This is a genomic window from Sulfitobacter sp. SK025 (assembly GCF_003352105.1).
Taxonomy (GTDB): Bacteria; Pseudomonadota; Alphaproteobacteria; order Rhodobacterales; family Rhodobacteraceae; genus Sulfitobacter; species Sulfitobacter pontiacus.
This window is the reverse complement of the sequence record NZ_CP025811.1, coordinates 57,672-111,903: the sequence shown is the minus strand read 5'-3', so window position 1 is coordinate 111,903 and position 54,232 is coordinate 57,672. Positions and strand designations below refer to the sequence as shown.

Below are 54,232 nucleotides of genomic sequence, written 5' to 3'. Positions count from 1 at the left end.
GTGAAACTCTTGCCGTAGCGGTGTCCCACGACGCCTTCGGAGAGCTCGAAGTGATCGCCTTGAAACGTCACTCGCGTGTTGGCGACGTTGAAGGACAGGAAGCCATAGGTGTTCGCCGGATAGAGCGGCAGTTCCTGGCCAGTGTTGAGGGCCCCCAGAAAGCCGATCAACTCGCCGGACTTGGCCGAAAGCACACGTGGATTCAGCTCCGTCAGGCCAGACAGGAACACGTTCACGGCCTCGCCCAATCGGCGAAGGCGCTTCTCGGTCGCTTCCTTGAGGCGATCCGGCGCGCTGCGGTTCAGGAATGGCAGGACGCTTTTTGGAGGCGGGCGATGGATGATCGTAAGGGTGAGCGTCTTGTCGCGCAGCCCGCTGGTCTCTAGCTTCTTGCGCCAGAGCCGGTCGACTTCTCCCGCGAAACTGTCCTCGCGCAGCGGCTCGAGGTCCGGCGTGATCGCCTTCGAGACCTTATGGACGTAATGGCTGAACTCCGGCCCCAATTGCGCAATGATCCGGGCAAAGAGCGCGGTCACCTTGTCGAGATAGGCGTCATCGGTCGTGTAGCTATTGACCCCGTCGAGCCGGATGCACTGGAAAAGCTCGTTGACCCGGGTCCGCACGGTCTGGTCATCGACGAGGCTCACATAGGGCAGCATGTGCGCGAGGCGGGTCTCGTGCGCGTACCAGTCCGGCGTCATCGTGCGGAGATCAAGCGCGGCTTCACGGGGCATAGCTGTCCCCGCCGTGGATGGAGCGGTTCCGCGTGGGCGGCGTCTCTTGCAGCGCCGTCATCATCACGTCGATGAAGCGTGGGTCCCAATCCGCAGCCTTCCAGAGCACCGGGTAGAGCAGGGCCGCCACACCCAGCACCGCGATGTGCTGGACCCAGACGAACAAGAGCACCGAGCCGAAAAGCCAGACCATCGCGTACATGATGGGCAGGCCCAGAAGCTTGGGCGGGCGCACGAGGCCGAGAAAGAGAGGCGAGCGCTCAGCCACCGGCGAAAACTGCGGCAACGATAGTGGGAGCGGCGGCAACACCGGCAATGCCGACGAGAACCCAGAGGGCCTGTCGCAGATCGATGATATTGAAGAACCAGCTGAGGAACACGCCCAGAACGGCGAGTGTGGCGATCACGACGCCGAGCGGGCCGGTCAGCGCATCAACGATGCCCTGCAACAGGCTCTGAATCGGGGAAAGATCAATGCTTTGCGCAAGCGCAGGCTCAGCGAATACCAGAAAGAGCGCCAGCGAGGCGACAAAGAGGTGTGAAATCCAACTTGTTTGGAAAAAGCGGTATCGCCAATGCACTGCCGCGCTGCGCGCTCTCGTGACATTGCCGATAAGTGTTTTTAGGAATGATTTCCAAAAAGGCTGGGACATCATGAATTTGATCCTTCCAATCGGGCTACGACGGCCATGACACGGGCCACGTGGTTCTGGGTTTCTCGGTAGGGGGGAATGCCGCCATACTGGCGGACCGAATCCGGGCCGGCGTTGTAGGCAGCGAGGGCAAGACGCGGATCGCCGAACGTCTCCAGCATCATCGCGAGGTATCGGGCGGAGCCGTCGAGGTTTTGTTGAGGGTCACGCGGGTCAACGCCCAGATCACTGGCCGTGGCGGGCATTAACTGGCCAAGGCCAATGGCACCTGCACTTGAAATCGCATTCTGCCGATAGGCGCTCTCAACCTCGATATTGGCTCGATAGAGAGCCATCCAATCCGTCACGGAAAGCCCCGCGCGACGCAGGCCGGGATGGCCGGCATAGCGCAAGGCCGTGGTCTGAATCCCAGAGAGAACATCGGCGCGGGGCAGGGGAGTCAGGCGGGCAAAGGCCGCAACTTGGACGCCCTCTTGCTCGGCCTCTACCTCGCCGAGGATCGCGATCCCATCGGAGGCCGAACCCTGACCAATCCCGTCATTGTAGTTTCGAGCAAAGCTGCTTTGGGAGCGCGACGGGGTAAGAGAGCCGTCGCTATCCATGACCAGGACCATTTGCGCGGAGGCTGGCATGGCGACCAGCCAGAGGCAGACGAGGTTAGTTGTCAGCGCCCTTGTCTGATGGGGCTTTGTCTGGCGGGGCGAGTTTATGCGTGCGGCTTGTTCCCGCCTCAAGCGGCAGGTCGACATGCGCAAAACCAAGGCCAATGAAGAAAGACACCACGCCGGAGACCGTCTTGAACTCGCGGATCTTGATATCGTTGTAGGTCGTCCGCGTGCGGGCGGTGACGAGGAGCTTTTCCACCCCGTCATCAGAGACAACACGCATAATCCAGACCCCGTAATAGCTGGGGCCTTTCTTATGTGCCGTCTCCTGGCACAGGATTTCTGCACAATGGCCGCTTTCCACGAGTTCGCGGAACCTGGCTTCCGTAACCACATTTGGTGCTTCGATGTCCCAGTTCATGGCCCGGCTCACGCTTTCTTCAATGGCGCGACCCTAGGCATTTTCACTTGAAGCCCAGAGTTACGATAGTATACTTTCAACCGCAAGATGTAATATCATGCGTCAGCTGTAGTTTAGTCACGCGGACACTAGTCACGGCTAGTGTCCGCGATCAAGGAGATAACAGGTTTGACAAACCCAAGGTTGACTGGACTGCTGCCATTGCAATCTATGGTCCCTCTGATCTGCGTTCCCGGGCTGGTTTTGGCGGAATCCTGCTTCGCCCCAACCCGCCCTTTTCTACCAAGCGATTCGCTGGCGGCGCGGGAATATGCGGACATCATCCGTGGCGATTTCGAAGATTACATCCAGGATATCCAGAACTACTTCCGTTGCCTCGACGGTGAACGGGCCCGTGCCTTCGAGGAAGCGCGCGAAGTCAGCGAGGACTATGGCCGATTTCTGCAATTGGTAGGGGATTGATGGGCGACCTCGGGAGCATCAGACTTGCAGCCCATGGAAACCAGACGCCGATAACGCCCTCATATATCTACTTTTTAGATAACAGATTTCATCCGCTAGCGACGTCACAAAAGGTATGTGACGCGTGGCAAAGACAATCAGAAGCACGGGACAGGTGGCACTCTGCCAGGCGTTGGTCGACGCCCGAATCAAGGCAGGCCTTGGACAGGCTGAATTGGCGACTAAGCTCAGATGCCACCAATCCCTCATTGCCCGCCTTGAAAGCGGCCAGCGCCGGGTCGACGTCGTCGAGCTGGTTGTCCTCGCCCGCGCCATCGGCTTTGACCCCTATGAGGTTCTCGGGATCGTTGAAGCCGCCACGGAGCCCGACCATAGGATTTGAGAGCAATGCAAATTTGGGGCGTACCGCTTTGGATGTCCCTTCGTGAAATCCGCTACCTCAAGGAAGAGCAGTTAGCCAACATCCACCAATTGCGTCATGCTGTGCAGGCGAAGCCTGAGAACACGATGCCGCGATTGCAGCGCCAAAGTGCAGGAAGTCAGTAAACAGTGGACGATGATAATGGTGAAGGCGTCGCGATTGCCAATCTGATCGGGACCGACGGGCGCAGCGTTGTTGGTTGGGTTTATAGCTGGACTACAGGCGCGCACGCGGTGATGTGGGACGTCCATGGACCCCAGCCGGTATCGAAAATCCGGCCGGATATAAGTGACGAACAGAAGCAAGAAATCGACTTCGAGGCGCTCATGCGGATCGGAAGAGACGAGGGCGGGTGAGGAGGGCTACCCTGCGGCGTTTGCCGAAATGCCGAACCGCACTGCGACGACTAACGCGCGAGGTGGCATTGCACATGTCCGCGAAACCAATCTTACAGTCCGAGCCATTTCGCGCAAGTTCAGTAGTTCACCTGTTCAAAGCCGTAGTTGCCCTCGTAGTCACGCCAGTCGACGAAAACGGATTGATGATAGATACTGGGGCAATTCTGGCCCCATCGTTCGAGACCGGCATGGGCGGCTGGTAGGGCGGTTATGGAGGACCTCTGCCAGGCGAAGTCACCTTGCGTTCCATATGTGCCGAGGACCACGGTGGCACTACGGTTGCAATCGCCGTCGCGTCCGGATTCGTGCTGTCGCGCATACCGGACATCAAAGACGCGAATGGACTGCACGAAGTTGAACTCAGGTCCGCTGATATCGATGTCCGCGCGATCTTGAACGAGCCGGATGGCCTGCTCGGCGGGAACAAGGTAGTCCGGGGCTTCTGTGGTGCGCCAAGCGGCCGCAATTGGGTCAGCGGTATCGCGCGCTGGAAAGGATTGTCGCAGACCAGTGCTGTTGTACTGGAAGAACGCTTCAAAGATGCGGTCTGAACTGTTTGGTGCTGGAGCGGTCTCAAAGGAAGCGCCCATAGGGCAGCGCCAGATTTGAAGCGGAGGTTCCACCGGCCAAGGCGTAATTCGTCGGATGAATTCGGCGCGTGCTCGGGCGCAAGGAACGGAAGCAGGCCAGCCGCCAGACAAGCACAAGAGGATCGCGCAATCGATCGGGTATGTCTGCGCGCGAGCGGGCATCGGCAGCAAAGAACTTGTCACAGTCAAAGCGACTGCGACCGACGGGAGGAGCTTCTTAAATAGATGACGCATGCTGAGGGCCCTCTGTGACTAGGCTCAGCATATCTACGATAATATACTATCGCAACACTAAGATTTTGGACCGGTAATAGTTATTATGTAATTTAATGACAGTATCAATCAGCTTTCCTTCGCTAATCAGCAATCCAAGCTTGACCTTCCCGTTGCTGGAAGCCCCATCTTAGGAGTTGGCATCATTTTGGAGGGCTAGAGCATGATACAGGTAACAGAACCGCACCCGCGAGAGCGGTCATCCGATCAGGCCAAGGATCCAGTTTGCGGCATGTCCGTCACTATGTCTCCGCAGGCCCGTCAGGCGGATTATGACGGTGAAACCTTCTACTTCTGCTCCGATAAGTGCCAGACCAGGTTCGAGGCCGATCCGATCTACTATGCCTCAGGTACGGCATCGGATCACAGCATGACCCCGAAAGCCGGAACTCAGTACACCTGCCCAATGCACCCCGAGATAGTTCGTGACGAGCCCGGCGCCTGTCCGATCTGCGGCATGGCGCTTGAACCGATGGTGCCGTCGGATGAACCCAGCGAAGAACTGACCGACTTTACCCGCCGGATGTGGATCAGTGCCGCCGCAGCCGTTCCTTTGGTTATCTTGACTATGGGAGAGCTGGTCGGTTTGCCGGTCCGGGACTGGATCGGACATCGGCTGGCGACATACATCGAGTTCCTGCTGGCGACGCCTATCGTGTTGTGGGCAGCGAAGCCGTTTTTCGTGCGGGGATGGGCGTCGATCGTGAACCGCTCGCCCAACATGTGGACGCTGATCGCGATTGGTGTCGGCGCGGCCTACATCTATTCGCTGGTCGCGACGTTCCTTCCGGGCGTGTTTCCGGAGGCTTACCGGATGGGCGCGGGAGTCGGTACCTATTTTGAAGCCGCCGTCGTTATCATCACTCTGATTTTCGTCGGACAGGTTTTGGAATTGCGGGCGCGGGAACGGACCGGCGATGCCATCCGGGCGCTGCTCGATCTAGCGCCGAAAACCGCGCGACGCATTCTGCCCGACGGCACGGAATACGACGCACCGCTGGAAAACATCGTCGAGGGCGATCGCCTGAGAGTTCGCCCGGGCGACGCGGTCCCCGTCGACGCCAAGGTCATTGACGGCACGTCTTCCATCGACGAGAGCATGATCACTGGCGAACCGTTGCCGGTCGAAAAAGGCCCCGGCGATACGGTCACCGGCGGCACGATCAACAAGAACGGCTCCCTTGTCATAGAGGCCGCCCGTGTCGGTGCCGACACGATGCTGAGTCAGATCGTAGAGATGGTCTCCAACGCGCGGCGATCCCGTGCACCGATCCAGGGGCTTGCGGACAAGGTTTCTTCCTATTTCGTGCCTACCGTTGTCGTGGTCGCCATCGTTTCCTTCGCCGCTTGGCTCGGCTTCGGGCCCGAACCGGCGCTCGTCTTTGCCATCGCCTCGGCGGTGTCAGTGCTGATCATCGCCTGCCCCTGTGCTCTGGGTCTGGCGACCCCGATTTCGATCACGACGGCCGCAGGTCGCGGTGCGCAGGCGGGTGTCCTGATCAAGGACGCCGAAGCGCTGGAACGCATGGCCAAGGTCGATACGCTGATCGTGGACAAGACCGGCACCCTGACCGAGGGCAAGCCGAAGCTGACCGATGTGAACGCTCTGGGCGAAGAGACCGAGGAAACCATTCTGACTCTGGCCGCGGCACTGGAAAAAGGCTCGGAGCACCCGCTGGCAGAGGCCATAGTCGAAGGCGCGAAGCAAAAGGGCATCAAGGTCGGCAATGCCGAAAACTTCGAGGCGGTGACCGGCAAGGGTGTGAGCGGGACCGTCTCGGGCCGGGCCGTCGCGCTTGGCAACACCGCGATGATGCGCGACATGTCCCTCGACACCTCCGCAGCCGAGCAGGCGGCAGATGTTCTGCGCAGCGAAGGCAAGACGGCCATGTTCGTGGCCATAGAAGGAAAACTGTCCGGCATCGTCGCCGTCGCCGACCCGATCAAGGAAACGACGGCCGAGGCCATCAAGGAACTGCACGAGGCGGGCCTGCGGATTATCATGGCTACGGGGGATAACGAACGCACGGCAAGGGCCGTGGCGCAGCGGCTTGGCATCGACGAAGTACGTGCCGGCGTTCTGCCGGAAGACAAGAAGGCGCTGGTGGACGAACTGCACGCCGATGGCAAGAAGGTCGCAATGGCCGGAGATGGCGTCAACGACGCGCCGGCCCTCGCCGCAGCGGATGTCGGCCTTGCCATGGGCACGGGTGCGGACGTGGCAGTGGAAAGCGCGGGCATCACTCTCTTGCGCGGCGATTTAAACGGTATCGTCAAGGCACGGACGCTGGCGGTGGCGACGATCCGCAACATACGCCAGAACCTGTTCTGGGCCTTTGCCTACAACACGCTCGGTGTGCCCCTGGCTGCGGGTGTGCTTTACCCCGTCTTTGGCCTGCTGATGTCGCCCATGTTCGCCGCCGCCGCCATGAGCTTGTCTTCGGTCTCTGTCATCGCGAACGCGCTCAGACTGCGACGATTGGGGCTTTAGACGATCCGCGTTTTGAACGTGGAAACGGTCGATACTTCTACTTCAGCAAAACGTGTATTGCTGATCTATGAGAACTTCAGCATAGCATGTTGCATGTTATTCAAAACGCGCCTTTTTCTGGTTGCTCTGTTGGTTGGCGCTGTTCTGGCGCAAACCACCTTCGCGTCCATTTCAAGCGTGGACCCAGCGCCTGAAATGGCCATGCAGAGCGATTGCTGCCCGAGTGATTGTCCGGATATGCCGGAATGCGATGCTGCCTGCATTTCCACGACGCAATGTCGTGTGGTCCCGATCGTGGCCGGGCTCGAACGGGTGATCCTGGCGAACCTGCCTCGCTCCGGACGTGCCGGGTTCTTGCGGACCGAGGCGACGGCGATCCTGCAACACGCGGACGGCGGATTGCAAAGACCGCCCAAGGCATAGCGGTTCTGGTGCTTGTCGCACCAAAAGCCGCGCGCCGATGTAACGTTTAGACCAGTTCCAGGTCGATACGATGGTCGGCGTTCCCGTTGCCCGTCAATACAGGCGTATCATGCCCCGTTATATTCACAGCGCCCTTGCTGCCCTCGTGGTCGCAGCCCAGCTTTCCGTGCCGGTGGCACAGGCCGCTGCATCTGACTACATTCTCGTTCTTGTCGAGACGACTTATGCCTTCGGAGACGATGCGGTTCTAGAAGTTCGTCTGATTGATACCCGCACCAATGCGCCCGTGGAGGGCGCCGTCATCTTTGCCACAAGGTTGGATATGGCGCCGGACGGGATGGAGACGATGACTTCACCGGTCTTGGCGTTACCCGGCGAAGAGCAGGGTCTCTATCGCTTCTCTGCCGATCTGACGATGGACGGAAACTGGCGCTTTTCCGTTGCGGCCAAGGTGCAGGGCGAGATGGAAACCGTTCAGGCACAGATCGTGATCGAGGTACAGCCATGAGCGCCTTTGGCAAACTGGTGCTGATCGCCGTCGTTGGCAGCGCGGCTGGATGGGTTGGCCTTGCGGCGGGCGGCAAAGGCTGGACGCCTGCGATGCTGACGGATGTGGCGCAGACGCAGCTCACAGCACTTTTGGGACGTAGAGCTGATGCGATGCCGGCCGAAATCCGATCGGCGATGGGCCCGATTATCTACTATCGACACCCTGACGGTCTTGCCGAGTGGTCCGCGGTGCCGACCGACACCGTCGATGGCGAGGCGTTTCTGCCGGTGCTGGCAAGCGAAGATGTGTCGTTTGACCCAGAGGCGCCCAACCCCCTAGAGGCGAAAATTGGCGAACGAACCGTTCTCTACTACCGGCATCCGATGGGCCTGCCCGATACGTCGCCGGTGCCTAAGCAGGATTCCATGGGCATGGACTACCTTCCCGTTTTTGCCGATGAGGCAAAAGATGCCGGATCGGTGACGGTATCGCCCGGCAAACTACAGCGCACCGGCGTACGTACGTCAGTTGCGGTGCTCAAGCCCATGGCAATGACGGTGCGAGCGCCGGGGATCGTCGCGCTGGATGAGCGTCGGGTAAGCGTCATTTCATTGCGTGCAGATGCTTTCATCGAAGAAGTTGAGGATGTAACGACCGGATCAATCGTTGAAGCGGGCGAACCGCTGGCGATGCTCTATTCTCCGGATATCGTCTCGGCGGCCGCACAGTATGTTTCGGACCTGCGAAGTGGTGAAGGGCGCGTGGAAGGCAGCCGTCAAAGGCTGGCAAACCTGGGAGTTCCCGTGTCAGTGATCGACAAGATCGCGGCGGACAGGCGTGCGCCGGTGCAAATCAGCCTGATGGCACCGCGGTCGGGCGTGGTTCTGGAACGAATGGCCGTCGAAGGCATGATGTCCGAGGCTGGCGAAACGCTGTTTCGTATTGCCGATACCTCGGTTGTCTGGGTCTTTGCGGACGTGCCGGAATCCGCTCTGATGGGCCTTGCGGACGGAAACGCGGCCACGATCACCTTTCCCGGCCTGCCGGGCGAAACCTTCAGCGGCTTGATCGACAAGATATACCCTGAGGTCGATATGCAGACCCGAACTGCACGCGTCCGCATCGATCTGCCCAATACTGAGGGACGCCTGCTGGTCAACATGTTTGCTGATGTGGCTTTGGCGACGGGCGACGGCGCGCCCGTGGTGCAAGTGCCGGAAACGTCAGTGATCGACACCGGCGATCGCCAGGTGGTGATCCGGGACATGGGAGAGGGTAAATTCGCGCCGCAGGATGTGGTCGTGGGGCGACAGGCCTCCGGAATGGTGGAAATCCGCGAAGGTATTGCCGAGGGCGACCGGGTCGTCACCACCTCGACCTTTCTGATCGACGCGGAAAGCAACCTGAACGCCGCCCTGGCTGCGCTGGCCTCCCCGGAGGCAAGCGAATGATCGCGCGTGTCATCGAATGGTCCGCCCGGAACCTTGTTCTGGTGTTCTTTGCCACGGCCCTGATCATCGCCGCCGGGGTCTGGTCACTGCGCAACTTGCCGATCGACGCTATTCCCGATCTGTCGGACGTGCAGGTGATCGTGCTGACCGACTACCCGGGTCAGGCCCCTCAGGTGGTGGAGGACCAGGTCACTTATCCGCTGACCTCGGCCATGCTGACGGTGCCGCGATCCCGCGTCGTGCGCGGGTTTTCGTTCTTCGGCATTTCCTTTGTCTACATCATCTTCGAGGACGGCGTTGACCCGTACTGGGCGCGGTCGCGCGTGCTGGAATACCTCAACGCCGCAGCGGCTCGCCTGCCGGACGGGGTGACACCAGCCCTTGGTCCGGATGCGACGGGGGTGGGCTGGGTCTACCAATATGCGATCACCGGCGAGAACCTGAGCCTTGCTGAATTGCGGTCGTTGCAGGATTGGGTAGTGCGTTTCGGGGCCAGCCGTGCAGACGGCGTGTCCGAAGTGGCCAGTGTCGGTGGCTTCGTTAAGCAATACTCGGTCACAGTTGACCCGGTCCGGATGCGCGCGCAGGGGATCACGCTGTCTGATATCGGCAAGGCCATCTCCGAGAGCAACATGGACACCGGCGGGCGCACGGTGGAGCTGTCCGAGTTCGAATTCATGGTGCGCGGACGCGGCTATCTGGCGGGGACCGAGGATATCGGCAACATCACCCTGCGCAGCATTGGCGGGGTGCCGATCAACCTGAAGGACGTCGCACGGATCGAAATCGTCCCCAACGAACGCCGCGGCATCGCCGAGTTGAACGGTGAGGGCGAGGTCGCCAGTGGTATCGTGCTTCAGCGGGTGGGTGCCAATGCGCTGGATGTGATTGAAAACGCCAAGGCAGAACTGGACGTGGTGGCCCAAAGCCTGCCGGAAGGAGTCGACATCGTGCCGGTCTATGACAGGTCCGACCTGATCCTGTCGGCAATCGAGACGTTGAAAACAACGCTGCTCGAAGAAAGCCTTGTCGTGGCGGGGGTAACGATCATTTTTCTGTTGCACGTCCGCTCCGCCCTCGTGGCGATCATCATGCTGCCTGTCGGATTGCTCATGGCCTTCACGGCAATGAAATTTCTCGGGATCGGGGCCAATATCATGAGCCTCGGCGGCATTGCCATCGCGATCGGCGCGATGATCGACGCGGCCATCGTGATGATCGAAAATGCGCACAAACACCTCGAACGGGCCGCCCCTGACAAGCCACGCATCCAGGTGCTGATCGAAGCGGCAAGCGAGGTCGGCCCCGCGCTGTTCTTCAGCTTGCTGATCATCACTGTCTCGTTTCTGCCAATCTTTTCGCTTGAAGGACAGGAGGGACGCATGTTCGGCCCGCTCGCCTACACCAAAACCTTCTCGATGGCGGCAGCAGCGTTCCTGTCGGTGACGCTGGTGCCTGCGTTGATGGTGGTTTTCGTGCGGGGTCGGATCATCTCTGAACACAGGAATCCGGTAAACCGCGTGCTAATCGCGGTCTACCGCCCGATTATCAGCGCCGTGTTGAAGGCCAAGAGCCTTACGATCATCGTGGCCATTGCGGCACTGGTAATCACCATCTGGCCCGCGCGCCAGCTGGGGTCTGAATTCATGCCTGTCCTGAACGAGGGCACGCTTATGTACATGCCGACCACGCTGCCCGGGCTTTCGGTCACCAAGGCCGCCGAGCTGATGCAGACCCAGGACCGCATCATCAAGACCTTCCCCGAAGTGTTGTCGGTTTTCGGCAAGGCAGGCCGCGCGCTGACTGCGACCGATCCAGCACCGACGGAGATGTTCGAGACGATCATCCAGCTCCGCCCGGAAGACGAATGGCGTCCCGGTGTCACCATCGAAAGCCTGCGGCAGGAAATGGATGCCGCGCTGCAATTTCCCGGCGTGTCGAACGCCTGGACGATGCCGATCCGGGCGCGAATCGACATGTTGTCCACCGGCATCCGCACACCAGTGGGGATCAAGGTCTTCGGTACCAGCCTGACCGAGATGGAAAAGGTAGCCCGTGAGGTCGAAGCCGTCGTGCGCACGGTGCCAGGAACGACCAGCGCCTATGCCGAACGGGTGATTGGCGGCTATTATCTGGACATCACGCCCGACCGCGCTGCCCTTGGCCGCTACGGTCTGTCGGTGCAGGATGTGCAGGAGGTGATCGGCATGGCATTGGGGGCCAAGGCCATCACGCAGACCGTCGAGGGCCGCGAGCGCTACGACGTCGCAGTGCGCTATCCGGCGACACTGAGGTCCGATCCGGAGGCCATCGGACGCGAGGTTCAAGTGGCGCTGCCGGGCGGTGGCACAATTCCACTCGGGGACGTAGCCACCATCGAACGCACTCGCGGAGCCACGTCGATCCGCACCGAAAACGGACAGCTTGCCGTCTATATCTTCGTCGATATCGTCGGACGCGATCTCGGTGGCTACGTGGCCGAAGCGCAGGCGGCGGTCGCGGCTTCCGTCACCCTGCCACCCGGCTATTCATTGGGCTGGAGCGGGCAGTTCGAGTACCTTGACCGTGCGAAACAGCGGCTGGCCACAGTTGTGCCGTTAACGCTGGCGCTGATCTTTCTGCTGCTTTACCTGAACTTCCGCCGTCTGACGGAAACGCTGATCGTGATGCTGTCGCTGCCCTTCGCGCTGGTGGGCGGCATTTGGCTCATGTGGTTCATGGGCTTCAACATGTCGGTTGCGGTGGCCGTCGGGTTTATCGCGCTGGCCGGGGTGGCGGCTGAAACCGGTGTGATCATGTTGATCTATCTCGATCAGGCGTTGAATGAAGCGCGTGACCGCGCGGGCGGCCGCGACCTGACCCGCGACGAACTCTACGCCGCGATCATGGTGGGTGCAGTAGATCGCGTTCGCCCCAAGATGATGACAGTTGTCGCAATCATGGCCGGCCTAATGCCGATCCTCTGGGCGCATGGAACCGGGTCCGAGATCATGCAGCGCATCGCAGTGCCGATGATCGGAGGTATGGTGTCGTCAACCTTGCTAACCCTGATCGTCATTCCGGCGGTTTATGCCATCATCAAAGGCTGGAGCTTCAAGAAGGCCGGTACAGCGCCTGATTTGGCCCTCGGGCAGGCCGCAGAATAAGGGCAACAGCATTAAGGAGGCATTGGGAATCGAGATGAATGCTTGAAACCTATGGCGTCAGAGCGACTTCAACGACGCGAATGGTGGTACTGCCGTCCGCGCCGCTGATTGGTTGCGTCCAGGCCACAAACGCCCCGGTTCCGCCAAGCGCCATCCTCGGAAAACCGACCGATCCGCCGCCTCGATTTATGTGGAGCGCCTGAGGCGCGACACATCCGGCATCTGGCGTTACGTGGCACATGACGATCGCTTCACCGCCTCCCACATATTCGATCCAGAGCGCCAATGCGCTGCCATCTGCAAATTGCAGGACGTCCACCCGACCTGCGGCTGCGCCGAGGTCAATGCGGAGCGGTTCGTCGAACTGCGCACCGCCATCGTCCGAAAAGGCGATACGAACCTTCGGCTCGTTCTCGGCTGCCGTGAACCAGATAACGGAAATCCTGTCGCCCATGGTATCAATGGCCGGGCCATTGACGGGGCATCCGGCGATTTCCCATCCGTCGTTATGGATCGTGGCGGGCTCCGTCCACTCCCCGTCGGCCTGCCGGACAGCCGATATATCGCGAATTTCATCGGCGGTTCTGTCACGATAGACCGCCACGATGTCGCCTGATGCAGTCCGCGCTGCAGAAGTCTGGCAACAGGTACAGGTGCGCACATCCAACAGGCTTTCTGGCTGCATCGTTCCGTCAAAGTTGATCTGCCGCGCGCGCAACTGCATCGCATTTTCGAAGCTGTCGCCTTCTGTCTGACTGTCATACTCCCGGCCATCCAGCCACAGCGCCGTCAATCCACCAAATTGGTCGGGTACCAACGAAACAAAACCATGCTCACGTTGAGACCTGTCATCGTGAGGGACAATCGAGTCAGTCCAGCTTCTGCCTTCATCTTTGGAAAAAGCGATTTTGACGTCGTATTGGTAATCGCCCGGTCCATTCAGCTCTAACCATTGTGCCGCCAAACCGCCACCAGCAAGCGCCACTACCGAAGGGAAGTCGGCCCAGTTGATGTAAGTCTTTGACGATACATTAATTGTGCGGACGTCCGACCACTCACTGCCGTTGAGGATGGCCATGCGAACTTCCGCTTCGGTTCCGCTTTCTTCGGTCCAGCTCAGTAAAACCCTGCCATCCGACAAGGGTGCGAGTGATGGTTCGCGCGCATTGATGCCAACCGGTGATCCGCGGTCGGTCAATCTGAATAATCCGGTTTCCTCCGCGTATGATGCGGTGGACGAAGCGAGCAATGCACCAAGGATCAGAGTCGATGCAGCAGAACATTTACTCATGAACAGAATTTTCCCACCGTTATTGTTTTTCTGTGGCAAACCAAATGCTGATTGACCGTGCGCGAACTCCCCTTCTTTTGACCGACGAAAGTGCCTAGTCAATTCCGTTGGCCCGCTGCAAAGCTCGAATGTACGCCACGATAGCAAGGATGTCTGAGCGCGTCACGCCTTCAACCGCTGGCATGTTGTCAAATTCCCAGTGGTGCGCCCGAACTCCATTCTGCGCTGCGAGGACAAACGCCATGTCGCCGTGGTGGCTGGGTTCATAGATCTTGTGAACAAGCGGAGGAGCGACGCCATCTTGACCCTGCGCGTTTCGACCGTGACAAGCGGAACAGACCGCATCATAAGCGCTTGCGCCGATTTGCTCCTGCTCTGTGAAACTGTTTGGTAGCTTGACAGTAGCGAGAGCACCCGCGGAAAGCGCGATGCCCTCCTCCCTCTGGACGCCCGTCCGAGTGTGGCTCGGTTGCACAATGAACCATACTGCTGCAGCGACGGCGACCAGAGCGAAAAATATCGCTGCCCATTTCATACTATCAAACTCTTTCATGATGTTGCGATGGCCCTCTGCCTTTTAAGAGACGAAGCCGGGTATCTCAGTGGGGCTTGCTCGAATTGACTGACCTCTTGCGGCAAGGTGTTGTCTGCTTGAACAATTGCGGATTGCTGGATCGATTTGTTGAAAAAGGTCGTGATTTCCTGGTACCGGATCCGCGTGTCTTCCAGCGTCTGATAGTAATTGAAGAGTTCTTTAAGCGGTGCCGAGAAGTCTTTGTGTGCGGCCAGGACGGCCACCAGGGCACCGAGTGTAATACGCCCTTCGATGACGAAATATCCTCCCAATGAGTAGAACAGGAATGGGGTCAGCGCGGTAAGAAAATTGTTGAGGGCCTTGATGAAGAACTTCAGGCGGAAAATTTTCCTGCGGACGTGCTCAAGCTCTCTAAAACTCGCTCCGGCCGGTAGCAGTCCGGTCGGATTGACCTGCCGTTCATGCAACTGTTCGCTGAGCTGTCTGCCGAGCTGTCGGACTTCCTTGATTCTTGTACGTGAAAGGGCGTTGACACGCCGCTGTAGCTTGGGCAGCAGCACGAGCTGGATTGGCAGCACCGTCAGTGCGGCGGCACCCAACACAGGGTCCTGAACGAACATGAAAAACAGGATCGTCAACAGTGTACCACCTTGTAGGATTGGCAGCGTGAGGACATTTGCCGCGAAGCCACCTATGGGCTCAACTTCCTGTGCGAGAATAGGGACGATTTCGCTCTGGTTTCGGGAGTCGGGATCGCTGCGCCATTGCCGATAGACCAGCAGCCGGAAGCGCCGCAGAAAACGCTCAGCTACATATCCCTTGAACACGTTAAGGCCATATTTGTTTAGCCCATTCAGGATGATCGCCAAAAGGTAGAGACCACAGAGAAGCATTAGGAAAACGACCTGATCGACGTCTCGCCCCAAAACGGCAACGGGGAAACGATCAGAATCCAAAGCGTTGTTGACGATCTGCTTTGGCAGTTCGAGGGTCAAATATAGAATAGGCATCGCGATGAGGCTGACGACAATCATCAATGCCTGCTGCCTTCTGGAGTAGCGCAGGACCGTGCTGAAAAGACTGCCTTCAAGCCCCCGTATGGGTTCGGGGTGGAACGTAGGGGTGTGACGGCGCTTCCAAAGCTTGAGAATGCCGCGAATAGCAAGATATGAGCCGACAGTGATCAGCAGCGCGGGTGCCAAGACCAGTATCAGATGAATGAACGGGTGAACCCAGTCTGGCGTCGCATCGCTGTAGTCGTACCCAAACGCGGCAGATACGTTGTGTACAAGCACGTGATACCTGTCCAGGAGTGACATCAAAAATTCTAACCCTTTGATTTCGGCGCAAGGTGATCGTGCACCATGATGACGCCCCACATGCCCGCTTCCCGGTGGCCGGGTATCAAGCACACGAACTCCAGGTTTGTCATATCGGAGAACTCCCAGATCAGGTCGGCATTTTGTCCACTTGGGATCAAAACCGAGTTGGCGCGATCATGTTGCATATCGGGGTGTTCGCGCATCCACTGCTGATGTTTCGCAATTTCGTCAAAGGAGCCGAGAAAGAACTCGTGATCCAGAGCGCCCGTATTGCCGATCAAAAACCGAACGACCGATCCCTTTTCAATCTGGATCGCGTCCGGCTCGAAAAGCATGTATCCGCTTTCTGTCTCCCTGATGGATATTTCGATCGTCCGGTCGAATGAGGAACCGACACCGGGCTTCCCGATCGCATCATGGCCAGGCAATTCAAAGGCCCGCGCATGAGGTTGCTGGCCTTTGCCACTAGAAGCGTTCACTGAGAAAGCCGGAAAGACGAGCACAAGGGCGGTGGTGCAGATTATCAGGAAATTCATAATGCTCGGCTATTTCCGTAGCGCTTGATTTTATTGCCTCAAAACGTTGGGGCCGGGCGTGTTCGCCTCGGCCCCATTGTCTATCTTCACTTCATCCGCGTGACAGTAAGCTTGCCCTTGACCCGGTCGGCAACGAACTCGATGTCCTGACCTTCCGCCATCTTGGCCATCATCGCTTCGTCCGCGCGGAACACCATCGTCATCGCGGGCATATCGAGGTTGACCAGAGGGCCGTGGATGATTGTGACCTTGCCGGCCTTGGCGTCGATCTTCTTGATGGTCCCGCTCGTATATTCCACGTCAGCCTGAGCCATCTGGTCCCCCACTGAGACCGCACGGTGCATTCCGGATTCGTAGTGACCCGGAATCAGGCACGCCGCTTCGAACGTACCAGCATTCGCGAACGTCCAGACGACCTCACCCGAAGCGCCTGCATCGAGACGGATTCGGTTCGGGTCGTCGTGTTCCATATCCATCTTGGCCATTTCGATCTTGTGCTCGGCGTTGCGCTCGACTGTATCAAGGACGAATTCATGCTCCAGCTCACCCTTGTTCGTGATGTTGAAGCGGATGGTTTCACCCTCCTTGATGGTCATCTCTTCGCTCTCGATCAGCATTTCGCCTTCGTCGTTTTCGAGCAGAGTGACATCAATTGTGCGGTCCACATTGGCGGCTTCACCCGGCATACCGATCATCATTGCGGCCGGCTTGGTCTCACCGTGCCCGCCATCATGTGTGCCTGCGGCAAATGCTGGTGCCGAAAGCACCAACGCGAAGCTTGTCGTCAAAAGAAGATTTCTCATTTCATTGTCCTGTAAGTTGGTTTGGTTGGAGTTGACGAAGGGCCGTTCAGCCCTTCGAGTTTGGTTTTGGTGTGAGAATGGTCTTGGGACTGTTGTTCGACGCGAATTCGGGCAATTCGCCGGTCCATTCGTAGGCCATCTCGCCCGGAGGATTTTCGTACCAGCCGGGATCGGAGTAATCGTCCGCGTCGATGCCGTCCCGCACCTTTACGACCGAAAACATGCCGCCCATCTCGATGGGGCCGTAGGGCCCCCAACCCGTCATCATCGGGATCGTGTTGTCAGGCAGCGGCATTTCCATTTTCGCCATGTCCCCCATGCCGGACATGCCCATGGGCATGTATTCCGGCTGGAACTGACGGATCTTCTGGGTCAGCGGCTTCTTGTTGACCCCGATGAATGTCGGCACATCGTGACCCATGGCATTCATCGTGTGGTGCGACTTGTGGCAGTGAATCGCCCAGTCACCCAGATGGTCTGCGACGAACTCATAGGCGCGCATCGCGCCCACGGGGATGTCGATGCTGACCTCCGGCCATTGCGCTTCTGGCGGCACCCAGCCACCATCCGTGCAGGTGACCTTGAAGTCATAGCCGTGCATGTGGATCGGGTGGTTTGTCATCGTGAGGTTGCCGACGCGTACTCGCACCTTGTCGCCCTTGTTCACGACCAGCGGATCGATGTCGGGGAAGATCCGACTGTTCCACGTCCACAGGTTGAAGTCCGTCATCGTCATGATGCGGGGCACGTATGTGCCGGGATCGATGTCAAAGGCATTCAGCATGATCAGAAAATCGCGATCCACCGGCATGAAGGTGGGATCCTTGGGGTGGACCACGAACATGCCCATCATCCCCATCGCCATCTGGGTCATTTCGTCGCCATGGGGGTGGTACATGAAGGTTCCTGATTTCACCAAGTCGAATTCGTAGACAAACGTTTTTCCTGGCGGGATGCTGGGATGACTCAACCCGGAGACCCCATCCATGCCCGAGGGCAGGATGAGCCCGTGCCAATGCACCGTGGTGCCTTCCGGCAGCTTGTTGGTGACGTAGATGCGGACCCGGTCGCCTTCGACAGCTTCGATCGTTGGACCGGTGGACTGGCCGTTGTAACCCCACAAATGCGCAATCATGCCGTCTGCAAGTTCGCGCTCTACCGGTTCGGCGACGAGGTGAAATTCCTTGACCCCGTTGTTCATCCGGTGCGGCAGGGTCCACCCGTTCAGCGTGACCACAGGTGTGTAGTCCGGCCCTGACGACGGACGCGCCGTAATCGCCGTTGCCGCACTGTCCATCTGCGCGGCTTCGGGGAGGCCCATGTTCAGGGTTTGACCCCAGGCTTTTGAAGAGACCAGCGTTGCACCTGCGGCGCCGGCTCCGAGTAATTGACGTCTGTTCAACATGTCAGTTCCTTTCAGTGTCCTGCGCCGCCACCGGCGGCAAGCGTTGCGCCTTCTCCACCAGCACCACCGCCGCCTTCGCCGCCGCCATAGATCGCAGCGGTCAGATCGGCCTGTGCCATATAGAATTCGCGTTTTGCATTTGCCGCTTCCAGGGATGCGGCAAGTTTCTCGCGCACATCAGTTAGCAGCTCGAAAGTGTTGGTGATCATGCCGTTGTAGGACAGCAAACCCTCTTCTTCGACGGTCGTGCGTAGCGGCACCAGAACGTCGCGGTAGTGGCGCGCGATCTTGTATGCGGCATGATAAGAGGCTTCAGCACCGCGCGCTTCAGACCGGACGTTCACGGCCTTCTCTGCGAGCACGTTGGCCGCTTGAAGATAAGACAATTCCGCCTTGCGCATCCGGGCCTTGCCGGTGTCGTAGATCGGGATCGCGAACTCCACTTCCACCTGAGGCAAAGTCTTGGTTTCAATGTCGCCACTGCCTTCAACTTCACGCTCAAATTCGGCTCCCGCAACGATCTCCAGATCGCTGACAATGCGGGTCTGGTCGGTCAGACCAAACGCCTTGGCCTGCGCTTCCAGGCCAAGTTTGGCAACACGCAGATCCACCCGATTTCTTAGCGCCTTGGCCTCGATGTCGGTCACACGGCCGACAGAACGCGGCAGTGCAGGAAGGGCATCTGGCACATAATAATCGACTTCGGTGCCCCAGAGGCCCATCAACCTGGTCAAAGCCTCCTTGGACCGAGTGGCGTTCAATCGTGCCTGTGCAAGTTGCCCCGCCAGTTCGGCATTGAATGCCTGTTCGCGGGCCTGCCCAGCTTTGTTGAGTGCGCCGGTCTCGCCCAACCTCATCGCCAGTTCAGAGCCGGCGTCAGAGGTCGCTTTCGCGCGCCGCAGATAGCTCACTGCCTCGAAGGCGGCGACTGCATCGACCCATGCCTTTCGCGTCTGATTGGCCAGCGCGAGGGTGTCATTAACCGCACCAAGCTGAGCCTGCCGGAAGCTTGCATCAGCAATGGCCATACGCTGTTTGCGCGTGGTGGCATCGAGGACGTTCGACCGGATCAGCCCTTCTATCGCCCTGTAGGCACCGAGCTCAGGCGCACCGATTCCCAGGACGCCAATTGAGACGATCGGGTTTTCCGGCGTCGATTGCTGCCAGGCCTCAGCGGCCGAGAGGCCAACATTGGCGTAAGACGCTTGCAGACCCTTATTGTTCAGCAACGCAACCTGAACCGCCGTATCGGCCGAGATCGTCTTCTGATGCACCATGCTGTGCACCTGTTTCTTGAGAGCTTCGTTTTCGGCCTGCGTTTCCGCAAACACGGTCCGTTTGCCGATCGCTGGCGTGATCTGGCTGGCCACATTGGCAAAACCGGCCTTCGGTTCGGTGTAGCTTCCCGGTACTGCGGTTGCGCAGGCACCCAAGAAAAGTGGCAAGCCAAGAACCAGCGGAATCTTAGATACCCGCATCAGTTGCCCTCCGTCTGCTCTTGATTGACAGACCGCCAATCACGGGGGCCGGTCGGACCACGATAGGTGTAGCCAGCCAATGGATCTTGATAGCTGATCGGAGACGAAACGGTCGCGTTGACGACAGCCTGTTGTGTCGCAACGGAGGGCAAAGGGGTAGGCTCATAGGCGCATGCGCCAAGCCCGAGGGCCGAAGCCCCCATAAGTAGATGAATTTTCATGAAGGTATCCTGATTGATGAACGATGTCTCACGCAGAGTCTGCGCAAGGCTCACACCCGGATTGGGCGCCGTTTCAGATCAGGAATCGAGGGGGCCGCAGAAACCCTGATGTTTCGACGGAATGCGTCTGACCGCTCAGGATCATATATTCTTTCGCAGCAATAGGATCCGGGAATACCAAGTCTGCGTCTGGAATGACGACAGAAATGCATATTCCGTTACAACACTGAGTTGATTGATGCTCTGTTTCACCCATGTCGGAGGATATGTCATCCACGTCAACTGTCGCCGGGTGTTTCATGTGGTCGGCGTGGATATCAGTTCCCTGACCAACAGTCGGTTCGCTGAGAAGGGCGCTGATCGATCCAGAATGCTGACCATCATGCATTCCCGAGGCCGCGTGTGCCGCAGAAGGTGGAGACAGAACCAGCGCCAACGCAAAAGCGAAGCAAGTGAGGAATTTCACCCATACCGAAGTGGCGACACGCATTCTCATGAACGGAAACTTGGACGTTTTGACAAATTAGTCAACGCTTACAGCGCGGGAAGGTTTGGCACATTCTAGCGAGGCAGGCGAATTCTCGCTGCAAGCGCTCAAAACTGTTGCGCAATAGGTACATAGCAACGTTCACCATTCAGACAGAAGACGCGAAAATGGCAGGGAGTATTTCAATAATGACTGGAATTGACGGGACTAAGTCAGTCTTTCCGATCCGTAGCCCGCATCGTGAATCGCTGCCTTCAGAGCGCTTTCATCCAATGCGCTATCTACCTCGACGGAACGCGCAGTCAGGTCAAAGGTGACAGTCGCATGTGGGTCTATCGTCACAATGGCCTTCTTTATCGACGCGGTGCAATGTCCGCAGTTCATGTCCGGCACGCTGAACCTGATCATCACGATCTCCTTCTTACTGCTGCCATCTACGCCGTTCCCCTATGGGAAGGTCAATGCCCGAAAAAATTTCTCGATGCACCTGTTGACCTTCCAGCGAATGGAACCCTTATCTCTCGGAGGATCAGAATCAGGAGATTTCCATGTCCGGTCCGCACAACGTCCGAATTTCCCTTCAAAACATGTCCTGCGCCTCTTGCGTTGGGCGGGTGGAGCGTGGGCTTTCCGGCCTGCCGGGTGTCAGCGACGTTCGCGTCAACCTCGCCAGCGAGACGGCCCAGGCGCAGATCGACGGGCCGGAGCGCATCTCGGACATCGTCGAGAAGTTGGAAGAGATCGGCTATCCCGTCCGGACTCAGAGCGTTCGTCTGAACGTGGCCTCCATGTCCTGCGCGTCCTGCGTCGGGCGGGTGGACAAGGCGCTGGCGGCGATGCCGGGCGTGCTGGACGTGAACGTCAATCTGGCCTCGGAAACCGCCACGGTGACTTATCTCGAAGGCGCGGTCGTGGTCGCCGACCTGCTCAAGGCGGCGGTTGACGCAGGCTATCCCGCGACCCTGCCGCAGGACAGCGCGCCGGAAGACACGAGTGCCCGCAAGGATGAAGAGGCGCGCAGGCTGGCCCGCAGGACCGCTATGGCGGCGGCCCTCGCCCTGCCGGTGTTCCTGCTGGAAATGGGCGCGCACCTGATCCCCGGGATGCATGGCCTGATCGGCGAAACCATTGGCCACCGGGCCAGCTGGCTGATCCAGTTCGGTCTGACCACCGTGGTCCTGTTCTGGCCGGGGCGCAGCTTCTACACGCTCGGGTTTCCCGCGCTGCTCAAGGGCGCACCGGACATGAACAGCCTTGTCGCTGTCGGCACCTCGGCGGCCTATCTCTATTCCCTCGTGGCGCTCTTCGCGCCCGCGCTGCTGCCCGAAGGGTCGCGCGCGGTCTATTTCGAGGCGGCGGCGGTCATTGTCGTGCTGATCCTGCTGGGCCGCTGGCTGGAAGCCCGCGCAAAGGGCCGGACCGGGGCCGCGATCCAGAAGCTGCTAGGCCTTCAGGCCAAGACCGCACGAGTGGTGGTGGGCGGAGAGCCGCAGGACGTGGCTATCGAACGTATCACTGCGGGCGACATCCTGTTGGTGCGTCCCGGAGAGCGGATCGCGGTGGACGGCGAGGTGACCGAAGGCAGCGCGCGTGTCGATGAGAGCATGATCACCGGCGAACCGGTGCCGGTTGCCAAGTCGGTGGGCGACCCCGTCACAGGCGGGACGGTCAACGGCTCCGGTGCCTTTCGGTTCCGCGCGACGCGCGTGGGGGCGGATACGACGCTGGCCCGGATCATCCGCATGGTCGAAGAGGCGCAGGGGGCGAAGTTGCCGATCCAGGGGCTGGTCGACCGGATCACTCTGTGGTTTGTGCCCGCGGTCATGGCTTTTGCCGCCCTGACCGTCTTGGTCTGGCTGCTGGCCGGGCCGTCACCCGCCCTGTCCTTTGCGATGGTCGCCGGTGTTTCGGTCCTGATCATCGCCTGCCCCTGCGCGATGGGGCTGGCCACGCCGACCTCGATCATGGTGGGCACAGGGCGCGCCGCCGAAATGGGCGTGCTGTTCCGCAAGGGCGATGCGCTGCAACAGCTTTCGACAGTGGATGTGGTGGCGCTGGACAAGACCGGCACGGTGACCGAAGGCCGCCCCGAGCTGACCGATCTGGTGCTGGCCGACGGCTTTGACCGCGCCGAGGTGCTGGCGCTGATCGCGGCGGTCGAGGCGCAGTCGGAACATCCCATCGCCGAGGCCATCCTGCGGGCGGCGGAGGCCGAGGGCGTTGCCCGTCACGACGCGCAGAAATTCACCTCCATCACCGGCTACGGTGTCCGGGCAGAGGTTTCGGGCCATGACGTCCTGGTGGGGGCCGACCGTTTGATGACGCACGAAGGGCTGGACATCGGTGCGTTGGCCGACGAAGAGCGCCGCCTGGCCGAACGGGGCCGCACCGCGCTTTACGCCGCCATCGACGGACGCGTTGCCGCCGTCATCGCCGTGGCCGATCCGGTGAAGCCGTCCAGCGCGGCCGCCATCCGGGCGCTGCACGATCTTGGCCTGAAGGTCGCCATGATCACCGGCGACAAGCGCGAGACGGCAGAAGCCATCGCGCGGGAGACGGGCATCGACCATGTGATCGCGGGTGTGCTGCCGGATGGCAAGGTCGCGGCATTGGACGATCTGCGCGGCACGGGCCAGCACATCGCCTTTGTCGGCGACGGCATCAACGATGCGCCCGCGCTTGCCCATGCGGACGTGGGCATCGCCATCGGCACCGGCACCGACGTCGCCATCGAATCGGCCGACGTGGTGCTGATGTCGGGCGATCTGCGCGGCGTGGTCAACGCGCTGGAAGTGTCGCGGCGTACGATGCGCAACATCCGCCAGAACCTGTTCTGGGCCTTCGGCTATAACGTAGCCCTCATTCCGGTGGCGGCGGGACTGCTCTACCCGGTGTCGGGCCTGCTGCTGTCGCCGGTGCTGGCGGCTGGGGCAATGGCGCTCAGCTCGGTCTTCGTACTGACGAACGCGCTGCGCCTGCGCCGTGTCCGCCCGGCGATGGACGAGGCGGCGAAGGCCGTGACCGACCCCCGCCTGTCCGCCGTTCCGGCTGAATGAAAACAAGGAGAAGACGATCATGAATATCGGAGACGTGGCCGACCTGTCCGGCCTTCCCGCGAAGACCATCCGCTACTACGAGGACATCGGCCTGGTCGAGCCGCTACGCAGTGCCAACGGCTATCGAAGCTTTCGGCAGAGCGATGTGCACAAGCTGGCGTTTCTCGGGAGGGCGCGCGCGCTTGGCTTTACCATCGAGGATTGCCGGAGCCTGCTGAAGCTCTATGCCGATACCGACCGGGCCAGCGCCGAGGTCAAGCAGATCGCCGAAGAACATCTCGACCGGATCGATCGCAAGATTACGGAGTTGACTGAGATGCGCGCAACTCTATCGCACCTTGTCGATGCCTGTGCAGGTGACCACCGCCCCGATTGTCCGATCCTGGCCGATCTGGCGATGGATGAGAAATCGCCTTCGGCCACCAAAGCCGCAATCTGACGACACTCCAAAAACTTGGCGCGGCAGCGACGCCGCTATCTTGGGAACGGATTTTCGGAACATTCCAGCGCAGGAAAGTTGTTCTGTCCTCAGCTTTCACAATTTCGGGAGAGGAGGATTCCATGTCCTACGGCCGCTTTTTCGCGATGATCGCCACATCTACCGTCGTCATGTTCGGTCTGATGTATCTCAACACCTATCTCTGGACGCATGTGTTCTGGTCCGAAACGCGGGCCTACATGGCCCTGCTGATGGGGGCCACCATGGCGATCATCATGCTGGGCTACATGCTGTCGATGTACTCAAGCAAGATGGTCAACGCCGCGATCTTTGTCGGTGCCGCTGTGGTCTTTGCCGCGTCGCTATGGCTGGTGCGCAGCCAGGTGACGGTCGGCGACACCAACTACATGCGCGCGATGATCCCCCACCATTCCATCGCGATCATGACCTCCAGCCGCGCCAATATCTCCGACCCGCGCGTGCGCAAGCTGGCGGATGAGATCATCTATGCGCAGGACAAGGAAATCGCCGAGATGCGTTATCTGGTGAACGACATCGCCGCCAACGGTGACGCCCCGGCGCAGGCAGACAGCGGGCCGGCACAGATCGTGAGCCTCGACGAGGCGCTCTCCACTGCGGAGATCGCCATCCTCGATCTGGAATTCCTGACCCGGGAGGACATCGCACAACTCTTTCCCGCCGGTGCGGAATGCACATTCACCTACACCACCAGCAGCAAGCCCGCTCTGGCGATTGGTGGCGTGGATGGCGGCAGCGTGGCCCTTGCCAAGATCAGCGGCGATCTGGTGCGGCTGAAGGTCGGCGACGCCGGAACCATCTGGGGCACGGAAGGCATGACAGTGGCGCTGAGCGCGCCGAGCGGACCCGGCATATTGGACGCAAATAGTGGCGAAATGCAGGACGCCGATCTCGTTCTCGAACTTGGGTCCGGTCTGCGTGCAGGGTATCGCGGATATTACGGTTGCGGTGCCTGAACCAGAAACTGGAGGAAACACCATGCCGAAAGGCGCATCGAAATCAGCCCAACTCTACCGGATGGTCATGCCGGATCATCTTTGCCCTTATGGTCTCAAGTCCAAAGACCTGCTCGAACGGGAAGGGTACGAGGTCGAGGATCATCACCTGACGACACGCGAGGAAACAGACGCCTTCATGGATGAACATGGTGTCGAAACCACGCCGCAAACGTGGATCGGCGATGAGCGGATCGGCGGCTATGACGATCTGCGGGTGCATTTCGGCCTCGACGCGCCGGAAAGCGAACGCTCGGACACCGCCTACCAGCCGGTGATCGCGATCTTTGCCGTCGCGTTTCTGATGGCGCTCGGCCTGTCATGGTACAGCTTTGGAACCATCCTCAGCCTGCGCGCGCTGGAATGGTTCGTCTCGATCTCGATGTGCTTGCTTGCAGTGCAGAAGCTTCAGGATGTCGAGAGCTTTTCGACCATGTTCCTGAATTACGACCTGCTGGCGCGCCGCTGGGTGCGCTACGGCTATCTCTATCCCTTCGGAGAGGCCTTCGCCGGTATCCTCATGGTCGCCGGGGCGCTCACCTGGCTGTCGGCACCCGTGGCCTTGTTCATCGGCACCGTCGGCGCGGTTTCGGTCTTCAAGGCCGTGTACATCGACAAGCGCGAGTTGAAATGCGCCTGCGTCGGGGGCGACAGCAACGTGCCACTAGGGTTCGTCTCGCTCACCGAGAACCTGATGATGATGGTCATGGGTATCTGGATGCCGATCCGGGTCTACCTGATCGGCTGACGGCCCCGCGACCTCTACAGAGGCGCGGCGTGTACGACCTTTTTGACTGGTGGAGATGATCCCCACTTACCAGCCATCGCGCCAAGAGCTGGTTCGAAGTTCGTCAGCCGATCGTCGCGAGAAAGGGAAACGTCCCCAGAAGCCAATAGGCAAAACGGGACAGCTGACCAGTCATGATGGCAATGCCCATGATGATCATGGCGACGCCCGCGCCCTTGTAGAGCCAGCGACCGGCCTTGCCGATTTGTCTGACCCGCGCGGCGATGGCGTCGGTGAACAGCGCAGCCAGCAGGAAAGGCACCCCCAGTCCAGCGGAATAGATCGACAGCAGCCAGATGCCGTCCGACATGCCGCCGGACGTCGAACTGAGTGTCAGGATCGCGCCGAGGATCGGTCCTATACAGGGTGTCCAGCCAAAGGCGAAGGCCAGTCCCAGCACGTAGGCCCCAAACGGGCGACCGCCGGGAATGTCGAGATTGAAACGGGTATCGCGCGAGAACGTCTCCAGACGAAAGACACCCAGCATGACCAGTCCGAACAGAATGATGATCGCGCCGCCGAGAAAGTTGAGCTCGGAGCGCCATGTCAGCAGCAGGGATCCGAGCGCGCTGGCCCCGGCCCCGAGGGCGACGAAGACCGTCGAAAAGCCCAGGACAAAGCAGGCACTCAACCCGAGCGCCCCGGCGCGCGCCCGCATGCCGACCGACCGCGTCGTGCGCAAACCCGGCTGACCCGCGATATAGGATACGTAGCCCGGCACCAGCGGCAGGACGCAGGGTGACAGGAAAGAGATGGCTCCCGACAGGAATGCCGCGAAAATGCCGATGCCGGAAATATCCATCATACATCACGCTCGGTGCTGAAGGGCCACACGGCCCACCAGAACGCGACCAGCGGGACCACCATCCATTGCAAAACAGGTGACAGGCCCGCATCGAGGATCGGAATGATCGGCATCAGGTCCGAATAGGCCCATGCCTCACGGATCACGATGTTGAGCCATTCACTGAACAGCGTGTATCCCAGCCCGAACACCACCGTCAGGACGGTCACAGACCGCCGCGTGGAGGCGACCAGAGGCCAGCCCTGGCCCGTCAGCATGAGGGCAAGCATCAGCGCGCTCATGGCGATCAGGATATCGCCACCCGTGCAATGGACGGCTGCGAAAACGATCTCACCCCAAGTGCCCTCGTTCCAGATCGTGTAGAGCGGCATATGCGCGAACTCCCAGAACAAGTTGGCCGGGATGATCACCGCAAAATACCGACGCAGAGCTGTCAGGGAAATTCCGTCTGTTAAGGACAGCCTGACGCCAGTCGCGACGACACTCATTGAAACACACCTGTCAGCCGGTCCCACCAGCTGAGCTCCCGGCGTCGATGCTGGGCATTGTTGATCAACTCGCTGACATAGAGGATCAGGTTCACGTTCTTGAACTCCATGCCATGGAATTTTGCGGCGAACCGCCCACCGATATCCAAGACATGAGTGACTGCCCCGTGCATCATCATGTCGCTGTCGGCGGTCATCGTGAACTCAAGCCCATAGTCCCGCGCCAGAAGGCGCGTGGTGTCTTCAGCCTGATCGGGCTGCTTGGTCAAAATGACCCAGTTGCTTTGATCGAACCCATGCCGATCCGCGTAATCGCGCAGCACGTCCGGCGTGTCGTTCACCGGATCGGTCGTGATCGAGATGAACTGCACTAAATCCTTCATCGGCCCGTCGTTGATCGAGGCCTGTATGGCCGCGATCTTTTGGGAGTGGAGCGGGCAGACATCCGGGCAGTTGGCGTAGATGAAGTGCAGGATGACCACCTTGTCGCTAAAATCCGACAAGCGCACGGGATTCCCCTCGGAATCCTGCAGCTCGAAACCCGGAGCCTGCGCTGCATCGATGGCTTGGAAGTAGGGCTCCATCTCGAACATGCGCGCATCCAGGTTTTCACCCGGATGATCGGCGAAGGCCGGAGACGAAATCGTGGTCACAAGTATCGCCAAAGCGGCGCGTCGTGTTAGTGCTGTCAATTCTTGAATCCTTCAAAACTTTTGCCTGCCGATCCGTAGACCGACAGGCACTTTCGGCAATTTAGCCGTCAGAATTTGGCGAAGGCATCATGCCGCCGTCCATATTCTCGGTCATGGACGCCATCATCTCGGTGCAGGCTTCCATCATGGGCTTCATTTCGGTCATCATCTTCATCATGTCCATCATGTCGCCGTCCATCATGCCGCCTTGCATGGCCCCCTCATTCTGCATCATTTCGCCCGTTTCCGGCGTGGTCTGTTCTTGGGCGCTGACGGCAAATGCACTTGCGGTAAGGGCCGTTGCGACGACGAAGGTTTTAAATGCTTTTCTCATGGTTTTCTCCTTGGGTTGGTTGGTCGTGTGGTTATTGAAAGAGCTCAGTCGGGAGACGCCCCCTCCGGCGATTTGGAGCAGCCCTTTCCAGACCCGCCCTTCATGCACAGACCCAAGCCGCACATCGCGGCACAGGGGGCCAGCGAGACCAGAACAGGCGCGAGCCCGATCGCGGTGAGCCATCCCCAGTTCAAGGCCATGCCGCCCCCCATCACAGTTGCCGCACCGACGAACAGCAATCGTCTGCGCGTCAACCACCGGGGCCAATTTCCTGCGCTTTCGATGTTGGCGGCACCCGCAATGTTGGAAGGTGATATTTCGGTCATCCGGAAAGTCCTTTCGATGATTAAAAGCTAGTCATTCCAGTAACTGGAAGGTCAAGGGTGAGCAGTGGACTTTTGCTGGAATTCATTCAATAAAGCTTCGCAAAAAGGACACCATCTCGGGATCATCCCATTCGGCCGGGCCGACCAGTCGCCCGAGCTCCCGCCCCTGCGCGTCGATCAGGATCGTCGTCGGCAGGCCAACGGTGCGCAGCGCGGTCATCGAAAGCATGGTCTGGTCGACATACATATTGAGATTGGTGACACCGATCTCGTCGTAGAAACGCCGAACGATTTGTGATCCGGCCCGGTCGATGGAAAGGGCAACCACTTCGAAGTCGTCGCCGCCAAGTTCCGCCTGAAGCGCATCGAGCGTCGGCATCTCTTCTCGGCAGGGGACGCACCAGGTTGCCCAGACATTCACGAGGATCACCTTGCCGCGAAAATCTTCCATGTCTCCGCGGCTGCCGTCATCTTTCTCGTAGCGCACATTGGCGACAGGCTGCGGGGTGTCGTGAAGTGCAAACCCTTGCGGTGTCGCGAAAGCCGCGCCGACGGACAGTGCCCAGGCGATCAGCGCCGGTTTCAGATTTTTCATGGCGTTTTCTCCTTGGCGGATTGGGTTTTGTGGTCACGGACGATCGGCAGCAGCGTTTCCTGCAGGATTGCTCGTGTGATCGGACCAACATGGCGGTAGGCGATGGTGCCGTCGGGCGCGATGACGTAGGTTTCGGGCACGCCATAGACGCCCCATTCGATACCGGCGCGTCCGTTGATGTCGGCCCCGATGCGCGCGTAGGGATCACCCAACTCGTCGAGCCAGGCGCGCGCCTGATCGGGCGGGTCCTTGTAGTTGATTCCGTAGAGCGGCACCTCACCGGTTGCGCTCAACTCCATGAACAGCGGATGTTCGGCACGGCAGGGCACACACCACGAGGCAAAGACGTTCACCAGCGAGACATGGCCGATCAGGTCCTGCGTCGAAAGACCTTCTTCGCGGCCGAGCACCGGGGGCAGCGCGAAGTCGGGCACGGGTTTACCGAGAAGTGCCGACGGCAAGTCGTCGCCACCCCAAAAAAGCCCCCAACTGAACAGGACCATGAGGGCAAAAGCTATCAGCGGCACCAGCACGAACCCGGAGATTCTGCGTCGCGACACAGGGTCGGCATTTCTCTCGACCTCTTCCGTCATGGCTGCGCCTGCTCATCGGCAAGGGATCGGCTTTCCTGCGACGCGCGGATCCGGTTGGGCCATGTGCTCTTGATGTAGTCGATGATCGCCGTGATCTCATCGTCTGTCAGCACATCCTCATATCCGGGCATGTCGCTTTCGTACCCGTTCCCGACAATCGCCGCCGGTCCGCGTTTCACGATGTCGAACAATACGCGGTCGGGGTGATGCCAGGTATGGCCGGAGGCGTCGTGCGGTGGGGCAGGCAACCTTCCGTTCGGCAATCTGGAGCGCCAATCTAGCTGCCCCTCTAGGTTCGCCCCATGGCAACTGGCGCAATTCTCTTGATAGAGGCGCTCACCCATGCGCACGTCGCTCTGCGCCGCAACCGGCAAAACCGTTGTGGCGAGCAGGACAGCCGAGAGCCTAATCGTGTTTTTCACTAAGTTTCCGCCTTCTTGTTACGAGCCACCTACAGAGGACGATGAGTGCCGCGAGCGACGACAGGACAAGCAGGACGCAAAGCGCCCAGACCAACCCCATCGACAACAGGCTGTCGCCGCTGCTGGCACCCTCAATCCGCATTCTGGCACATTTCTATTTTCCGCTGTCCGAACGGATGTATTTGACCAAGGCGATCGCCGCGAGCACCAGCACACCCACGATCAGCAACCAGACGAGGCCCATCGCAATCATCATGCCGCCGCCCATCATTCCACCGTCCATCATCATGCATTCCATCCTTTGTTTTCCCTTGAAACCGGTCTGGCACGGGTTCGCACCAGACCGCGCGATTGATCATTCGACCGAATATACGGTCGGGCTCAGACCTTCCTCGACGGTGTAAATCTTGAAGGGCTCCTGTTTCGCGCCGCCCATACCCGGCGACCCCAATGGCATGCCGGGAAGAGTCACACCGGCAATTTCCGGGCGCTCTTCCAGCAGCCTGTTGACGACATCAATCGGCACGTGGCCGCTGATGACGTAATCGTCCAAAAAGCCTGTATGGCAGCCTTGGAAGTCATCCGGGATGCCCGCATCGCGGCTGATCTGCGCCAGATCGTGGGTCGGCTTCACCTCCACCGTGAAACCGTTCTCGCGCAGATAGTCCGCGTAACCCTCGCAACATCCGCATTGTGGGTTCTTGTAGAGCGTGACCTCCTGCGCCGCGGCAGGCGCGGCAGTCAGGCTCATCGCAAGGACGGCGACGGCACCTGCCGTGCCGAGGCTGGCAAATCCAAGTATCTTCTTTATCGGTTCATTCATTTTCATGGTCCTAAGTGTGTGAGTTTCAGGTTTTGGTCGTGCCAGGTTCGACACGGATGACGCCCATCATGCCCGCCGCCTGGTGTTCCAGAATGTGGCAATGGAACATCCAGTCACCGGGATTGTCCGCGGCGAAGGCGATTTCGACCCGTTCTTCGGGTGCCATCAGGACGGTGTCCTGCCATTCGCGATACCGAGTCGGTTGTCCGTTGCGGGCGATCACACGGAACGAATGCCCATGAAAATGGATCGGATGGTGCCAGGCGGTGCGATTATCCATCTCGAACACATGCGATGTGCCGAGCGGCAGGACCAGCAAGGGGTCCATCATGTGACCCGTCGCGGCTTCGCCGTTGATGAACCACATGTTTCCTTCGCGCATCTGGCCCATCATTGACCCCATGCCGCCGCCCATCATCATCTGCCCCATCATTCCGCCGTTGAAGACGATCTGATGTCGCGCGGCCGACGCCATGTCCGGTTCCGCCAGCGGGTTGGGCGGCAGGTCCATCGGCCAATCCGGTACACTGTCCCGCAACTTGTCCGGCCCGTAGGCGAGATCGACCAGACGGTATTCGAGACCCTCGTAGAAGGCATCGGTGACCGTGACGACTTCTCCGGGTTTGCCGGTCATGTCGATCACTAGATCGACACGCATGGCAGGGCCGATCACAACGATATCGCCATCTGGTGCATGAGGGGTCACGGGTTGGCCATCCAGCGCGACGACGACTGGTTCAAAATCTCCAAAATCCAGCCCGAATATCCGCGCGTTCGCCGCGTTGATTAGCCGCAAGCGGATGCGTTCACCGGATTGCACCGCGATGCGTTCGGGTATCTGGCCGTTGATGGTCACGGAATTGCCGATACGACCGCCGTGCATCGCGTCGTGGCGGTTGTCGAAGTCATCCGACAACTGCCCCGCCCGCGTCATGCGCCAGTCGTCCAGCATCCAGGTCAGGTCACGATCCACGCGGATCGGGTCCACCTCCTCGACGATCAGCGGCCCGTAGAGTCCACGTCCGACCTGTTCCGAACTGCGCTGGTGCGGGTGATACCAGAACGTGCCCGCATCCAGTGCATCGAATTCGTACAGGAAATCGCCATCAACCGGGATCGGGTCCTGCGTGAGGAACGGCACTCCGTCCATCGCATTGGGCGTGCGGATGCCATGCCAGTGGATTGTGGTCCCTTCATCTAACCCATTCTGAGCCAAAACCAGCACTCGGTCGCCCTGCCGGACCCTGATTTCAGGGCCGGGGACGGACCCGTTATAGCTCCAGACATTAGTCGGGCCGTATGGTGACGGGCGCAGGGCGGCCTGTCCGGATGCCGCGCGTAGGACGAATGGGTCCCCAGTTGGATCGGCCATCGCCATTCGTGCAGGTGACAGAGCGGATAGGGCTGTTAATGCGGCACCTGTGCGAAGCACGTGCCTTCGTGAAATCGGTCTGTGGAGGATCATCGCATTTGCCTTGATCTGAAAGGGTCGCACTCAGCCAGCTTCGGCCAAGGCAACAATTAGACCTCGCAGCAGGCGAGGCCGGTTTCAGGTTCAGACAGGCAGTTTGGGAGGGAATGGATCAAGCGACGGATTCGTGCCGAGTGAGATCAGAGGTTCGGCACCCCGGACGGCAGTACCAAAAGGCCTCGTGAGCCGCGCTGACGGCATATTGGCAAGGAGGCCAGAAGTACCGCTGGAGCCGCAAGGAACAGGACACCCACCTTCACAGGCAGTGCCCTCAGCAAATCCGGTGGGATAGCACCCGCCGCAACGGCCATCCGCGCTCTCGGAGGGGTCCATCTGCGCCATAGCCGTGACCGACATACTGGCCGACGACACATCCGGCGCAGTCACTGCACCGAAGGTCAGCATGAGAATCAAAACAAGGCGAAAAACGCGGAACATAAACAGTTTTTACAACCTTCCAGTAAGGGGAGGTCAAGCGATATTCTGTAACTTGGACGTGATGTCCCTGTAGCCTCACGATCTTGAGGCGGATGTCATTTCACTCGAATCGCACATCGGCACACAGTACCCGGTTAAAGTCGCTACGTAGTAGGTCCGGATCCGCCAGAAGCATTATTCCATATCCAATTCAGTTAGTCCTTTTCTTGCAGAATCGTTGGCTACCCGTCACGCGCCCACGCAAGTGCGGACTCGGTATCGCTGGATTCGAACCACTGCATCTCGGAGCCCGTCAGTAGGTTGACCACCCGTGCGCCCCATTCCATCCATCTACGTTCTCCGACAACCGCTATACGACGGAAATCGTTCACGTGGGCGGTGTCGATCTTCAGATCTTCCAAGATCGCCGAAGGCTCTTCGTAGCCCTCGAAACTTGTAAGGTCGAGAACCAGACCCGGATTATCGGTTGTTCCAAGACGTTCATGAAGCAGCGCGTGCATTTTCTTGAAGTCTGCCTCTGTCAACTTGCCTTCGCAGACGAGCCCGATGACATCATCATGCTCGGTCAGCGTTTCCTTGAACATTGGTCTTCTCCTTTTCACTTGCGTTGCCGTGATGACCTGCCCCCCGCGAAATCCCTCACCATGATGTAGAGTCTGCCCAACCCTGAAGGAGTAGACGAATGCGGAAGAGCCGTTTTACCGAGGCGCAGATTATTGGGATGATCAAGGAGCAAGAGGCAGGCATGCCGACGGCGGAGGTGTGCCGCAGGCACGGGCTCAGCCCGGCAACGTTCTACAAGCTGAAGTCCAAGTATGGCGGCATGGAGGTGTCGGAGGCCTCGAGGCTGAAGGCGCTGGAGGACGAGAACGCCAAGCTGAAGCGGCTGCTGGCCGATACGATGCTGGACAATGTGGTTCTGAAGGATCTTCTGGGAAAGAACTGACGACGCTGACCAAGCGGCGAGAGGCGGCGCTCAGGGCGCTGCGGGATCACGGCATCTCGCAGCGCCGGGCCTGTCGGCTTGTCGGTGTCGACCCAAAGACAATCCGGCGCGAACGCCCGCCGGACTGCCCTGAGATCCGCAAGGAGATGCAGGAGATCGCCGGAAAGCGGCGCCGGTTCGGCTACCGCCGGATTGGCGTGTTGCTTGAGCGCAAGGGCATGAGAATGAACCACAAGAAACTGTATCCGCTCTACCGGGAAGAAGGGTTGTCAGTGAAGCGGCGGCGCGGCCGCAAGCGGGCCCGTGGAACGCGCTCCCCGATGCCGGTGGCTGCGTACCCCAATGCGCGCTGGTCTCTGGACTTCCTGGCTGACAGCTTCGGCCCATCCCGAAAATTCCGCATCCTGGCAGTGATAGACGATTGCAGCCGCGAAAACCTGTGCCTGATTGCTGACACCAGCATCTCCGGCGCGCGTGTTGCGCGTGAGCTGGATGCGCTGGTGCGGATCTACGGTAAACCCGGATGCATAGTCAGCGACAACGTCCTATGCGCGGAATGATTGGCTGATTTGGCATCAGGTCATTGTCATGTCGAGGTGCCTCGACACGTTCAGAAAGTGCCTCAGTTTGGCGATTTGGTCAACGACAGTCTCTCCCATAACAAACACAGAGTACGCTTTTGCGGCTCTCACCGTCCTTAAGACGAGATCATCGGGTCGCTAACACAGAAGGCCTAAACATTATCTACGAGGTCAGTTGCCTGCCTCCACGGCCCTTACAGAGAAAGGTCCTTCTGCGATCGATCACCCCTCAAAGAAGGGGCGATAGGGCTCGCCATGTTTAATGATCCCGTGAACAGTACGGGCCATTCACTGCCCGACAGGGTATTGCGCAGCAATGTCCCGAAAGGGTGGCGGCGATTGCGGAATACGCCTTTCGGCGCAAATGGGTGTTTTGTCGGTCCTGTGCGATGTAGCGCTCGAACTTATCGCGGAAGCTGTTGGTCCGCTGCAGAATGGCAACCTGACCAGCCATCCACAGGGTGCGGCGCAAGCGGGCATTCCCGTATTTTGACAATTTGGTTTGGCCCCGGAATGTACCCGACTGGATTGTAGCGAGGTCCATTCCGCAGAACTTCAAGAACTGCCGGTGGTGCCCAAAGCGGCGCAAGTCGCCAGCTTCTGCCAGGATGGTCAGGGCGTTGATCGGGCCGATCCCTGGGATTGATGTCAGCAACTGATAGTCAGGCAGATCTTTGAGCAGCGCGACGGCGCGATCTTCAATTTGATTGCGTTGCGCAATGAGACTGCGGCCTTCTCCAAGAACCAAGCGGAACATTCTGATCGCATCAGAATCTGGGGCAACCGGCAACCCCACTGAAGACTTAGCTGTCTCGTAAATATCTGCAAGCAAACGCTCTTTTCGCGACCTTGCGCCCAATGACGTCCCCAAGCATCAGCGGTGAAAGCGGCTTTGCCCATCGCTGTGATCAAATGTGGTGATGGATAACGCTCAAGGAATGCAAAGAACCAATCACTGCGTGAGCTGCGGTAAAACCGATCCGCTTCAGGGAAGTACAGCGGCAGATAATGGGTCAACACCCGGTGCCAAAGTTCAGTCTTCGACTTGGAGACGATATCGTGGGTTTTGGACAACTCTTGAATGTCATTCGTGCCGCATACCAGAGGGTCGTGGTAATATTGCTCGTTTCCGATCTCCATCATATGCAGGATCACTTGCGCGTCCTTTGGGTCATTCTTAGCCCAGCTGTTATTGAGGGCTTCGCGCGTCCGCGCCAAAGCCACTGAGGACACCAGCTTTACCTCAAAGCCAGAAGTTGCCAGATGGTAAGCCAAGGCACGGTGATAATTGCCAGTCGCCTCAAAGGCCACACGAACTGGGCGTCCGTATTCCTTAAGTGCGGTGGCGAGGCGGTTGAAGTCGGCGAGTTCGTTCAAAACTGTTAAGCGACGTCGCCGTTTCTTATCTGGAATAGCGATCAAAACTTCATGCCGGGCCTTGGCGATGTCGATAGCCACCAAAACAGGGGCATCTTGTGCAACAATGATCTTGGTCATAGTCGGTCTCCTTTACGGTGTGGTTTGTACAAAACCACTGTAGGGACCCGAGGCCCGGCTATAACCACCTGCTGCGCTATTTGAAGGCTGCGCAGGCGATCATAGCCTCTCAATCAGCGTTATTCCGAACGTGTTACGGGACAGAGTTCACGAGCCGGGCCATTCTGAGGTGGGCCGATCAGAACGCAATTCCGTGGCACTATATCGACCCAGGGAAGCCGCAGCAGAACGCCTTTATCGAGTCATTCAACGGCAGCCTGCGTGACGAACTGCTGAACGAGGAGATATTTGACACCCTGGACGACGCCCGTCGGAAGCTGGCGCTCTGGCGTTACGATTACAACACCGTCAGGCCACACTCATCGCTCGGGAACAAAACACCGGTCGAAGCGCGCCCGACGCTTGAGCAATTTGAGGGCTCCGCGCCCGGCGCGCTTGCCCAGCACGAAACCGACGACTATCAAGACCAAACCCGCAGACTCTCGTCATGAGCGAGGGACCAGCGGGGGGCAGGTCAGTGACCGTAGAGATCGGCGTTCTGATGAGCGCGATCCTCGTGCTCAAATTCGAGACTGGAATGGCTGATGCCGAACTCTTCCTTCAGCCGCTTCTTGATCGCGCTCTTGATCTCTTCGATCTTCGACCACCCCTCGGCTGCCACGACGACATGACAGTCGAGCGCAGCCTCGTGCTCTTGCATTTGCCAGAGATGGACGTGGTGGACGTCGGCGACGCCTTCGACTTTCCGCATCGCTTCGACGACGGCCTCGTTGTCGATGTCCGGCGGGCTCCCGAGCATCAGGGTTCGGATTGGGCCGCCTATTTCAGTGAAAGACAGATACAGGATGTAGAGCGCGATGCCGATGGTGATGGCAGGATCAACCCAACGCATGTCGTAAAGGATGATCAGTGATCCACCGACGATAACCGCGACCGAAGCAAGCGCGTCCGACAGGTTATGCAGAAAAAGCGCGCGGATGTTCACGCTGCCCTTCTGCATCGAATAGGTCAGCATTGCGGTCAGCGTGTCGACCACAAGCGCAATTCCACCGAGAATGACGACGGTCCAACCCATGACTTCGGGTGGATCAATCATGCGCATGCCGCCTTCGTAGATCAGATAGAAGCCGATCACGATGAGGGTGGTGTAGTTGATCAGGGCCGCGACGATTTCGACCCGGCCATAGCCGAAGGTCATGCGCTCATCGGCCGGGCGGCGCGCGATCTTGCGTGCGGCGAAGGCAATGACAAGCGAGGCCATATCGGAAAAGTTGTGCAGCGCATCGGCGATCAGTGCCAGACTGCCCGAGAATATGCCCCCAACGACTTGCGCAACGGTAAGTAGCCCGTTTGCCCAGATGGCGATGGCAACCCGCCGATCGCCAGAATCCGGATCGATATGCGCGTGCCCATGGTCATGCGGCATTGGCAGGCTCCTCATGCGCGTGTGTCGCGCGTCGGTCAGTCTTGAGGCGGCCGCTGCGGAAACCACGTACGCGCGCATTCATCCAGTGGCGTATGATATGACGGTAAAGGGCACCACGCAGCCATCCAAAGGATTGCTCATGGGACAAATAGAAGGCGTCCGGCGTATCAAACACGCCGAAATCTTGCACGATGCCGGTTGTCTGAATGTAGGTATCTTCTCCGTTCCAGGCAACGGGAGGCGCGCCAAGGCAATCCGTGCCCGCGCCATAACCGCAGAGACTTTCTGTGTCCGAGAATGACGTTTGCAGGACATTGAGGAAAGCGTCATCCAGGATGAAGCCTTCAAGGTTGATCCAGGCACCTTGATATTCGATCTCTACCCATGAGTGGAGAATTTCCTGCGGAGCAAGCGGATACACCAGCTTAGGGACAACACCGCGCTGCAAGCTTTTGTGGATCTTAAACCCATGCAACCGGCAACGAATGCCGACACCACGCAGCAGCGCCATCAAGAGCGTGCCTTTGGTATTGCACTGCCCGTAGCCGTCGGAAAGCACTTCGGATGCGGGGATGTCGTCAGCTCGATTGTATCCGAACGCGATTTCATTCCGAACGAAATCATAGGCAGCTCCGATCTGATCGTATTCGGATAAGCCGCGCCAGCTGCGGTTCTCAATTAGATGCGCAAGAGGCGCGGCATCAAAATTCAGTAGTTTGGTGGGTACAAGTAGGGGGTCGGTCATCTGCAACGGGTCGCTCCTCGAATCGTCTTGGAACAAGACTAATTGCTATAGTCACTGTAGCTTCAATCCTTTCTTTCAGAAAGAATCTCCCGCATTTACTTTCCCGTATGAACTGATTTGTGGTGTTCGCCGTGTGCGTCGCGCAGAATATCGATACCTCCCCAGGCCGCGATCCCGGCGACAATCACGCCGACGACGAGGTCCGGCCAGTTGGTTCCTAGCCAGGCGACGAGGCCACCGGCCACGACGATTCCGAGGTTCGCGGCGAAATCGTTGTAACTGAAGGTGTTGGCCGCGCGGATGTTGACGTCCGGATCCTTGAGCTTAGCGAGCAGCCAGACGCAGACTGCGTTGATGGCCGCAGCAATCAGGGCCATGGCGATCATGATCGTCCCGAGCGGATCTGACCCGCCGATGTAGCGGCGCCACGCATCGTAGAGGATGCCTGCAGCGAACAGGATCAGCAGCCCACCGGAAACATTCGCCGCCCCGCGTTTCCATTTGTCGGATCGGGACAAAGCGAAAAGGCTGATCGCGTAGACGAAGCTGTCGGAGAGGTTATCGAGCCCGTTGGCGATCAGGGCACTTGAGTCGCCGAAGGCGCCTGTTGCGAAAAAGGCCACGGCCAAACCGATATTGAGCGCCAGAACGATCCAAAGCGTCCGTCTCTCCATTGAATCTTGTCTAGCGGCCATTTTGTGGTTCCAGCTTGTGTTGTACGACACATTAACTTCTGCGGCTGATCTGCGTTCCAGCCGGAATGTTGGCTGAATTCCTTCAGGCCCCGATTTCCTCGTGCTCGGTCAGGCATTCCGAATGGTCCCGCAACACCTCAAGCACCTTGCAATCTCCCATCCGCCCGCCGCTGCATTCGTGAACCATGCGTTTCAGTTCCGTGCGCAGCGCCTTCAGGCGGGCCATGCGCTGCTCCACCTGTTTGAGCTGCCGGCGCGCGATCGCATCGGCTTCGTCACAGGGTCGGTTGGGATGGTCGCTGAGGTCGAGCAGCTCGCGGATCGCATCGAGCGAGAAACCGAGTTGTCGCGAATGGCGGATGAAGGATAGTCGGTCGAGCTGTGCATTGTCGTAGCGCCTCTGTCCGCCTTCGGTCCTGCCAGGTTCGGGCATGAGCCCAATCTGTTCGTAGTACCGGATGGTCTGCACCTTTGTGCCGGTCTTCTTTGACAGGGTACCGATCGTGAGCATTTTCGCCTCCATGAAAAAGATACAGTTTGTGTAGGTTTTGCCGTCGGAATAAACAAGTGCCGGATTCACAGACGCGTGAGTTCAAGCTATACCATGATTTCGTGCTTGAACCTCTAGCGGCTAGAGGATGTATCCGCACATGCAATAAGAATCACAAACAGGCGCACAGGATTGTCCCTTACATCGGCACAGAAATTTCTTTGGGTTTTGGCAGGCGTGGCAGCGCTTGCCTTCGTATGGCTTTTGCTCTGGTCTGACTATCGTGCCGACAGCGCCCGAACTGACGCCGAGCCGCCTTTTTTCGCTGAATTCGAACTGACAGATCACCGGGGTATGGTTCAAACCGAGGAGGACTTTGCGGGGCGCTGGATGCTGGTGTTTTTCGGCTTTACCAACTGCCCCGATGTCTGCCCGACGACCCTATCTGAGGTCGCGGCGGTGATGGACGGTCTGGGCGACGATGCCGCCGAGGTCCAGCCGATTTTCATAACAATCGACCCTGAACGAGACACGCCCCCAGCACTCGCCAAATACGTCCCGCTGTTCGATGCGGGCATCATTGGGCTGACGGGCACGCCGGAACAGATCGCCGCCACGTCCGAGACGTTTCCAATCTTCTTTGAGCGCGTCGAAGAGGCCGCAGCGCCGGATGGGTACACCATGGGCCACACGTCGCATCTGTTCCTCTTCGACCCCGAGGCAGGCTTCGCCGACTCGTGGCCCTACGGCACCTCCGCCGAAGAGATCCTCGCCGATCTGGAAGAGAGGATTTGACCGACATGAACCGTATGTTCGGAGAAACAGCCCTCGGGCTGGCGTGGATCATCGCGCTCGTCGCCTCGCTTGCCGTGCTTTTTATCGGCGAGGTGCTGGGGCAGACGCCCTGTGTGCTGTGCTGGTTCCAGCGCGCCTTCATGTTCCCCTTGGCCATTATCCTCGGGCTGGGCCTGTGGTGGCGGGACGGCCGTGTGGGGCGCTACGGCATCGCATTGGCGCTTGGCGGCGGCGCAGTCGCCCTGTGGCACATGGGGCTGTACGTCGGTCTTGTTCCCGAACGCATCCAGCCCTGCACGGCCACCGGCCCCTCTTGCACCGATGACAACCAACTGGTCTTCGGCGTCCCTATCCCGCTGATGGCGCTCGTCGCCTTCGCGCTGATCGGGGCGCTGTCGGCCCTTTCATTGAAGGACACACGAACATGAACCGACGCGGCCTGATCCTGTCCGTTCTCGCCCTCGGCGTCGCCGGTTTCGGCGGAGCCACCTGGTTTGCAACCCGCCCCGGCCCGGTGGCCGAAGCGGAGCCTGTTGCTCCGGAACTTGCTGAGGCGATGATCCGCCCATCCTCGGACCTGCGGAGGCGCCCGTCACGATCGTCGAATTCTTCGATCCGGCCTGCGAGGCCTGTCGCGCCTTTCATCCCATCGTGAAGGACATCATGGCCGAGCATGGGGATGCTGTCCGCGTCGTGATCCGCTACACGCCCTTCCACGGCGCGGCATCCGAGGAAGCGATCCGCGTGCTCGAGGCGGCGCGCATGCAGGACGTTTACGTGCCGGTGCTTGAGGCCGTTCTGCGGGAACAGCCGAGATGGGCGTCGCACGGTGCCCCGGCGCCTGGCCTAATCCTTCAGATCGCCGCCACGGCCGGACTCGATGCCGAGGCCGCGCGCACGCAAATGCTGGCACCCGATGTCGTGGCGATCCTGAACCAGGATCGTGCTGACGTCGAGACCGTGGGAATTCGCCAGACGCCCACATTCTTCGTGAACGGCATGCCGCTCGATCCATTCGGAGAGGCAGAATTGCGTCGTCTGGTGGCTGCCGAAGTCGCTGCCGCGCAAAGCTGAATGGAAAGGGCAGGATCAGAACGATGAAAAAGTATATTTTGACCAGCACACTGGCGGCGCTTTTGACCCTTGGAGGGTTCTCAGCGCCCGCGCTGGCCGGACCCGAGGATGTTGTCGTCGAGAACGCGTGGTCCCGCGCCTCCATCGGGATGAACCGTCCCGGGGCCGCTTACATGACGATCCGCAACACTGGCGACGAGCCAGTGACGCTGACCGGCCTTGCCACACCGCTCGCGATGATGCCCGAAATCCACGAGACGAAGACAAATGCCGAAGGTCTAAGTTCCATGAGCCCGGCGGGGGAGATCGCGATCGCCCCGGGCGAGAGCGTCGCGCTCGAACCGGGGGGCCTGCACGCAATGCTGATGCGGCTACAAGAACCGATGACGGAAGGGGACACCTTTCCGCTGACCCTGCTTTTCGACGACGGAGGCGAAGTGACGGTCGAGGTGCCGATCCTCGGAATAGCCGCGCGGGGGCCAGAGGACTGATGCGGCGACGGGCGATCTTGGGGTACGGCGCGGCTGGTGTCGGGGCGGTCGCCCTGATGCTCTTCGTCGGTTGGTGGCAGGTCGATGGACCGGAACCTGTCTGGCAGCGGCCTGTCGCCCTGACCGAGATGGATTTCCGTCTGACGGATCATGAGGGCAACGCGGTCGGGCCAGAAACCCTGATCGGTCGCCCGACGATGGCGTTCTTCGGCTTCACCTACTGTCCCGATGTCTGCCCGACCACGCTCTCGGACATTTCGGGATGGCTCGACGATCTGGGAGACGAGGCCGACGAGATGAACGTGGTTTTCATCACGGTCGATCCCGAGCGCGACACTGTCGAAACGATGGCCGAATATGTCGGCTACTTCCATCCTGGGATACGTGGCTGGACGGGACCGGAAGAGCAGATCGCGCGCGTCGCGGACGGCTTCCGCGCCACCTACGTGCGGGTGCCGATGGAAAGCGGCGATTACACGATGAACCACACCGCGAGCGTCTTCCTATTCGCAGCCTCTGGGCGGTTCGTCACCATGATCGACTATCACGAACCCAGAGAATTCGCGGTGCCGAAAATTCGCCGCGCGCTGGCAGAAGAAATGGAGGGGGCGACATGAGGCTCAGAACTTTGGCGGCTTGTGTCGCAATTGCGGGGACGGTTTCGGGAGCGGCTATCGCCATCTCTGATTTCATGTCGAAAGAACCCGCGCCACCGGAACTTGCTCAGGCAGGTGGCTGGATGCCCCAAGGTCCTGAAGCCTTTAGAAACGTTGACATCCTCGTGACGCTGCCCGCGACGGCATGGGCAGAGGATGCACCCGACCTCGGCCCCCTACCCCTTCTGCAGGTCGCGTTTGCCGACAGGCCGGTAAGGGCGATCGAGCCACCGTTGTCGACGTGGTCGCGCGACATTGCACCTGGCGAGACGCTCGATTTCTTGCTGTCCGAAGCTGGACTTGCGGCACCTGACAGAGCCGAAGTTGCCTTCGCGCTTGGCGCGGAATACGATCTGCGACGGCTGCGGCCTGGGCACTCGGTCACTGTCGCTTCGACCGTGGACGGCAGCCCCCGCATCGTCTCACTCGCCGTCGAGGACGGAGTGCGGATCGAGGTGGTTTTCGGCGAGCAGTTGTCCACGCAGGTCGTGGCTCCGGATCCGGAGATCTTAACCCTTGCCGGCGAAGCCGTGATCGACAGCTCGATCTTCGCGGCACTCGACGAAGCCGGCATACCCGCCCGTTTTTCGGTGGACCTTGCGCAGATGCTGGGTGGGACCGTGGATTTCCGCCGCGAGATGGCCGGTGGCGAGACACTAAGGCTTCTCTGGCGCGAGGCGCGGGTCGGCGAGGACAGGATCGGACAACCCGATCTTGCCTTCGCGGCATTGGAGATCGGCGGTTCGCTCTATGAGATCGTATGGCCTGACGACGGAAGCGGTCAGGCGACGATCTACGTCGATGGCGAGGTGCTGCGCGTCTTCGCACAGCCGGTCGAGGGTGCGCGCCTCAGCTCGGTGTTCGGGCGCCGAACGCATCCGGTCTTTGGCAACGTCCGGATGCACACCGGCGTCGATTTCGCAGCGGCACGTGGGACACCGGTTCAAGCGACGGCACCGGGGCGGGTCAATTTCATCGGCTGGCGCGGCGGATATGGTCGCGTGGTCGAAATCTTGCACGGCTCCGACACCATGACGCGCTACGCGCATCTGAGCGCCGTGCCGGAAGACCTGGCACAAGGCCAACGCGTTGCGGCGGGAGATGTGATCGGCCGCGTCGGCGCGACTGGCACGGCGACAGGTCCGAACCTGCACTACGAAGTTCTCGTGGATGGGCGCCCGACTGACCCCCTCTCTGACAACCGGCTCGCCGAAGCAGCAGAGAGCGAAGCGGATGATACCGCCGCGCTCTACCGCCTGGCCGAGGCGCGCGCGCTTCTGAATGAAAACCTCGGCAGCGAGATTGCCAAAACGACAACCGAAAGGCTCTGACCCATGAAACGTATGACCCAAGCTCTTGCCATCACGCTCGCCCTGTTCCCGGCGGCACAGGCCCTCGCAGAGGCAACGGCGATCGACGTCCGCAAGACGAACGGTTGCGGCTGCTGCCTCTCGTGGATGAACCATCTCGAAGAAAACGGGTTTGCGCCGAAGGGCGAGAACATGTTCGGTGGGGCGCTGGTTCGCTTCAAGCTCGACAACGGCGTGCCGCAGCGCATGGTCTCCTGCCACACCGCGCTCATTGATGGCTACGTGATCGAAGGCCATGTCCCAGCCGCTGACATCCGCCGCCTTCGCGAGGAGCGCCCGGACGCCGTCGGCCTCGCCGTTCCGGGGATGCCCTACGGCTCGCCCGGCATGGGGCCAGAAGACGACCGCGAGGCCTATGATGTCTTCCTCATCCGCAAGGACGGGTCGACGGAAGTCTTTTCGAGCTACGCCGAAGGATAATCTGGCCCGCCCATGGAAAATCTGTCTCCGATAACGCTCGGCTTTCTCGGAAGTCTCGCCGCCGGTTCGCTCACAGCAGTCGGAGCAGCTCCCGTGCTGTTCGGGCGCATCCCGTCTCGGGCCACGCGCGATCTGTCGCTCGGCTTCGCCGCCGGTGTCATGCTGTCAGCCTCGTTCTTTTCGCTGATCATCCCGGCATTGGATGCGGCAGAGCCAATATTCGAAAACGGCGCGATGCCTGCGGCCATCGTATGCGTCTCGATCCTTCTGGGCATGGGGGCTGTCGCGCTGATGAACGAAAAGCTGCCGCACGAGCACTTCAAGACAGGACGCGAAGGGCCCGAAGCGGCGTCTCTGCGGCGGGTCTGGCTGTTCATCATCGCGATCACGATCCACAACTTCCCCGAAGGCCTCGCGGTCGGGGTCGGCTTCGGATCCGGAGGTATAGAGGGCGGTCTGCCGCTTGCTGTCGGCATCGGGCTTCAGAATGCGCCCGAAGGATTGGCCGTTGCTGTATCTCTGCTGGGCGAGGGATATCCGAAGCTGCGCGCCTGGAGCATCGCGGCGCTAACGGGCATGGTCGAGCCGATTGGCGGCCTGTTCGGGGCCGGGATCATCACACTGTCGGAACCGCTGCTTCCATGGGGACTGGCCTTTGCCGCGGGAGCGATGCTCTACGTCATCAGCCACGAAATCATCCCCGAAACCCATCGCAGCGGCCATCAGAACAGGGCGACGCTCGGTCTCGCAGTCGGGCTCGTTCTGATGCTGTTCCTTGATGTCTGGTTGGGATGAGGCAATGTCACTAAACAAGGTATCTCCGATGATCGGCGTCTTCGCAGCACTTGCTGCGTTCGCGATTGATCAGATCACCAAAGCCATTGTTGTTGCGAATGCCGCCACTTTAAGCGCCGGGATTTCCGTGTTTCCGGGATTCAACCTCGTCTTTTATCGTAATGACGGCGTGACTTTCGGGATGCTGGGCGGCGCTCCGTGGTGGAGCCTAATCGCTCTCGCTCTTGCCATCTGTGTTTGGCTAGGGGTTATGCTGTTTCGCGCCGAAAATGCGGTCGAAACACTTGCCTATGGCGCGATCATTGGCGGAGCCCTGGGCAATGTCATCGATCGTGTGCGGTATCGGGCTGTAACAGACTTTCTCGATTTCTACATTGGCACAACACATTGGCCTGCCTTCAACTTGGCCGATGTATTTGTCGTCAGTGGCGTGGGGCTCTTGCTCGCCGCGGCATGGATCAGCGCGCGGCGTTCGATCAAGTCGTGAAGCCGGAAATTCTGAACCGCATCGCTCTGCGCCACCGTTTTCTTTCGCGGATGACGCTTGGTTTCGTCGCCGGGGCGCTGACCGTTCGTAAACCTCCGCCGAGGGCCGTCTGGCTGCTGGGCTGTGAGATCGTTTATCGAGTGTCCTTATGGACGCACACGAAGACACCCCCCGCATTCAAGTTTTGTCGGTCTCTGATACCGGCCGTCGCCGCCGCTGGACGGATGACGAGAAAGTCCGGATCGTTGAGGAAAGCTTTGGCGACGGCGTGACAGTGGCTGAGGTTGCACGACGCCATGATGTTTCGCGGTCTCAGCTTTACGATTGGCGTTATCGCCATAAGAATGGATTGCTTGGTTCTGGCCCGCAATTTTTGCGGGTTATGAAGATCGAAGATGCTTCTGATGGCTCTGACACTGCGCCAGCGCCACAAGTTCCTGTCATGACTATTGATCTTGGCCCGCGGTGTCGTGTGGCGATCCCGTCAGGTTTTGACATGGAAGCTGCTGCGCATCTGCTCAACGGCTTGATGGTGCGGTCATGATCGCGTTTCCGGCTGGAACGAAGGTGTGGATTGCAGGCGGTGTGACGGATATGCGCCGAGGCATGAACACTTTGGCGCTGACAGTGCAACAGGGGCTTGGGCGTGATCCGCATGCGGGTGAGATATTTTGCTTTCGAGGCCGCAAGGGTGACCTGGTGAAGCTGCTCTGGCATGACGGGGTGGGCATGTCGTTATATTTGAAGCGTCTTGAAGCGGGGAAGTTCATCTGGCCGGTGAGCCAAGACGGGACGGCTGTTGCTATATCTGCGGCGCAGTTGGGCTATCTTCTTGAGGGGATCGATTGGCGTAATCCACGCTGGACACAAAGACCCAAAGCGGCTGGATAATTTGTGCTGAAACGCCTGTTTTTATTGGCGTTTAACAGCTTCTGTGGTAAATATTTGCCATGTCCGACGCCGCTTCCGAAATCGCCAGATTAAGCACTGCACTTGCCGCGCAGACCGCCCGAGCGCAGGCTGCGGAAGCCGAATTGGCGCAGGCCCGCGCCTTGGCCTCCTGCACGGACGCAATGATCCAAGAATTAAAGTTGGAGATCGCCAAGCTGCGGCGCGACAAATACGGCATTTCCTCCGAGCGTCGCACGCGGCTGATTGATCAGCTGGAATTGCAGCTTGAGGAATTGGAAGCGGCCGCAACGGAGGATGCGCTGGCGGCTGAGCAGGCTGCGGACAAGGCGAGCGCCGTGCGTGCCTTCACGCGACGCAAGCCCGTGCGCAAACCGTTCCCCGATCACTTGCCCCGCGAGCGGGTTGTCGTCGAAGCACCTGCCGCCTGCACCTGCTGTGGCTCGGACCGGATCGTAAAGATGGGTGAAGATGTCACCGAGACGCTGGAGGTGATCCCCCGCCAGTGGAAGGTGATCCAGACGGTCCGCGAGAAGTTCACTTGCCGAGCTTGCGAGAAGATCAGCCAACCGCCGGCCCCGTTCCATGCCATTCCGCGCGGCTGGGCCGGGCCGCAACTGATCGCGATGATCGCCTTCGACAAGTATGGACAACATCAACCGTTGAACCGGCAATCCGAGCGCATTGCACGGGAGGGAGTTGATCTGAGCCTGTCCACCTTGGCTGATCTGATCGGCCATGCCTGTGTGGCGCTGACCCCCATTCATGCGTTAATCGCGCGCCACGTGCTGGATGCTGGCCGTTTGCATGGTGACGATACCACCGTGCCGCTACTGGCGCGTGGTGGCGCAAAGACGGCGCGACTGTGGACCTATGTGCGCGACGATCGACCCTGGGATGGGGGTGCGCCACCTGCCGCACTCTTCCACTTCTCAACAGATCGCCGGAAAGAACACCCGACACGGCATCTGGCCGAATGGCACGGTGTTCTTCAGTCGGACGTGTATGGCGGCTACAATGATTTGTATCTCGCAGATCGTAGTCCGGGCCCAGTCCGTAGTGCGCTGTGTTGGAGCCACGCAAGACGCAAGTTCTTTGAACTGGCCGACATCAAGGCCATAGCCCGCAAGGGTAAAAAAGTAGCAAAAGAAATCTCGCCCATCGCGCTGGACGCTGTGACGCGGATTGATGCGATCTTTGCGGCCGAGCGTGACATCACCGGCCTGTCAGATGCAGCGCGTCATGAAGCTCGCCAGCAGTGGGTAGCGCCGATGGTCAATGATCTGCATGATTGGATGCTGGCCGAGCGGGCTCGGATGTCAAAGCACAACCCTGTTGCCAAGGCGATCAACTACATGCTCGAGGGCACAGGTCGCTGGGAAGCCTTCACCGCATTCCTTGATGACGGGCGCCTCTGCCTCACGAACAATGCCGCCGAACGGGCGCTCAGAGGGATCGCATTGGGCAGAAAGTCATGGCTTTTTGCAGGGTCTGAACGCGGTGGCGACAGGGCAGCCTTCATGTATACCCTCATCGTCACGGCAAAAATGAACGACATTGACCCGCAGGCATGGATGGCAGACGTCTTGGCGCGACTGCCCGATATGCCTGTGTCTCGCTTGCCAGAGCTGTTGCCCTGGAATTGGAAGGCCGCCATGGAATTGAAGAGGATTGCTGCATGACGCTGGTCGCGCGCATCAAGGTCACATTGTCCGATGTCGAGCCTCAGGTGCTTCGACGCTTTGATGTGCCCCTCAAGATCAAGCTGAACCGCCTGCATGATGTGATCCAGGCTGCCATGGGATGGACCGACAGTCACCTGTATGAGTTCAGGGCCGGCGGCAGCGGCTGGGGCGTGCCAGATCCAGATGGTTTTTACGATGGCCCGATGCCCGCCAGCAAAACCAGCCTGCTTGACGTGATCGAAGATGTGGGAACCAAGACCATCCATTACATCTATGACTTTGGCGACAACTGGCACCACGTGATCAAGATCGAGAAAATCGATGGCTCTATCGCGGGCGCCACCTATCCGCGCCTCGTCAGGGCCATAGGGGCTTGTCCGCCGGAAGACGTCGGCGGCTTCCCCGGTTACGCGGACTTCCTGGACGCCATCGCCGACCCCAAGCACGAAGAACACGGCCAGATGCTGGAATGGTATGGGGGACAGTTCGACCCGGATGAGGCAGAGATCGGCCGCATCCTCGATAGCTTCGAGCGTCTTGCCAAAAAATGGGCACCGAAGCCGCGTAAACCAAAAGCCGCACCCAAACCCCTCTGATCAATACGGCGCGCCCACGGCCTTCGCCGAAGGCTTACGACCGTTCTGACTTTCCCGCCTTTCTCGCTTCTCTTGCTTGTTCCCATTGCCTATTCCGCGTTGTTTGTCGGTCTTCGCGATCTCTCCTTCGGGCGCGCTTTCCTCGTCGGCTGGGCGTTTGGTCTTGGCCAGTTCGGTTTCGGGATTTCGTGGATCGCGGAAAGTTTCTACGTCGAGGCCGAGCGGTTTGGGACGATGGCGATCCCGGCGGTCGCGGGATTGTCCGCAGGTCTCGCGATTTTCCCAGCCATTGCCGCCGCGCTTTTTGCCGAAATCGCGCGGCGCGGAGCCATGGGCAGTCTCTTGGCCTGCCTCCTGTTCGCGACCTCCTGGACCGCTGCCGAGTGGTTGCGAGGTCACGTTTTGACAGGACTTCCGTGGAACCTCGCCAGCTACGCTCTGGTCGATTACGCCGCTTTTCGCCAGCCCACCGCCTGGGTCGGAAGCTATGGGTTAAGCTTTCTCACCGTGTTCGTTGCGGTACTCCCCGGCGCGGCTGCCATGGCGTCCGGGCGGCAACGATTGACCATTTCGCTCATGGCGCTGGCCAGCATAGCGACGATGTGGGCTGTCGGCACGCTTCGCCTCCAGTCGGATGCACAACAGCCACCCGGTGTCGATTTGCGCATCGTCCAGGGCAACATTCCACAAGAGGAGAAATGGGCGCCCGAGAACCGCGAGGCGACCTTCGCGCGCTATCTTGAGCTTTCAACCCGGCGCGGCGATTTCGACGTTCTTCTCTGGCCGGAAACCGCCTTTCCGGGTTTCCTCGATGAGGATACGGAGGCGCAGGCCCGCATTGCCGCTGCGCTACCGGAAGGCAGCGTGCTGCTCACCGGGGTGCCGGACCGTGTACGGAGTGAGGATGGGATCCAATATTTCAACACGGTTCAGGCATTTGACGAGACCGGCGAGATCCTGACCGGATACGCGAAACACCATCTCGTACCCTTCGGCGAATATGTGCCATTCCGCGGCTGGTTGCCGATCGAGCGGCTCACGGCGGGGCTGGGCGACTTTACGCCCGGACCGGGCCCACGAACGCTTGCGCTTCCGGGTGTGCCGCTGGTCGCCGTGGCGATCTGCTATGAGATCATCTTCCCAGGGCATGTGGTCGACGACCTGTTCCGGCCGGACTGGATTTTCAACGCGACCAACGATGCTTGGTTCGGAACCAGAATTGGACCGGAGCAGCACCTCGCCTCCGCACGCATGCGCGCTGTCGAGGAAGGGCTTCCCATCGTCCGGGCCGCAAACACAGGGATCTCCGCGATCATCGACGCAAACGGTGACCTCGTCGCGCGGCTCGGCAACGGAGAAACCGGTGTCATAGATGCGGCTCTGCCCTCTGCTCATCCGTCAACCCTCTATGCGCGCTTCGGCGACTGGGCGCTGCTGGCTCTCATCTTCACTACTTGGGCCGTGGGACTGGCTGCAGATCTGGTCGGCACACACCGGTGCAACAAGAGAACAAGAACGGAGAAAAAGTCATGCTGGTAATCGCGGGCATTGTCGCGGGTGCGATCTGGGGTGGATATCTGGCGCGACACCGAAAAGGAAACCGGCTGGATATCCTCCAGTATGCGGCAAGTTCGGCGATCGCCTTCGGTCTTCTCACCTATTTCATATCGGTGGTCCTCTTGCGCATCTTTTTTTAAGAAAGGTTTCGAAACAGCACCGACATGAGACGGCTTTTCAACATATTGCTGTACGGGTTTCTGGCAATCTGCATCACGGTATCGGTTGGTTCCGGGTTGGTCTATTTTCTGCTGAGCGCATCCGTTCCCGACTACGACGAGGACTTCACGGTCGCAGGCTTAGGCGGACCGGTCGACATTCTGCGAGATTCTTCGGCAGTCCCGCACATCTCCGCAACTTCCGCTGCAGATGTCTACTTCGCGATCGGCTTCGTTCACGCCCAAGACAGGCTCGGTCAACTGTTAAGGGCAAGGCGAAAAGCGGAAGCTTCGTGGCCATCCGATGAGACATTGTCCGTTGCGCCAGCGGTCTCAGACGCGCTCGCGTCCTATGCCGCGGGCGTCAATGCGTGGCTCGAGCTTGTGTCAGAAGGCGGGCGTGGCAGAGGCTCTCCGGAGCTGCTGATCGCAGACGAACGGTCGATCGCGGCCTGGACACCCGGCGATAGCCTGAGGATTGCCCGGTCTTTCCTGAATGGCCTGCGACCGGGAAGCGCACGGGAAGGAATGCCGAGTATATCAGGTGCCATTATACCGGCGGATCGCCTGAGAGTGCCCGAACTGTTTGCGACTGATCCGGAGCAGCGCCTTGATGCATGGGCGATGGACGGCGACCGAACAGCGACCGGAACGCCAATTCTAGCCGCCGATACCAGCGGTTCCCTGCCGCTTCCCTCGGAATGGTATCTCGCAGATCTTCAATTTTCGACAGGGCCGGCCATAGGGGCCACAATGCCGGGCGTACCTTTCGTTATTGTCGGTCGCAATACGCGCGTCGCCTGGGCCTTCCGGTCATTTCCCGTGCCAGACGAGGAGGCACCAAGGGGGCCGTCACCCGTGCAGGCGGCAGGTTTCCTGACGATGCTGGAGCTGTTCGCGCGTTCGGCCGACGCGACCGATGCCATCGGAGTTGCCGCAGACATGTTGCCGAAGGGCATGGAGGCATTGGCCATTGACCGAGAGACCGTTGCCCGATGGCCAAGAGCGGAGGCCGTTCGGGCGTCGTCTTTTCGCGACATTCGACTGGCGGAGCTTGAAGCGCGGCAATCGATCTTCTCGACGGAAGGCGCCATCGGTGTTCAAAGGGACACCGTAAGTTCCGTGGCGCGAACCCTCCTGCCCCTGATGGCGAAAGAGCTTTGGTTTGTGCAGTCCAGAGACAGCACCGAAGGCACCGATGCGGACAGCCTTCGTCGTGAGCTACTGGACAGGCTTGCGTCGTGGAATGGCGAAATGGATCGCTATTCACCGGAACCTCTGCTGTTCTGGACCTGGGTCCGGGCTTTGCAGCAGCGCATTTTGAAGGACGAGTTTCCGACAGCGGAGCAACTCTGGACCCGTCCGAACTCGAACTTTCTTTTTGCGGTACTCAGCGATCGTCGCGGTAGCGCGATCTGGTGTGACATCCGCCTATCCTCACCTCGCGAGACATGCGAGGAGCAGGTTCGCGTGGCCCTGGATGATGCCCTTGGCTGGCTGGTCGATCGATATGGGCGCGATCCCTCGACGTGGACCTGGGGGGAAGAGCATAGATTGGACATGCAGTGGTCGCCGATCAGTTCGCGTCGGTTGCTGACCAACCTGCTGTCCCTTCAAGCGCCGATTTCAGGCGATCCGTTTACGCAATTCTTAACATCATTTGGTGTCGTAGAAGACCGTCCATTCCTTGTGAGTGCCGGAAGCAATTTTCAGGCGGTCATGTCGATATCGGAAGCAGCGGGATCATACTACATCTCGCCCGCCGGACAGTCGGGACATCCGCTATCTCGATTCTACGACAATCTCTTTCCCTCGTGGATACAAGGCGAATACCTCGCCATGTCGACCGATCTGTCACTGGCCCGTGGCGGCGCTTCCGGGATCTCGCGGCTCACACCAGCTACCTCCGACAACCCTCGGATGAGCGAGGGCCAGAGCGAATGATCACGAACTTCTTATTCCTATACGACCCTTTCGGCTATGTGCTGTCACCGGTGTCGCTCATTGTTGTCGGTCTTACAGCATGGCTGTTTTTGCGTGGGCTCAAGATACACGCTCGCTGTCTCGGAAGGGTTTCTGGTTGGCGTCGAACCGCCTTCTTTGCCGGCCTCGCGGCCGTCCTCGTCGCGACGAATGGGCCGCTCGCGCCATTGGGGCACAGTCTGTTTTCGGTACATCAGGTCGAGCATCTTCTTCTGCGACTGGTAGGACCGCTTCTTATCGCGGTTTCTCAGCCCTGGCTTGGCCTTCAAGCTGGATTGAAAAGGGAATGGCGCCGACGCCTTGCCGCGATTGGGCGTGCGCGCATCCCGCGATTCTTGGCGCTTCCTGCATCTGCCACCTCCTTGTTGATTGGTGCGCTTTTCGTCTGGCAGATCCCGATGATTTACGCCCTTACACAACGTATTGCGGCGATGGAAGCGCTGGCACATCTGTCTATGGTGCTGGCTGGGCTTTGGTACTTTGCTTTGCTGTTCGATCTGCGCGATCCACCTGAAGGAGCGCGGCGCGGTGCTCGGCTGATGTCAGGGTTCGTGGTGATCGTTTCCAACATCTTTCTAGGCTCCCTGACAACGCTCAAGGATGTGCCCCTCTATGGATCAGAAATCATCGCAGCGAGCGATGGTCGACTTCGCGCCCTGGCTGACGAGACAATCGGTGGCTACGTAATCTGGGTCCCGTCATCGATGGTTCTCATCGTGGCAATCATTCTGGTGCTGAACGGCTGGAACGCGGCGGAGGAACGGCGCTGGACGTCCCGCTACGACCTGATGCGCCAATCGAATGCGGCGGCGCTCGAGTTTCCGGAAACCGCGGAGGAACTGCGTCTGAAAGTAGAGAAGCCGAACCGGGACATGGGCCGTACGCTCGCCCTTGGCGCATCCTCCATGTTCATGGTTGTCATGATTACCGTCGTGACCATCGTCTATGCCCTCGGATAGATTGAATTCGACATGAGACCAGACGTATTCTTCTCCGCTAGGGCCCGCCTGTTTCGCCACTGCCACGGCTGGACACATATTGTAGTGTCCTTACGCGTACCGGGTGCTTGCGCTGGCCCACGGCGGCGAGCGTCACTTTGGCCGTGATCGCCATCGAAGCGATCAACGTGGCCCTGTGCCGACGATTTGCCTGATCTGACGGAAGATCATCTCCTCCCATCAGGCGTAGATGTCGATCGGTGTTCCGTCCTTCACCATTGCATAGATTTCCTCGATCTGCCGATCTGTGACCGCGATGCAGCCAGCTGTCCAGTCGCGGACGTCCGTTGGGTCGATGCCCGGGCGTGGACCACCATGGATGAAAATGTCGCCGCCGGGGGAAAGGCCCTGCGCTTCGGCAAAGGCGATGTCGGCCTCGTTCGGATAAGAGATACCAACTGAAAGATGATACGTACTTTCAGGGTTGCGCTTATCTACTATGTAGGTGCCCTCCGGGGTCCGGCCGTCTCCCTCGAATTGCTTGTGACCCTCAGGAGCGAAACCCAGCCCGACCGGATAGGTTTGCAATACGCGATCGGCTCCGTCCAGAACAAGCAAACGCTGCCCCTTGTAAAGCCGAACACGGGTCACCTCGGGTCCGCCATAGCTGCGGAACTTGCTGGCACAGCCAGACAAAAACGCTGCCAACCCGCCCAGCAGGACGGCGCGGCGGGGAAATCGGATGGTTTCACTGCTCGATGCCTCTTTCGTGAGGGCTGATATGGACACTACATTACCTTGCAAATGCTGCGTGATCAATGTCCGTGGGCAAGCGCGGCCTTTGCCATCGCTGGACCAACCTGCTCACCGGTGAATGCCTTGCGGGCCTACCGCAGCGCCTTGAGGGCGACCGGCAGGGAGGCCACGGCAGGCCTTAATCGAACAACTCGTGAAGCCAGGATTTGCGGCGATAGCCGTGCTTGCCGTCGCCGCCGCCGT

At 59.6% G+C, this 54,232-nt stretch carries 62 protein-coding genes and 5 pseudogenes (2 of these 67 only partly in view); 32 read left to right on the top strand and 35 right to left on the bottom strand.

Going from position 1 to position 54,232, the window contains the following annotated elements:
- The 5 genes from C1J04_RS18120 to C1J04_RS18100 all read right to left on the bottom strand — a co-directional run.
- A protein-coding gene (locus C1J04_RS18120; RefSeq protein WP_114865745.1) for a type IV secretion system DNA-binding domain-containing protein crosses the window boundary here: on the bottom strand, window positions 1-734 show its 5' end (the start). 1,630 nt of this gene lie to the left of the window's left edge; the window shows 734 of its 2,364 coding nt (coding positions 1-734); its start codon is at window positions 732-734; its stop codon lies off the left edge, out of view.
- Window positions 724-1,002, bottom strand: a complete 279-nt coding sequence (locus tag C1J04_RS18115) for a type IV secretion system protein VirB3 (protein WP_008327373.1) — start codon at window positions 1,000-1,002, stop codon at window positions 724-726. Before C1J04_RS18115 ends, C1J04_RS18120 begins: the two co-directional genes overlap by 11 nt.
- Window positions 995-1,279 carry a TrbC/VirB2 family protein gene (locus C1J04_RS18110; protein WP_037941840.1) on the bottom strand — a complete coding sequence of 95 codons (285 nt, stop codon included), beginning with the start codon at window positions 1,277-1,279 and terminating at the stop codon, window positions 995-997. The genes C1J04_RS18115 and C1J04_RS18110 overlap by 8 nt, the downstream gene beginning before the upstream one ends.
- A 107-nt stretch (window positions 1,280-1,386) precedes the next feature.
- Window positions 1,387-2,001 carry a lytic transglycosylase domain-containing protein gene (locus tag C1J04_RS18105; RefSeq protein WP_114865744.1) on the bottom strand — a complete coding sequence of 205 codons (615 nt, stop codon included), beginning with the start codon at window positions 1,999-2,001 and terminating at the stop codon, window positions 1,387-1,389.
- Between the two features lie 43 nt (window positions 2,002-2,044).
- Window positions 2,045-2,413: a hypothetical protein gene (locus C1J04_RS18100; protein ID WP_114865743.1), complete on the bottom strand. Its 369-nt coding sequence runs from the start codon at window positions 2,411-2,413 to the stop codon at window positions 2,045-2,047.
- Window positions 2,414-2,623: 210 nt separating this feature from the next.
- On the opposite strand from C1J04_RS18100, the gene C1J04_RS18095 reads away from it, so the two are divergent.
- The 4 genes from C1J04_RS18095 to C1J04_RS18085 all read left to right on the top strand — a co-directional run bounded on the left by C1J04_RS18095 (window position 2,624) and on the right by C1J04_RS18085 (window position 3,652).
- Window positions 2,624-2,875 carry a hypothetical protein gene (locus C1J04_RS18095; protein ID WP_114865742.1) on the top strand — a complete coding sequence of 84 codons (252 nt, stop codon included), beginning with the start codon at window positions 2,624-2,626 and terminating at the stop codon, window positions 2,873-2,875.
- A 124-nt stretch (window positions 2,876-2,999) separates the two neighbouring features.
- Window positions 3,000-3,257, top strand: a complete 258-nt coding sequence (locus tag C1J04_RS18090; protein WP_037941711.1) for a helix-turn-helix domain-containing protein — start codon at window positions 3,000-3,002, stop codon at window positions 3,255-3,257.
- Window positions 3,258-3,289: 32 nt separating this feature from the next.
- Window positions 3,290-3,421 (top strand): hypothetical protein, encoded by a 132-nt coding sequence (locus C1J04_RS19720; protein WP_268874241.1) that lies wholly within the window; start codon window positions 3,290-3,292, stop codon window positions 3,419-3,421.
- A gap of 3 nt (window positions 3,422-3,424) precedes the next feature.
- Window positions 3,425-3,652, top strand: a complete 228-nt coding sequence (locus C1J04_RS18085) for a hypothetical protein (RefSeq protein ID WP_009503808.1) — start codon at window positions 3,425-3,427, stop codon at window positions 3,650-3,652.
- Window positions 3,653-3,771: 119 nt separating this feature from the next.
- Here C1J04_RS18085 and C1J04_RS18080 read toward each other — a convergent pair whose 3' ends face one another.
- Entirely contained in the window at window positions 3,772-4,518 is a 747-nt protein-coding gene (locus tag C1J04_RS18080) for a hypothetical protein (protein WP_254693891.1), read from the bottom strand.
- A gap of 271 nt (window positions 4,519-4,789) precedes the next feature.
- Between C1J04_RS18080 and C1J04_RS18075 the strand changes: the two genes are divergently transcribed.
- The 5 genes from C1J04_RS18075 to C1J04_RS18055 all read left to right on the top strand — a co-directional run bounded on the left by C1J04_RS18075 (window position 4,790) and on the right by C1J04_RS18055 (window position 12,558).
- Window positions 4,790-7,048, top strand: coding sequence for a heavy metal translocating P-type ATPase (locus tag C1J04_RS18075; RefSeq protein ID WP_254693890.1), 2,259 nt, complete (start codon window positions 4,790-4,792; stop codon window positions 7,046-7,048).
- Window positions 7,049-7,066: 18 nt separating this feature from the next.
- Window positions 7,067-7,471: a hypothetical protein gene (locus tag C1J04_RS18070; protein WP_162797852.1), complete on the top strand. Its 405-nt coding sequence runs from the start codon at window positions 7,067-7,069 to the stop codon at window positions 7,469-7,471.
- Window positions 7,472-7,580: 109 nt separating this feature from the next.
- Window positions 7,581-7,979, top strand: coding sequence for a FixH family protein (locus C1J04_RS18065; RefSeq protein ID WP_114865739.1), 399 nt, complete (start codon window positions 7,581-7,583; stop codon window positions 7,977-7,979).
- Window positions 7,976-9,412, top strand: coding sequence for an efflux RND transporter periplasmic adaptor subunit (locus tag C1J04_RS18060; RefSeq protein WP_114865738.1), 1,437 nt, complete (start codon window positions 7,976-7,978; stop codon window positions 9,410-9,412). Before C1J04_RS18065 ends, C1J04_RS18060 begins: the two co-directional genes overlap by 4 nt.
- Window positions 9,409-12,558: an efflux RND transporter permease subunit gene (locus C1J04_RS18055; protein ID WP_114865737.1), complete on the top strand. Its 3,150-nt coding sequence runs from the start codon at window positions 9,409-9,411 to the stop codon at window positions 12,556-12,558. The genes C1J04_RS18060 and C1J04_RS18055 overlap by 4 nt, the downstream gene beginning before the upstream one ends.
- A gap of 49 nt (window positions 12,559-12,607) precedes the next feature.
- On the opposite strand, the gene C1J04_RS18050 is transcribed toward C1J04_RS18055, so the two are convergent.
- From C1J04_RS18050 to C1J04_RS18005, 10 genes are all read right to left on the bottom strand, one after another.
- The gene (locus tag C1J04_RS18050) at window positions 12,608-13,888 is read right to left on the bottom strand and encodes a sialidase family protein (protein ID WP_254693889.1); all 1,281 of its coding nucleotides are present in this window, start codon (window positions 13,886-13,888) and stop codon (window positions 12,608-12,610) included.
- 55 nt (window positions 13,889-13,943) lie between these two features.
- The gene (locus C1J04_RS18045; protein ID WP_231024351.1) at window positions 13,944-14,402 is read right to left on the bottom strand and encodes a c-type cytochrome; all 459 of its coding nucleotides are present in this window, start codon (window positions 14,400-14,402) and stop codon (window positions 13,944-13,946) included.
- Window positions 14,399-15,703, bottom strand: coding sequence for an ABC transporter transmembrane domain-containing protein (locus C1J04_RS18040; protein ID WP_114865736.1), 1,305 nt, complete (start codon window positions 15,701-15,703; stop codon window positions 14,399-14,401). The genes C1J04_RS18045 and C1J04_RS18040 overlap by 4 nt, the downstream gene beginning before the upstream one ends.
- An 8-nt stretch (window positions 15,704-15,711) precedes the next feature.
- The gene (locus C1J04_RS18035) at window positions 15,712-16,242 is read right to left on the bottom strand and encodes a cupredoxin domain-containing protein (RefSeq protein WP_221227930.1); all 531 of its coding nucleotides are present in this window, start codon (window positions 16,240-16,242) and stop codon (window positions 15,712-15,714) included.
- Window positions 16,243-16,328: 86 nt separating this feature from the next.
- On the bottom strand, window positions 16,329-17,045 hold the full coding sequence (locus C1J04_RS18030; protein ID WP_114865735.1) for a copper-binding protein: 717 nt from the start codon (window positions 17,043-17,045) through the stop codon (window positions 16,329-16,331).
- Window positions 17,046-17,091: 46 nt separating this feature from the next.
- On the bottom strand, window positions 17,092-18,450 hold the full coding sequence (locus C1J04_RS18025; protein WP_110476940.1) for a multicopper oxidase family protein: 1,359 nt from the start codon (window positions 18,448-18,450) through the stop codon (window positions 17,092-17,094).
- Window positions 18,451-18,461: 11 nt separating this feature from the next.
- A complete protein-coding gene (locus C1J04_RS18020; protein WP_114865734.1) occupies window positions 18,462-19,928 on the bottom strand; it encodes a TolC family protein in 1,467 nt (488 codons plus the stop codon).
- Window positions 19,928-20,149 carry a hypothetical protein gene (locus tag C1J04_RS18015; protein WP_221227929.1) on the bottom strand — a complete coding sequence of 74 codons (222 nt, stop codon included), beginning with the start codon at window positions 20,147-20,149 and terminating at the stop codon, window positions 19,928-19,930. The genes C1J04_RS18020 and C1J04_RS18015 overlap by 1 nt, the downstream gene beginning before the upstream one ends.
- Window positions 20,150-20,222: 73 nt before the next feature.
- On the bottom strand, window positions 20,223-20,645 hold the full coding sequence (locus C1J04_RS18010; protein ID WP_114865733.1) for a hypothetical protein: 423 nt from the start codon (window positions 20,643-20,645) through the stop codon (window positions 20,223-20,225).
- A gap of 198 nt (window positions 20,646-20,843) precedes the next feature.
- A complete protein-coding gene (locus C1J04_RS18005) occupies window positions 20,844-21,044 on the bottom strand; it encodes a heavy-metal-associated domain-containing protein (protein WP_114865732.1) in 201 nt (66 codons plus the stop codon).
- 140 nt (window positions 21,045-21,184) lie between these two features.
- Between C1J04_RS18005 and C1J04_RS18000 the strand changes: the two genes are divergently transcribed.
- The 4 genes from C1J04_RS18000 (at window position 21,185) to C1J04_RS17985 (ending at window position 25,913) form a co-directional block, all read left to right on the top strand.
- Window positions 21,185-23,692, top strand: a complete 2,508-nt coding sequence (locus C1J04_RS18000; RefSeq protein WP_114865731.1) for a heavy metal translocating P-type ATPase — start codon at window positions 21,185-21,187, stop codon at window positions 23,690-23,692.
- Window positions 23,693-23,711: 19 nt separating this feature from the next.
- The gene (gene cueR / locus C1J04_RS17995) at window positions 23,712-24,131 is read left to right on the top strand and encodes a Cu(I)-responsive transcriptional regulator (protein ID WP_114865730.1); all 420 of its coding nucleotides are present in this window, start codon (window positions 23,712-23,714) and stop codon (window positions 24,129-24,131) included.
- 122 nt (window positions 24,132-24,253) lie between these two features.
- Window positions 24,254-25,126: a DUF305 domain-containing protein gene (locus C1J04_RS17990; protein ID WP_114865729.1), complete on the top strand. Its 873-nt coding sequence runs from the start codon at window positions 24,254-24,256 to the stop codon at window positions 25,124-25,126.
- Window positions 25,127-25,148: 22 nt separating this feature from the next.
- Window positions 25,149-25,913, top strand: coding sequence for a MauE/DoxX family redox-associated membrane protein (locus C1J04_RS17985; RefSeq protein WP_174226642.1), 765 nt, complete (start codon window positions 25,149-25,151; stop codon window positions 25,911-25,913).
- A 103-nt stretch (window positions 25,914-26,016) separates the two neighbouring features.
- Here C1J04_RS17985 and C1J04_RS17980 read toward each other — a convergent pair whose 3' ends face one another.
- The 12 genes from C1J04_RS17980 to C1J04_RS17925 form a co-directional block, all read right to left on the bottom strand.
- A complete protein-coding gene (locus C1J04_RS17980) occupies window positions 26,017-26,757 on the bottom strand; it encodes a cytochrome c biogenesis CcdA family protein (protein ID WP_174226641.1) in 741 nt (246 codons plus the stop codon).
- Window positions 26,754-27,245 carry a hypothetical protein gene (locus C1J04_RS17975; RefSeq protein ID WP_051843822.1) on the bottom strand — a complete coding sequence of 164 codons (492 nt, stop codon included), beginning with the start codon at window positions 27,243-27,245 and terminating at the stop codon, window positions 26,754-26,756. Before C1J04_RS17975 ends, C1J04_RS17980 begins: the two co-directional genes overlap by 4 nt.
- Entirely contained in the window at window positions 27,242-27,937 is a 696-nt protein-coding gene (locus C1J04_RS17970) for an SCO family protein (RefSeq protein ID WP_254693888.1), read from the bottom strand. The genes C1J04_RS17975 and C1J04_RS17970 overlap by 4 nt, the downstream gene beginning before the upstream one ends.
- 61 nt (window positions 27,938-27,998) lie before the next feature.
- Window positions 27,999-28,271: a hypothetical protein gene (locus C1J04_RS17965; RefSeq protein ID WP_114865727.1), complete on the bottom strand. Its 273-nt coding sequence runs from the start codon at window positions 28,269-28,271 to the stop codon at window positions 27,999-28,001.
- Window positions 28,272-28,315: 44 nt separating this feature from the next.
- The gene (locus C1J04_RS17960) at window positions 28,316-28,597 is read right to left on the bottom strand and encodes a hypothetical protein (RefSeq protein WP_037941737.1); all 282 of its coding nucleotides are present in this window, start codon (window positions 28,595-28,597) and stop codon (window positions 28,316-28,318) included.
- Between the two features lie 82 nt (window positions 28,598-28,679).
- A complete protein-coding gene (locus tag C1J04_RS17955; protein WP_066010346.1) occupies window positions 28,680-29,192 on the bottom strand; it encodes a TlpA family protein disulfide reductase in 513 nt (170 codons plus the stop codon).
- Complete coding sequence (locus C1J04_RS17950) at window positions 29,189-29,785, bottom strand: DsbE family thiol:disulfide interchange protein (protein WP_037941739.1); 597 nt, start codon at window positions 29,783-29,785, stop codon at window positions 29,189-29,191. Before C1J04_RS17950 ends, C1J04_RS17955 begins: the two co-directional genes overlap by 4 nt.
- The gene (locus C1J04_RS17945) at window positions 29,782-30,159 is read right to left on the bottom strand and encodes a c-type cytochrome (protein WP_240558221.1); all 378 of its coding nucleotides are present in this window, start codon (window positions 30,157-30,159) and stop codon (window positions 29,782-29,784) included. The genes C1J04_RS17950 and C1J04_RS17945 overlap by 4 nt, the downstream gene beginning before the upstream one ends.
- Before the next feature lie 202 nt (window positions 30,160-30,361).
- Entirely contained in the window at window positions 30,362-30,496 is a 135-nt protein-coding gene (locus C1J04_RS19715; RefSeq protein WP_009503829.1) for a hypothetical protein, read from the bottom strand.
- 66 nt (window positions 30,497-30,562) lie between these two features.
- Window positions 30,563-31,018 (bottom strand): DUF411 domain-containing protein, encoded by a 456-nt coding sequence (locus C1J04_RS17940; protein ID WP_114865768.1) that lies wholly within the window; start codon window positions 31,016-31,018, stop codon window positions 30,563-30,565.
- A gap of 37 nt (window positions 31,019-31,055) precedes the next feature.
- Window positions 31,056-32,495 (bottom strand): multicopper oxidase family protein, encoded by a 1,440-nt coding sequence (locus C1J04_RS17935; RefSeq protein WP_114865726.1) that lies wholly within the window; start codon window positions 32,493-32,495, stop codon window positions 31,056-31,058.
- Between the two features lie 665 nt (window positions 32,496-33,160).
- Window positions 33,161-33,523: an STAS/SEC14 domain-containing protein gene (locus C1J04_RS17925; RefSeq protein WP_114865724.1), complete on the bottom strand. Its 363-nt coding sequence runs from the start codon at window positions 33,521-33,523 to the stop codon at window positions 33,161-33,163.
- A 98-nt stretch (window positions 33,524-33,621) separates the two neighbouring features.
- On the opposite strand from C1J04_RS17925, the pseudogene C1J04_RS17920 reads away from it, so the two are divergent.
- A pseudogene (locus C1J04_RS17920) lies at window positions 33,622-34,427 on the top strand (IS3 family transposase); the annotation flags it as partial.
- A gap of 261 nt (window positions 34,428-34,688) precedes the next feature.
- On the opposite strand, the pseudogene C1J04_RS17915 reads toward C1J04_RS17920, so the two are convergent.
- Window positions 34,689-35,963, bottom strand: a pseudogene (locus C1J04_RS17915) (IS110 family transposase).
- Window positions 35,964-36,100: 137 nt separating this feature from the next.
- Between C1J04_RS17915 and C1J04_RS17910 the strand changes: the two are divergent.
- Window positions 36,101-36,454 (top strand): annotated as a pseudogene (locus tag C1J04_RS17910) (integrase core domain-containing protein); the annotation flags it as partial.
- A 23-nt stretch (window positions 36,455-36,477) separates the two neighbouring features.
- On the opposite strand, the gene C1J04_RS17905 reads toward C1J04_RS17910, so the two are convergent.
- From C1J04_RS17905 to C1J04_RS17890, 4 genes are all read right to left on the bottom strand, one after another.
- Complete coding sequence (locus C1J04_RS17905; RefSeq protein ID WP_114865723.1) at window positions 36,478-37,389, bottom strand: cation diffusion facilitator family transporter; 912 nt, start codon at window positions 37,387-37,389, stop codon at window positions 36,478-36,480.
- Window positions 37,379-38,134: a transglutaminase-like domain-containing protein gene (locus C1J04_RS17900; RefSeq protein ID WP_114865767.1), complete on the bottom strand. Its 756-nt coding sequence runs from the start codon at window positions 38,132-38,134 to the stop codon at window positions 37,379-37,381. The genes C1J04_RS17905 and C1J04_RS17900 overlap by 11 nt, the downstream gene beginning before the upstream one ends.
- 95 nt (window positions 38,135-38,229) lie before the next feature.
- Window positions 38,230-38,808 carry a cation transporter gene (locus tag C1J04_RS17895; protein WP_114865722.1) on the bottom strand — a complete coding sequence of 193 codons (579 nt, stop codon included), beginning with the start codon at window positions 38,806-38,808 and terminating at the stop codon, window positions 38,230-38,232.
- 103 nt (window positions 38,809-38,911) lie between these two features.
- Window positions 38,912-39,340 (bottom strand): MerR family transcriptional regulator, encoded by a 429-nt coding sequence (locus tag C1J04_RS17890; RefSeq protein ID WP_037941862.1) that lies wholly within the window; start codon window positions 39,338-39,340, stop codon window positions 38,912-38,914.
- A gap of 207 nt (window positions 39,341-39,547) precedes the next feature.
- On the opposite strand from C1J04_RS17890, the gene C1J04_RS17885 reads away from it, so the two are divergent.
- The 17 genes and pseudogenes from C1J04_RS17885 (at window position 39,548) to C1J04_RS17810 (ending at window position 53,254) form a co-directional block, all read left to right on the top strand.
- Window positions 39,548-40,114: an SCO family protein gene (locus C1J04_RS17885; protein ID WP_114865766.1), complete on the top strand. Its 567-nt coding sequence runs from the start codon at window positions 39,548-39,550 to the stop codon at window positions 40,112-40,114.
- 5 nt (window positions 40,115-40,119) lie between these two features.
- Complete coding sequence (locus C1J04_RS17880; RefSeq protein WP_114865721.1) at window positions 40,120-40,542, top strand: disulfide bond formation protein B; 423 nt, start codon at window positions 40,120-40,122, stop codon at window positions 40,540-40,542.
- Window positions 40,539-41,188: pseudogene (locus tag C1J04_RS17875) on the top strand (DsbA family protein). Before C1J04_RS17880 ends, C1J04_RS17875 begins: the two are co-directional and overlap by 4 nt.
- A gap of 23 nt (window positions 41,189-41,211) precedes the next feature.
- Window positions 41,212-41,679, top strand: coding sequence for a copper chaperone PCu(A)C (locus tag C1J04_RS17870; RefSeq protein WP_114865720.1), 468 nt, complete (start codon window positions 41,212-41,214; stop codon window positions 41,677-41,679).
- Window positions 41,679-42,296: an SCO family protein gene (locus C1J04_RS17865; protein ID WP_114865719.1), complete on the top strand. Its 618-nt coding sequence runs from the start codon at window positions 41,679-41,681 to the stop codon at window positions 42,294-42,296. Before C1J04_RS17870 ends, C1J04_RS17865 begins: the two co-directional genes overlap by 1 nt.
- Window positions 42,293-43,666 carry a M23 family metallopeptidase gene (locus tag C1J04_RS17860; RefSeq protein WP_114865718.1) on the top strand — a complete coding sequence of 458 codons (1,374 nt, stop codon included), beginning with the start codon at window positions 42,293-42,295 and terminating at the stop codon, window positions 43,664-43,666. Before C1J04_RS17865 ends, C1J04_RS17860 begins: the two co-directional genes overlap by 4 nt.
- A gap of 3 nt (window positions 43,667-43,669) precedes the next feature.
- Window positions 43,670-44,125: a DUF411 domain-containing protein gene (locus tag C1J04_RS17855; RefSeq protein WP_037941765.1), complete on the top strand. Its 456-nt coding sequence runs from the start codon at window positions 43,670-43,672 to the stop codon at window positions 44,123-44,125.
- Between the two features lie 12 nt (window positions 44,126-44,137).
- Window positions 44,138-44,920, top strand: a complete 783-nt coding sequence (locus tag C1J04_RS17850; protein ID WP_037941766.1) for a ZIP family metal transporter — start codon at window positions 44,138-44,140, stop codon at window positions 44,918-44,920.
- Between the two features lie 28 nt (window positions 44,921-44,948).
- Window positions 44,949-45,407 carry a signal peptidase II gene (gene lspA / locus C1J04_RS17845; protein WP_037941767.1) on the top strand — a complete coding sequence of 153 codons (459 nt, stop codon included), beginning with the start codon at window positions 44,949-44,951 and terminating at the stop codon, window positions 45,405-45,407.
- Between the two features lie 148 nt (window positions 45,408-45,555).
- Complete coding sequence (gene tnpA / locus C1J04_RS17840; RefSeq protein WP_114865386.1) at window positions 45,556-45,951, top strand: IS66-like element accessory protein TnpA; 396 nt, start codon at window positions 45,556-45,558, stop codon at window positions 45,949-45,951.
- On the top strand, window positions 45,948-46,298 hold the full coding sequence (gene tnpB / locus C1J04_RS17835; RefSeq protein ID WP_072630505.1) for an IS66 family insertion sequence element accessory protein TnpB: 351 nt from the start codon (window positions 45,948-45,950) through the stop codon (window positions 46,296-46,298). Before tnpA ends, tnpB begins: the two co-directional genes overlap by 4 nt.
- Window positions 46,299-46,357: 59 nt before the next feature.
- Window positions 46,358-47,998: an IS66 family transposase gene (tnpC, locus tag C1J04_RS17830; protein WP_114865387.1), complete on the top strand. Its 1,641-nt coding sequence runs from the start codon at window positions 46,358-46,360 to the stop codon at window positions 47,996-47,998.
- Window positions 47,995-48,597, top strand: coding sequence for a plasmid pRiA4b ORF-3 family protein (locus tag C1J04_RS17825; protein ID WP_114865388.1), 603 nt, complete (start codon window positions 47,995-47,997; stop codon window positions 48,595-48,597). The genes tnpC and C1J04_RS17825 overlap by 4 nt, the downstream gene beginning before the upstream one ends.
- Before the next feature lie 39 nt (window positions 48,598-48,636).
- A pseudogene (gene lnt / locus C1J04_RS17820) lies at window positions 48,637-50,136 on the top strand (apolipoprotein N-acyltransferase); the annotation flags it as partial.
- Window positions 50,127-50,294 (top strand): hypothetical protein, encoded by a 168-nt coding sequence (locus C1J04_RS19470; RefSeq protein ID WP_174226640.1) that lies wholly within the window; start codon window positions 50,127-50,129, stop codon window positions 50,292-50,294. The pseudogene lnt and the gene C1J04_RS19470, both read left to right, overlap by 10 nt.
- Before the next feature lie 24 nt (window positions 50,295-50,318).
- Window positions 50,319-52,256 (top strand): penicillin acylase family protein, encoded by a 1,938-nt coding sequence (locus C1J04_RS17815; RefSeq protein ID WP_114865717.1) that lies wholly within the window; start codon window positions 50,319-50,321, stop codon window positions 52,254-52,256.
- Window positions 52,253-53,254 (top strand): cytochrome c oxidase assembly protein, encoded by a 1,002-nt coding sequence (locus C1J04_RS17810; RefSeq protein ID WP_114865716.1) that lies wholly within the window; start codon window positions 52,253-52,255, stop codon window positions 53,252-53,254. Before C1J04_RS17815 ends, C1J04_RS17810 begins: the two co-directional genes overlap by 4 nt.
- 219 nt (window positions 53,255-53,473) lie before the next feature.
- Here C1J04_RS17810 and C1J04_RS17805 read toward each other — a convergent pair whose 3' ends face one another.
- Complete coding sequence (locus tag C1J04_RS17805; RefSeq protein ID WP_114865764.1) at window positions 53,474-53,950, bottom strand: L,D-transpeptidase family protein; 477 nt, start codon at window positions 53,948-53,950, stop codon at window positions 53,474-53,476.
- A gap of 217 nt (window positions 53,951-54,167) precedes the next feature.
- A protein-coding gene (locus C1J04_RS17800) for a TFIIB-type zinc ribbon-containing protein (RefSeq protein WP_037941812.1) crosses the window boundary here: on the bottom strand, window positions 54,168-54,232 show its final stretch. The gene runs 223 nt beyond the window's last position; the window shows 65 of its 288 coding nt (coding positions 224-288); the start codon falls outside the window, past its right edge — the gene reads right to left on this strand; it ends in the stop codon at window positions 54,168-54,170.

What these genes read in the sequence shown, in the direction of transcription:
- C1J04_RS18105 (WP_114865744.1), bottom strand. Translation starts at nt 2,001, where the DNA reads ATGGTCCTGGTCATGGATAGCGACGGCTCTCTTACCCCGTCGCGCTCC.
- C1J04_RS18100 (WP_114865743.1), bottom strand. Translation starts at nt 2,413, where the DNA reads ATGAACTGGGACATCGAAGCACCAAATGTGGTTACGGAAGCCAGGTTC.
- C1J04_RS18095 (WP_114865742.1), top strand. Translation starts at nt 2,624, where the DNA reads ATGGTCCCTCTGATCTGCGTTCCCGGGCTGGTTTTGGCGGAATCCTGC.
- C1J04_RS19720 (WP_268874241.1), top strand. Translation starts at nt 3,290, where the DNA reads ATGTCCCTTCGTGAAATCCGCTACCTCAAGGAAGAGCAGTTAGCCAAC.
- C1J04_RS18080 (WP_254693891.1), bottom strand. Translation starts at nt 4,518, where the DNA reads ATGCGTCATCTATTTAAGAAGCTCCTCCCGTCGGTCGCAGTCGCTTTG.
- C1J04_RS18075 (WP_254693890.1), top strand. Translation starts at nt 4,790, where the DNA reads ATGTCCGTCACTATGTCTCCGCAGGCCCGTCAGGCGGATTATGACGGT.
- C1J04_RS18065 (WP_114865739.1), top strand. Translation starts at nt 7,581, where the DNA reads ATGCCCCGTTATATTCACAGCGCCCTTGCTGCCCTCGTGGTCGCAGCC.
- C1J04_RS18060 (WP_114865738.1), top strand. Translation starts at nt 7,976, where the DNA reads ATGAGCGCCTTTGGCAAACTGGTGCTGATCGCCGTCGTTGGCAGCGCG.
- C1J04_RS18055 (WP_114865737.1), top strand. Translation starts at nt 9,409, where the DNA reads ATGATCGCGCGTGTCATCGAATGGTCCGCCCGGAACCTTGTTCTGGTG.
- C1J04_RS18045 (WP_231024351.1), bottom strand. Translation starts at nt 14,402, where the DNA reads ATGAAAGAGTTTGATAGTATGAAATGGGCAGCGATATTTTTCGCTCTG.
- C1J04_RS18040 (WP_114865736.1), bottom strand. Translation starts at nt 15,703, where the DNA reads ATGTCACTCCTGGACAGGTATCACGTGCTTGTACACAACGTATCTGCC.
- C1J04_RS18035 (WP_221227930.1), bottom strand. Translation starts at nt 16,242, where the DNA reads ATGAATTTCCTGATAATCTGCACCACCGCCCTTGTGCTCGTCTTTCCG.
- C1J04_RS18030 (WP_114865735.1), bottom strand. Translation starts at nt 17,045, where the DNA reads ATGAGAAATCTTCTTTTGACGACAAGCTTCGCGTTGGTGCTTTCGGCA.
- C1J04_RS18025 (WP_110476940.1), bottom strand. Translation starts at nt 18,450, where the DNA reads ATGTTGAACAGACGTCAATTACTCGGAGCCGGCGCCGCAGGTGCAACG.
- C1J04_RS18020 (WP_114865734.1), bottom strand. Translation starts at nt 19,928, where the DNA reads ATGCGGGTATCTAAGATTCCGCTGGTTCTTGGCTTGCCACTTTTCTTG.
- C1J04_RS18015 (WP_221227929.1), bottom strand. Translation starts at nt 20,149, where the DNA reads ATGAAAATTCATCTACTTATGGGGGCTTCGGCCCTCGGGCTTGGCGCA.
- C1J04_RS18010 (WP_114865733.1), bottom strand. Translation starts at nt 20,645, where the DNA reads ATGAGAATGCGTGTCGCCACTTCGGTATGGGTGAAATTCCTCACTTGC.
- C1J04_RS18005 (WP_114865732.1), bottom strand. Translation starts at nt 21,044, where the DNA reads ATGATCAGGTTCAGCGTGCCGGACATGAACTGCGGACATTGCACCGCG.
- C1J04_RS18000 (WP_114865731.1), top strand. Translation starts at nt 21,185, where the DNA reads ATGTCCGGTCCGCACAACGTCCGAATTTCCCTTCAAAACATGTCCTGC.
- cueR (WP_114865730.1), top strand. Translation starts at nt 23,712, where the DNA reads ATGAATATCGGAGACGTGGCCGACCTGTCCGGCCTTCCCGCGAAGACC.
- C1J04_RS17990 (WP_114865729.1), top strand. Translation starts at nt 24,254, where the DNA reads ATGTCCTACGGCCGCTTTTTCGCGATGATCGCCACATCTACCGTCGTC.
- C1J04_RS17985 (WP_174226642.1), top strand. Translation starts at nt 25,149, where the DNA reads ATGCCGAAAGGCGCATCGAAATCAGCCCAACTCTACCGGATGGTCATG.
- C1J04_RS17980 (WP_174226641.1), bottom strand. Translation starts at nt 26,757, where the DNA reads ATGATGGATATTTCCGGCATCGGCATTTTCGCGGCATTCCTGTCGGGA.
- C1J04_RS17975 (WP_051843822.1), bottom strand. Translation starts at nt 27,245, where the DNA reads ATGAGTGTCGTCGCGACTGGCGTCAGGCTGTCCTTAACAGACGGAATT.
- C1J04_RS17965 (WP_114865727.1), bottom strand. Translation starts at nt 28,271, where the DNA reads ATGAGAAAAGCATTTAAAACCTTCGTCGTCGCAACGGCCCTTACCGCA.
- C1J04_RS17960 (WP_037941737.1), bottom strand. Translation starts at nt 28,597, where the DNA reads ATGACCGAAATATCACCTTCCAACATTGCGGGTGCCGCCAACATCGAA.
- C1J04_RS17955 (WP_066010346.1), bottom strand. Translation starts at nt 29,192, where the DNA reads ATGAAAAATCTGAAACCGGCGCTGATCGCCTGGGCACTGTCCGTCGGC.
- C1J04_RS17950 (WP_037941739.1), bottom strand. Translation starts at nt 29,785, where the DNA reads ATGACGGAAGAGGTCGAGAGAAATGCCGACCCTGTGTCGCGACGCAGA.
- C1J04_RS19715 (WP_009503829.1), bottom strand. Translation starts at nt 30,496, where the DNA reads ATGATGATGGACGGTGGAATGATGGGCGGCGGCATGATGATTGCGATG.
- C1J04_RS17935 (WP_114865726.1), bottom strand. Translation starts at nt 32,495, where the DNA reads ATGATCCTCCACAGACCGATTTCACGAAGGCACGTGCTTCGCACAGGT.
- C1J04_RS17925 (WP_114865724.1), bottom strand. Translation starts at nt 33,523, where the DNA reads ATGTTCAAGGAAACGCTGACCGAGCATGATGATGTCATCGGGCTCGTC.
- C1J04_RS17905 (WP_114865723.1), bottom strand. Translation starts at nt 37,389, where the DNA reads ATGCCGCATGACCATGGGCACGCGCATATCGATCCGGATTCTGGCGAT.
- C1J04_RS17900 (WP_114865767.1), bottom strand. Translation starts at nt 38,134, where the DNA reads ATGACCGACCCCCTACTTGTACCCACCAAACTACTGAATTTTGATGCC.
- C1J04_RS17895 (WP_114865722.1), bottom strand. Translation starts at nt 38,808, where the DNA reads ATGGAGAGACGGACGCTTTGGATCGTTCTGGCGCTCAATATCGGTTTG.
- C1J04_RS17890 (WP_037941862.1), bottom strand. Translation starts at nt 39,340, where the DNA reads ATGCTCACGATCGGTACCCTGTCAAAGAAGACCGGCACAAAGGTGCAG.
- C1J04_RS17880 (WP_114865721.1), top strand. Translation starts at nt 40,120, where the DNA reads ATGAACCGTATGTTCGGAGAAACAGCCCTCGGGCTGGCGTGGATCATC.
- C1J04_RS17870 (WP_114865720.1), top strand. Translation starts at nt 41,212, where the DNA reads ATGAAAAAGTATATTTTGACCAGCACACTGGCGGCGCTTTTGACCCTT.
- C1J04_RS17865 (WP_114865719.1), top strand. Translation starts at nt 41,679, where the DNA reads ATGCGGCGACGGGCGATCTTGGGGTACGGCGCGGCTGGTGTCGGGGCG.
- C1J04_RS17860 (WP_114865718.1), top strand. Translation starts at nt 42,293, where the DNA reads ATGAGGCTCAGAACTTTGGCGGCTTGTGTCGCAATTGCGGGGACGGTT.
- C1J04_RS17855 (WP_037941765.1), top strand. Translation starts at nt 43,670, where the DNA reads ATGAAACGTATGACCCAAGCTCTTGCCATCACGCTCGCCCTGTTCCCG.
- C1J04_RS17850 (WP_037941766.1), top strand. Translation starts at nt 44,138, where the DNA reads ATGGAAAATCTGTCTCCGATAACGCTCGGCTTTCTCGGAAGTCTCGCC.
- lspA (WP_037941767.1), top strand. Translation starts at nt 44,949, where the DNA reads ATGATCGGCGTCTTCGCAGCACTTGCTGCGTTCGCGATTGATCAGATC.
- tnpA (WP_114865386.1), top strand. Translation starts at nt 45,556, where the DNA reads ATGGACGCACACGAAGACACCCCCCGCATTCAAGTTTTGTCGGTCTCT.
- tnpB (WP_072630505.1), top strand. Translation starts at nt 45,948, where the DNA reads ATGATCGCGTTTCCGGCTGGAACGAAGGTGTGGATTGCAGGCGGTGTG.
- tnpC (WP_114865387.1), top strand. Translation starts at nt 46,358, where the DNA reads ATGTCCGACGCCGCTTCCGAAATCGCCAGATTAAGCACTGCACTTGCC.
- C1J04_RS17825 (WP_114865388.1), top strand. Translation starts at nt 47,995, where the DNA reads ATGACGCTGGTCGCGCGCATCAAGGTCACATTGTCCGATGTCGAGCCT.
- C1J04_RS19470 (WP_174226640.1), top strand. Translation starts at nt 50,127, where the DNA reads ATGCTGGTAATCGCGGGCATTGTCGCGGGTGCGATCTGGGGTGGATAT.
- C1J04_RS17815 (WP_114865717.1), top strand. Translation starts at nt 50,319, where the DNA reads ATGAGACGGCTTTTCAACATATTGCTGTACGGGTTTCTGGCAATCTGC.
- C1J04_RS17810 (WP_114865716.1), top strand. Translation starts at nt 52,253, where the DNA reads ATGATCACGAACTTCTTATTCCTATACGACCCTTTCGGCTATGTGCTG.